This window comes from Myxococcus sp. AB036A (genome assembly GCF_006547355.1).
Taxonomy (GTDB): Bacteria; Myxococcota; Myxococcia; order Myxococcales; family Myxococcaceae; genus Myxococcus; species Myxococcus virescens.
The window spans coordinates 1-57,671 of the sequence record NZ_VHLC01000013.1 but is presented as its reverse complement, the minus strand read 5'-3'; the positions used below and the strand labels follow the sequence as shown (position 1 = coordinate 57,671).

Annotated in this window: 18 protein-coding genes and 1 pseudogene (1 of these 19 running past the window's edge); 1 reads left to right on the top strand and 18 read right to left on the bottom strand. The window is 69.5% G+C overall.

Annotated features, from left to right (window positions below; all coding sequences use genetic code 11):
* Nucleotides 1-36,771 carry the 3' portion of a non-ribosomal peptide synthase/polyketide synthase gene (locus FL344_RS07925; RefSeq protein ID WP_141618077.1) on the top strand. It extends 9,414 nt beyond the left edge of the window, so the window shows 36,771 of its 46,185 coding nt (coding positions 9,415-46,185); its start codon lies beyond the left edge, outside the window; its stop codon occupies nt 36,769-36,771.
* Here the strand turns inward: FL344_RS07925 and FL344_RS07920 are convergent.
* From FL344_RS07920 to FL344_RS38945, 18 genes and pseudogenes are all read right to left on the bottom strand, one after another.
* Nucleotides 36,758-39,289 (bottom strand): patatin-like phospholipase family protein, encoded by a 2,532-nt coding sequence (locus FL344_RS07920; protein WP_228564858.1) that lies wholly within the window; start codon nt 39,287-39,289, stop codon nt 36,758-36,760. The two genes, FL344_RS07925 and FL344_RS07920, sit on opposite strands and share 14 nt — an antisense overlap.
* 153 nt (nt 39,290-39,442) lie before the next feature.
* Entirely contained in the window at nt 39,443-40,222 is a 780-nt protein-coding gene (locus FL344_RS07915; protein WP_141618075.1) for a DedA family protein, read from the bottom strand.
* Between the two features lie 407 nt (nt 40,223-40,629).
* Nucleotides 40,630-41,100 carry a Crp/Fnr family transcriptional regulator gene (locus FL344_RS07910; protein ID WP_141618074.1) on the bottom strand — a complete coding sequence of 157 codons (471 nt, stop codon included), beginning with the start codon at nt 41,098-41,100 and terminating at the stop codon, nt 40,630-40,632.
* 41 nt (nt 41,101-41,141) lie between these two features.
* The gene (locus tag FL344_RS07905) at nt 41,142-41,657 is read right to left on the bottom strand and encodes a gamma carbonic anhydrase family protein (protein WP_090492640.1); all 516 of its coding nucleotides are present in this window, start codon (nt 41,655-41,657) and stop codon (nt 41,142-41,144) included.
* 4 nt (nt 41,658-41,661) lie between these two features.
* Nucleotides 41,662-43,050: a tRNA (N6-isopentenyl adenosine(37)-C2)-methylthiotransferase MiaB gene (gene miaB, locus FL344_RS07900; protein WP_141618073.1), complete on the bottom strand. Its 1,389-nt coding sequence runs from the start codon at nt 43,048-43,050 to the stop codon at nt 41,662-41,664.
* Nucleotides 43,051-43,123: 73 nt separating this feature from the next.
* The gene (locus FL344_RS07895; protein WP_141618072.1) at nt 43,124-43,633 is read right to left on the bottom strand and encodes a hypothetical protein; all 510 of its coding nucleotides are present in this window, start codon (nt 43,631-43,633) and stop codon (nt 43,124-43,126) included.
* Between the two features lie 34 nt (nt 43,634-43,667).
* On the bottom strand, nt 43,668-45,065 hold the full coding sequence (locus FL344_RS07890) for a VWA domain-containing protein (protein WP_140862901.1): 1,398 nt from the start codon (nt 45,063-45,065) through the stop codon (nt 43,668-43,670).
* A 253-nt stretch (nt 45,066-45,318) separates the two neighbouring features.
* Nucleotides 45,319-46,614 (bottom strand): class I SAM-dependent RNA methyltransferase, encoded by a 1,296-nt coding sequence (locus tag FL344_RS07885; RefSeq protein WP_141618071.1) that lies wholly within the window; start codon nt 46,612-46,614, stop codon nt 45,319-45,321.
* 7 nt (nt 46,615-46,621) lie between these two features.
* Complete coding sequence (locus FL344_RS07880) at nt 46,622-46,990, bottom strand: TIGR02266 family protein (RefSeq protein ID WP_090492651.1); 369 nt, start codon at nt 46,988-46,990, stop codon at nt 46,622-46,624.
* Between the two features lie 62 nt (nt 46,991-47,052).
* A complete protein-coding gene (locus tag FL344_RS07875) occupies nt 47,053-47,709 on the bottom strand; it encodes a CoA transferase subunit B (RefSeq protein ID WP_141589753.1) in 657 nt (218 codons plus the stop codon).
* A gap of 11 nt (nt 47,710-47,720) precedes the next feature.
* Nucleotides 47,721-48,419, bottom strand: coding sequence for a CoA transferase subunit A (locus FL344_RS07870; protein WP_090492653.1), 699 nt, complete (start codon nt 48,417-48,419; stop codon nt 47,721-47,723).
* 81 nt (nt 48,420-48,500) lie between these two features.
* Nucleotides 48,501-49,682: a thiolase family protein gene (locus FL344_RS07865; protein ID WP_141618070.1), complete on the bottom strand. Its 1,182-nt coding sequence runs from the start codon at nt 49,680-49,682 to the stop codon at nt 48,501-48,503.
* Nucleotides 49,683-49,903: 221 nt separating this feature from the next.
* Nucleotides 49,904-52,303 carry a WD40 repeat domain-containing protein gene (locus FL344_RS07860; protein WP_141618069.1) on the bottom strand — a complete coding sequence of 800 codons (2,400 nt, stop codon included), beginning with the start codon at nt 52,301-52,303 and terminating at the stop codon, nt 49,904-49,906.
* 237 nt (nt 52,304-52,540) lie between these two features.
* The gene (locus FL344_RS07855; RefSeq protein ID WP_002639616.1) at nt 52,541-54,253 is read right to left on the bottom strand and encodes a 30S ribosomal protein S1; all 1,713 of its coding nucleotides are present in this window, start codon (nt 54,251-54,253) and stop codon (nt 52,541-52,543) included.
* Nucleotides 54,254-54,622: 369 nt separating this feature from the next.
* On the bottom strand, nt 54,623-55,768 hold the full coding sequence (locus FL344_RS07850) for an acyl-CoA dehydrogenase family protein (protein ID WP_141589756.1): 1,146 nt from the start codon (nt 55,766-55,768) through the stop codon (nt 54,623-54,625).
* A gap of 10 nt (nt 55,769-55,778) precedes the next feature.
* Nucleotides 55,779-56,231 (bottom strand): AgmX/PglI C-terminal domain-containing protein, encoded by a 453-nt coding sequence (locus FL344_RS07845; RefSeq protein WP_141589757.1) that lies wholly within the window; start codon nt 56,229-56,231, stop codon nt 55,779-55,781.
* Nucleotides 56,232-56,236: 5 nt separating this feature from the next.
* A complete protein-coding gene (locus FL344_RS07840; protein ID WP_011553809.1) occupies nt 56,237-57,379 on the bottom strand; it encodes an acyl-CoA dehydrogenase in 1,143 nt (380 codons plus the stop codon).
* Nucleotides 57,376-57,671, bottom strand: a pseudogene (locus FL344_RS38945) (hypothetical protein); the annotation flags it as partial. The pseudogene FL344_RS38945 and the gene FL344_RS07840, both read right to left, overlap by 4 nt.

Below are 57,671 nucleotides of genomic sequence, written 5' to 3'. Positions count from 1 at the left end.
GAGCTGGAGCAGCAACTGGCGGTCCTGTTCAGCGAGGTGCTCGGCCTGGAACGCACGGGCCTGAACGACGACTTCTTCGAACTGGGAGGTCACTCGCTGCTGGCCACCCAGGTCGTGACCCGGCTGCGCGCCCAGCTTGGCGTGGACCTGCCGCTCCGCACGTTCTTCGAGGCCCCCACCGTGGCGCGCCTCGCCGCGCGCCTGGAGTCGGCGCCGCGAACCAGCACTTTGCTTCCCTTGGAGCCCCTGCCCCGGCCGGCCCAGGGCGACGCGACCTTCGACGTCTCGTTCGCGCAGCAGCGGCTCTGGTTCCTGGATCAACTGCAGCCCGGACAGTTCACCTACAACGTGCCTGCGGCATTGCAGTTGAAGGGGCAGTTGGACGAGGAGGCGCTGCGGCGCACCTTCCTGGAAGTGGTCCGCCGTCACGAAGCGGTGCGCACCACTTTCGTCATGCGCGAGGGTCAACCGGCCCAGCGTATCCACCCGGCGCCCGCCGAGTGGCCACTGCCCGTCGAGGACTTGAGTGGCTTGGAGCCCGACGCCCGTGACGCGGTCGCGCAGGCCCGCATGGTCGAAGAGGCCCACCGTGCCTTCGACCTGGACAAGGGCCCGCTGCTGCGCACGGTGCTGCTGCGCACGGGGCCGGACGTGCATGTGCTGCTGCTGAGCATGCACCACATCATCTCGGACGGCTGGTCCATGGGCGTGCTGGTGCGGGAAGTGGCCGCGCTCTATGAGGCGCTGTCGCAGGGCCGTGAGGCCGCGCTGCCAGCGCTGACGGTGCAGTACGCGGACTACGCCGCATGGCAACGACGTGTGCTGGAAGGCCCGGCGCTGACGCCGCAGCTGGACTGGTGGCGCTCACGGCTCGAGGGGGCTCCCACGTTGGAGTTGCCCACCGACCACCCGCGTCCGGCGGTGCGCACGCTTCGCGGGGCCACGCATACGTTCACGCTGCCGCCTTCCCTGGTGGCTGGGCTGGAGCGCGTGGCCTCGGCCCACAACGCCACGTTGTACATGGTACTGATGGCGGGCTGGCAGGCGCTGCTCGCTCGCTACTCCGGGCAGACGGACTTCTGCGTGGGCACGCCGGTGGCTCATCGCACGCGGCCCGAGCTCGAAGGGCTCATCGGCTTCTTCGTGAACACCCTGGCGCTGCGCGCGAACGTGGACGGCGATCCTCGTTTCGATGAGCTGGTGGCGCGAGTCCGCGAGGAATCCCTGGCGGCCTTCGCGAACCAGGACGTTCCCTTCGACCGGCTGGTGGAGGTGATGGGTGGCCAGCGCGACCTGTCGCGCACCCCGTTGTTCCAGGCCGCCTTCGTCCTCCAGAACGCCCCCATGCAGCCGCCCACGCTGCCGGGCCTGGTTGTCGACGTGCTGCGCACGGGCACGGACACGGCCCGGTTCGACGTGTCAGCGTTGCTGGTCGAGCGCGGCGGGCGCCTGGAAGGCGAGCTCGAATACAGCCTCGACCTGTTCACACCGGAGACCGCGCGCCGCATCGTGGAGCATTTCCAGCGGCTGCTCGAGGGTGTCGTGGAGGACGCTTCACGCCGCATCAGCGCGGTGCCGCTGTGGAGCGAGGCCGAACGCCACGAAGTGCTCGTGGCCTGGAACGACACGGCTGCGCCCTACCCCGCCGACACCACCGTTCATCAGCGCTTTATGGAGCAGGCCCGGCGCACGCCGGAGCGTATCGCGGTGACCTTCGAAGGCCGTTCGCTCACCTACGCGGAGCTGGACGCTCGTTCCAACCAGTTGGCCCGGCACCTCGTGTCCTTGGGACTGGAGCCGGAGGCCCGCATTGGCGTGTGCGCGGCGCGCGGGTTGGAGCTGATCATCGGGGTGCTGGGGGCACTCAAGGCCGGTGGCTGCTACGTGCCGTTGGACCCGTCCTGGCCCGTCAAGCGCCTGGAGCATGCGACCTCGACGGCGCGTCTGTCCGCGGTGTTGACGTGGCAATCGCTGCTGCCCTCCCTCGAGGACGGCCCGTGGCATGTCGTGGCGCTGGACGCGGATGCGGCGGACATCGCCCGTCAGTCCCCGGAGGCCGTGCAGGTTCCCGTGGTCCCAGAGGGACTGGCGTTCGCTACCTTCACCTCGGGGTCCACGGGAACGCCCAAGGGCGTGGCCCTGCCGCATCGGGGCTTGCTGCGGCTGAGCGAGGGCTCCCGCTTCCTGACCCAGGCGCCCGAGGAAGTCACCCTTCAGCTCTCGCCTCTGGCCTTCGACGTCTCCAGCATCGAGCTGTGGGGCACGCTGCTGCACGGCGGCAAGCTCGTCGTGTACCCGCCCGGGACGCCCGAGCCGGACGCGGTGGCCCGGCTCATCGTCGAGCACAAGGTGTCGTGGCTCGTCCTGGCGACGTCGCTCTTCGACCTGTTGCAGCAGCACCAGCCCGAGGCCCTGGCGCGAGTGCCCAACCTGCTGATGGGCGGCGAAGCGATGCCAGCCCCCCGTGCGCGGGAGCGGCTGGCGCGGGGTGGTGCCCTGACCAACGGCTACGGGCCCACCGAATGCAGCACCATGGCCACCCGGTTCACACTGTCGCCTGGGGACTCCGTGGGCCGCTCCGTCCCCATTGGCCGGCCCGTCGACAACACCGAGGTCTATGTCCTCGACCCGGCGCTGCGTCCCGTGCCAGTGGGCGTGCCGGGTGAGCTGTGCCTGGGAGGACCGGGCCTCGCGCGCGGCTACCTGAACCGCCCGGACCTCACGGCCGAGCGCTTCGTGCCTCACCCGTTCAGCGCCACCCCCGGAGCCCGGCTCTACCGCACGGGTGACAGCGTCCGCTGGAGTCCGGACGGCGTGCTGGAGTTCCTGGGCCGGTTGGATCACCAGGTGAAGGTGCGCGGCTTCCGCATCGAGCTGGGTGAAATCGAAGCCGTGCTGCGCGCCCATCCCTCTGTCGCCGAGGCCGCGGCCGTCGTGCGCGAGGAAGCCTCCGGCAGCAATCGCGTGGTGGCGTATGTCGTTCCCCCGCAGGCGGATGTGGCTCCGCTGCGTGAGTACCTGCACCAGCATCTGCCGGACTACATGGTCCCGTCGGCGTTCGTCGGACTGGACGCCTTCCCGTTGACGCCGAATGGCAAGGTGGACCGCAAGGCCCTGCCGGCTCCGGACCTCGGTCTGGGGGCGGCGGACTACGTGGAGCCTCGAACGGAGCTGGAGCAGCAACTGGCGGCCCTGTTCCGCGAGACGCTCGGTCTGGAACGCGTGGGCCTGAACGACGACTTCTTCCTCATGGGTGGCCACTCGCTGCTGGCCACCCAAGTCGTGACCCGGCTGCGCGCGCAGCTCGGCGTGGACCTGCCGCTCCGCACCTTCTTCGAGGCCCCCACCGTGGCGCGCCTCGCCGCGCGCCTGGAGTCGGCGCCGCGGACCGGCACCTTGCTTCCCTTGGAGTCCCTGCCCCGGCCGGTCCAGGGCGAGGCGACCTTCGACGTCTCGTTCGCTCAACGCCGCCTGTGGTTCATTGAGCAACTGCATCCCGGACAGGTCACCTACAACATGCCCGCGGCCTTGCGGCTCACGGGACGGTTGGACGAGGAGGCCCTGCGGCGCACCTTCCTGGAAGTGGTCCGCCGTCACGAAGCGGTGCGCACCACTTTCGTCACGCGCGAAGGTCAACCGGTCCAGCGCATCCACCCGGCGCCCGCCGAATGGCCGCTGCCCGTGGAGGACTTGAGCGGCTTGGAGCCTGGCGCCCGTGACGCGGCCGTCCAGGTCCGCATCGCCGAAGAGGCTCACCACGCCTTCGATTTGAAGCAGGGTCCGCTGCTGCGCACGGTGCTGCTGCGCACCGGGCCGGACGTGCATGTGCTGCTGTTGTGCATGCACCACATCATCTCGGACGGCTGGTCCATGGGCGTGCTGGTGCGGGAAGTGGCCGCGCTCTACGAGGCGCTGTCGCAGGGCCGTGAGTCCCCACTGCCAGCGCTGACGGTGCAGTACGCGGACTACGCCGTGTGGCAGCGGCGCGTACTGGAGGGCCCGGCGCTGGCGCCGCAACTGGACTGGTGGCGCTCGCGGCTCGAGGGCGCTCCCACGTTGGAGCTGCCCACCGACCATGTGCGTCCCGCGGTCAGTAGCGCCAAGGGCACTTCGTACTTCTTCTCGCTGTCCGCGGAGCTGGTGGCTGGCCTGGAACGAGTGGGCTCGGCCCACAACGCCACGTTGTACATGGTGCTGATGGCGGGCTGGCAGGCGCTGCTCGCTCGCTACTCCGGGCAGACGGACTTCTGCGTGGGCACGTCGGTGGCCCATCGCACGCGGCCGGAACTCGACGGGCTCATTGGCTTCTTCGTCAACACCCTGGCGCTTCGCTGCCGGTTGAACGGCAATCCGACCTTCGCCGAGCTCGTGACCCGTGTCCGCGACGAGGCCCTGGGCGCCTTCGCCCATCAGGACGTGCCGTTCGAGCAGCTCGTGGATGCCGTGGGAGGTGAGCGCGACCTGTCCCGGACGCCGCTGTTCCAGACGCTCTTCGTGCTCCTGAACTCGGACCTCATCCAAGCGCCGTCGCTTCCGGGGCTCCACGTCGACGTGTTGCCAAGCGCGACGGACACGGCCCGGTATGACTTGACGCTCGCGATGAGGGCGCGCGGCGGCGAGTTGGAAGGCCAGTTGGAATACAGCCAGGACCTCTTCAACGCGGACACCGCCAGGCGAATGGTGGAGCACCTGCGGGTGCTGCTGTCGGCGGTGGTGGATGGGGCCGGTTCGCAGCGGCTCAGTGCGCTGCCCATGATGGAGGCCCAGGAGCGCCAGCAGGTGCTCTCGACCTGGAATGCCACCCAGGCCGCCTATCCGGTGGACGCGACCGTGCCTTCGCTCTTCACGGAGCAGGCGCTGAGGACTCCGCAGGCCATCGCCGTCGAGCATGAGGGCCGCACGCTCACGTATGCGGAGCTGGATGCGCGTTCCAACCAGGTCGCGCACCACCTGCACTCGCTGGGCATTGGCGCCGAATCGCGCGTGGGCGTCTTCCTGCACCGGGGCCTGGACTTGCTGGTGGGCCTGCTGGGCATCCTCAAGGCGGGCGGCGCCTATGTGCCACTGGACGCGTCGTACCCCGCGCAGCGGCTGGCCTTCATGGCCGAAGACTCGGGTGTGGCCGCCATCCTCACCGAGTCCGCGTTGGAGGACGAACTGCCCGCCGGTTCGCAGCTCATCGTGGTTCTGGATGAGGAATGGGCGCGGATTGAGCGCCAGCCGTCGACGCCCGTGACGGGTGGGCTGGTGGGCGCAGAGCAGCTCGCATACATCACCTACACCTCCGGCTCGACGGGGATGCCCAAGGGCGTGGCCATTCCGCACCGGGGCGTGGTGCGCCTGCTCATCGGCTCTCGCTTCGTGGATTTGGGGCCGTCGGAGGTGGTGCTGCAACTGGCGCCTCTGGCCTTCGACGCGTCCACCTTGGAGATTTGGGGCGCGCTGCTGCACGGGGCGCGCCTGGTTCTCTACCCGCAGCGCACGCCGGACCTGGCGGAGCTGGGACAGGCGCTGGTGCGGCACCAGGTGTCGGTGCTCTGGCTGACGGCGGCACTCTTCGAGCAGATGCAGCAGCACCAGCCGGAGGCTTTGGGCACGGTGCGTCAACTGCTCGCCGGTGGTGACGTGCTCCCGGCGCCTCGAGTCCGGGAGCGGCTGGCGCAGGGCGTGGGGCTGGTGAACGGCTACGGCCCCACGGAGGGCACCACCTTCACTGCGTGCCACCGGATGGCGCCGGGCGACGCGGTGGGTGACTCCGTGTCCATCGGACGGCCCATCGCGAACACCCAGGTGTACGTGCTGGATTCGGCGATGCAGGCGGTGCCTGTGGGCGTCCCGGGTGAGGTGCTCATCGGCGGCGATGGACTGGCCCGGGGCTACCTGGGCCAGCCCGCGTTGACGGCTGAGCGCTTCGTGCCCAATCCCTTCGGGCCTCCGGGGGCTCGGTTGTACCGCTCGGGAGACCGTGCGCGTTGGCAGGCGGACGGCACGCTCCAGTTCCTGGGCCGCGTGGACTTCCAGGTGAAGCTGCGGGGCTTCCGCATCGAGCTGGGAGAAGTCGAGGCCGCGCTGCGCAATCACTCCTCGGTGGAGACGGCGATTGCCGTGGTGCGCGAGGACATCCCGGGGGACCGGCGTCTGGTGGCCTACGTGACTCCTGAGGGCGTGGACACCGCGTCCCTCCGGGAACATCTGCGCCAGCGGCTCCCCGAGTACATGGTGCCCAACGCCGTGGTGGTGCTGGGCACCCTGCCCCTGTCTCCAAACGGCAAGGTGGACCGCAAGGCCCTTCCAGCTCCGGACCTGTCGCCCACCGAAGACACCCAGGCGGCGGATCTGCCCCTGCTCCAGCAGCAGTTGGCGGCGTTGTTCCGGGAGGTGCTGCACGTCGAGCGGGTGCGGCCTCACGACGACTTCTTCGAACTGGGAGGCCACTCGCTGCTGGCCACGCAGTTGGTGACGCGCATCCGCGCGGCGCTCGGCGTGGAGGTCCCGCTGAGGACGCTGTTCGAGGCGCCCACGCTCGCGGGCCTGGCGGAGCGCATCGAAGCGCTGATGATGCAGGCGTCGCGCGCGGCGATGCCTCCGTTGCTGCCCGTGCCCCGGGATTCGGCGCTGCCCTTGTCCTTCTCGCAGCAGCGCCTGTGGTTCCTGGCGCAGCTCCAGAAGGGACATGCCGTCTACAACGTGCCCTTCGCCCTGAAGCTGTCCGGGGCGCTGGACGTGGACGTGCTGCGGCGCACCTTCGCCGAAGTCGTGGCTCGGCACGAGGTGTTGCGTACCTCCTTCTCCTCGACGGAGGGACTGCCCACGCAGCACGTCCAGCCGGCGCCAGAGGTCTGGGACCTTCCGGTGGAGGACCTGTCCTCGCTCGAGGGGCCGGCTCGCGACGCGCGCGTGCGGCAGCGGATGACGGAGGAAGCCCGCTTCCCGTTCGACCTGTCCGTCGCGCCTCTGCTCCGCACCGTGCTGCTCCGTCTGGACGCGGACGAACACGTGCTGCTGCTGTGCTTGCACCACATCGCATCGGACGGCTGGTCCATGGGCGTGCTGGTGCGTGAGGTCGCCGCGCTCTACGCCGCGCTCAGTAAGAACCAGCCGACTTCCCTGCCGCCCCTGCCTGTGCAGTACGCGGACTTCGCCGCGTGGCAGCGGCAGTGGGTGCAGTCGCAGGGCATCCAGACGCAGCTGGCCGAGCTGCGGACTCACCTCATGGGTGTTCCCGCGCTGGAGTTGCACGGCGACCTGGGCCGGCCCGCGACCCGCACCGTGCGTGGCTCGAGCCACTTCTTCGCGGTGTCGGCGGAGCTGGCGGAAGCCCTGAAGAAGGTGGCTCGTGACCAGGGGGCCACGCTCTTCATGGTGCTGCTGGCGGCCTATGAAATCCTGCTCTCCCGCTACTCGGGACAGAAGGACTTCTGCGTGGGCAGCCCCATTGCCCACCGCACCCAGTCCGAGCTGGAGCCCCTGATCGGCTTCTTCGTCAACACGTTGGCCCTGCGGGCCCGCTTGGACGGGGCGCCGACCTTCGCGGAGCTGGTGTCGCGCGTCCGAGAGGAGTCCCTGGCGGCCTACGTGCGCCAGGACGTGCCGTTCGACCGGCTGGTCGAGGCCGTTGGCGGCGAGCGCGGTGGCGGCAAGACGCCGCTCATCCAGGTGATGTTCGCCCTGCAGAACGCGCCCATGCAGCCGCCGTCGCTGCCCGGCGTGACGGTCGAGCAGATGCGGTCCAGTACGGACACGGCCCGGCTCGACCTCACCCTGTCGCTGATGGAGCTGGGCGATGGGAGTCTGGAGGGAGGGCTGGAGTTCAGCCTGGACCTCTTCACACCCGAAGCGGCGATTCGACTGACACGGCACTTCCAGACACTGCTGGAAGCGGTCGTGCGCGATCCGCAGACGCGCATTCAAGCGCTGCCGATGCTGCCTGACGACGAACAGCAGCAGGTGGTGAAGGGCTTCCAGGGACGTGAGATGGCGCCCGCTTCGGAGGCGACCATCCACGCGCTGATGGAGGCGCAGGTGGCGCGCACGCCGGACGCGGTGGCAGTGGCGTTCGAGTCGGAGCGGCTGACGTACCGGGATCTGGACGTGAGAGCCAACCAGCTGGCGCACCACCTGCGTGGCTTGGGGGTGGCACCAGAGTCGCTGGTGGGCGTGTGCCTGGAGCGCTCGGTGGACATGGTGGTGGCGCTGCTGGGCGTGCTGAAGGCGGGCGCGGCCTACGTGCCAGTGGACCCGGCGTACCCGAAGGAGCGTCTGGGGTGGATGCTGGAGGACACCGGGGCGTCGGTGCTGCTGACGCACGAGAAGTGGAAGTCGGTGCTTCCGCCCAGCGGCGCGCGAGTGGTGTGCCTGGACAGCGCAGTGGGAGAAGTGGCGAAGCAGCCGGTGACGAAGCCGGTGGTGCGAGTGGGCCCGGAGTCACTGGCGTACGTCATCTTCACCTCAGGAAGCACGGGGCGTCCGAAGGGGGCGATGAATGCGCACGGAGGCGTCGTCAACCGGCTGAAGTGGATGCAGGAGGAGTACGGGCTTAACGGCACGGACGTGGTGCTGCAGAAGACGCCCTTCAGCTTCGACGTGTCGGTGTGGGAGTTCTTCTGGCCGCTGCTGGCGGGGGCGAAGCTGGTGGTGGCGCGGCCTGGTGGCCACCAGGAGCCGGCGTACCTGGTGAAGCTGATGAAGGCGGAGGGCGTGACGACGGTGCACTTCGTGCCGTCCATGCTGCGCGCCTTCGTGGAGGAGCCCGGGCTGGAGGGGCTGGGAAGCCTGCGGCGGGTGGTGTGTAGCGGCGAGGCGTTGAGCGCGGAGTTGGTGAAGAAGGCGTACGCGCGGCTGCCCGCGCCGGTGGGGGTGCACAACCTCTATGGGCCGACGGAAGCAGCAGTAGACGTCACGTACTGGCTCTGCCCTCGTGGCGAGGACTTCCACCGCGTCCCGATTGGCCGCCCCGTAGCCAATACGGTGCTGTACGTGCTGGACGTGCACGGGCAGCCGGCGCCGGTGGGAATCCCGGGCGAGCTGCACATTGGCGGCGTGCAGGTGGGACGCGGGTACTGGCAGCGACCGCAGTTGACGGCGGAGCGCTTCATTCCCGACGCCTTCAGCGGCATTCCCGGCGCGCGCCTGTACCGCACCGGAGACGTGGCGCGGTGGTTGCCGGACGGCACGCTGGAGTACCTGGGCCGGGCCGACTTCCAGGTGAAGCTGCGCGGCTTCCGCATCGAGCTGGGTGAAGTCGAGACCGCGCTGCGCACGCATCCCGGCGTGCGCGACGCCGTCGCCGTGGTCCGTGAAGACGCCCCGGGCGATCAGCGCCTCGTGGCCTACGTCACGGGAGAACCGGCGCCGGACGTGACGGCGCTGCGGGCACGGCTGGCTGAGCACCTGCCGGCCCACATGGTGCCTACGGCCATCGTGACGCTGCCGTCCCTACCTCTGTCTCCCAACGGAAAGGTGGACCGCAAGGCTCTACCTCTGCCCGTTGCCACCCCTGTCCCCGGGGCTTCCGCCCCGCCCGTGCAAGAGCGCATGACTCCGTTCCAACAGCGCGTCGCCGCCCTCTTCCGTGAACTCCTTCGCGTGGAGCAAGTGGGCCTGCACGACGACTTCTTCGCACTGGGAGGTCACTCGCTTCTGGCCACCCAGATCATCTCCCGCCTGCGGACGACGTTCGGCGTGGAGCTCTCCCTCAACGCGCTCTTCGACGCGCCCTCCGTGGCCCGAGTCACCGAGCTCGTCGAGGAAGGCATGCTCCTGCGCGTCAGCGCGCCCCAGATTCCGGCGCTCCGGCCCGTGATACGCGATGGGAACCTGCCGCCGTCCTTCGCACAGCAGCGACTGTGGCTCATCGACCAGCTCCAGCCCGGCGGCAGCCAGTACAACCTGCCGGGAGCGCTCAGGCTGGAAGGCGCGCTGGACACCGAGGCCCTGCGCCGTGCGCTGGAGTACCTCGTCAAACGCCATGAGCCGCTGCGCACAAGCTTCGTGATGCGTGACGGCGACCCCATCCAGGTCATCCACCCCGCGGCGGACTGGGCGCTTCCCCTGACGGACCTCACGAGCCTGCCGGAAGGCGACCGGGAGGCCGAGGCGCGCCGGTTGGCCGCCACGGATGCGGGCCAGCCGTTCGACTTGAGCGCGGGCCCCCTTCTGCGCACCCTGCTGTTGAAGCTGGACGCGGAGCTGCACGTGCTGGTGCTGACCATGCACCACATCGTGTCGGATGGCTGGTCGCTCGGCGTCATCGTGCGCGAGGTCGCCGCCGCCTACGATGCATTCGCCCAGGGCCGAAGCCCGGCGCTGCCGCCGCTGCCCATCCAGTACGCGGACTTCGCGTCCTGGCAGCGGCAGTGGCTCCAGGGCGAGGTGCTCACCGCGCAGGTCGATTGGTGGAAGGAGCAGCTCGCCGGTGCGCCTCAGGTGCTGGACCTGCCCACCGACAAGCCGAGGCCCACCCATCGCTCGCAGTTCGGCGAGCTCTTCCCCATTCACCTGCCCCAGGACGTGGTGGCGCCGTTCCTCGCGCTGGCGCGCCAGGCGGGGGCCACTCCGTACATGGCGCTGCTGGCCGTGTGGCAGGTGCTGCTCTCGCGTTACAGTCGGCAGGAGGATCTGCTGGTGGGCTCGCCCATCGCGGGCCGCCGCCACGGCGAGGTCGAGGGCCTGGTCGGGTTCTTCGTCAACACGCTGGTGCTGCGGGCTCGGGTGCGTCCGCGCGACTCGTTCCGCGCCCTGCTCGCGCAGGTCCGCGACACGACCCTGGCCGCGTACGAGCACCAGGACCTGCCCTTCGAGAAGCTGGTCGAGGAGCTCCAGCCACGCCGGGACCTGGGCCGCAATCCGCTGGTGCAGACCTACTTCTCCCTGCTGAACACGCCCACGGGCCCGGTGCGGGCCACGGGCCTCACGCTGAGGCCGACGGACGTGGACATCGGGACCTCGCGCTTCGACCTGGGGCTCGCCCTCACGGATGACGCCGACGGCCTGCGCGGCGCCATCGAGCACAGCACCGACCTCTTCGAGACCGCCACGGTGGCCCGCCTCGCCGGGCACCTGCGCGTCCTCATGGCGTCCGTGACCGCCGCGCCGGACCAGCCGCTGGGCACGCTGGAGATGCTCACCCCCGGCGAGCGTCAGCAGCTCCTCCGCGAGTGGAATGACAACGCGGCCCGGTATGACGGCGCTGGAGGCACCATCGCGGAGGTCATCGCGCGGCACGCCTCCCTGCGCCCCTTCGCCGTCGCGCTGGAGTGTGGTGACGAGACGCTGACCTTCGAGCAGTTGGACACGCGGGCCAACCAGCTCGCGAACCTGCTCCGTTCGCGCGGGGTGAGCACGGAAGTGCTCGTGGCCGTGAGCCTGGACCGGGGCACGGCGTGGGTCATCGCGATGCTGGCGGTGCTCAAGGCCGGAGGCGCCTTCGTGCCGCTGGACGCGTCGTACCCCGCGCAGCGGCTGGCCATCATGCTGGAGGACGCGCCACCGCACCTGCTGCTCACGTCGCGGGCCAACCACGCCAGGCTGCCGCTCCCCGACGGCGGGCTTCCCACCCTGCTCCTGGAGGAGCTGGACCTGTCGGAGTGGCCCACCACGTCCCCGGTGTCCGACGTGGGACCGAATCACCTGGCCTACGTGATGTTCACGTCCGGGAGCACGGGGCGCCCGAAGGGCGTGGCCATCCCGCACCGGGGCGTGCTCCGCCTCACGCGCAGTGAGCCCTTCATCCACTTCGGCGTCCGGGAGACTGGGCTCGTCATGGCGCCCGCCTCGTTCGACGGCTCGGTGATGGAGCTGTGGCTTCCGCTGCTCAACGGAAGCGGCGTCGTCCTGTATCCGCCGGAGGCGCAAGCCAGCGACCTGGACACGCTGTCCCGCGTGGTGGAGCGCCACGGCGTCACGCTCATCCACTTCCCAGCGGGCCTGTTCTCGCAGGTCGTGGAGTACCGGACCGACCTGCTGAAGAAGCTGCGGGCCATTCACGTGGTGGGTGACATCCTGTCCGCCCCCCACACGCGCCGCACGCTGACCACCACCGGAGTCCCCGTCACCAACGGCTACGGCCCGACGGAGAACTCCATCATCTCCACCAGCTACACGGCCTACGAGGCCTCGCAGGTCGGGGCCTCTGTGCCCATTGGCCGGCCTGTCTCGAACACGCAGGCCTACGTGCTGGATTCGCAGCTCCAGTTGGTCCCCGTGGGGGTGCCGGGCGAGCTGTACGTGGGCGGTGAAGGGCTCGGGCGCGGATACGTGTCGCGGCCGGACCTCACGGCGGAGCGCTTCATCCCCGCCCCCTTCGCCACCCAGCCTGGTGCGCGCCTCTACCGGACGGGAGACCTGGTCCGGTGGCGCCCGGACGGCACGCTGGAGTTCATTGGCCGCATCGACAATCAGGTGAAGGTGCGCGGGTTCCGCATCGAGCTGGCGGACGTCGAGGCCGCGCTGCGCACCCAGCCCGGCGTGCTGGAAGCCGCCGCCGTGGTCCGCGAGGACATCCCCGGTGACAAGCGACTGGTGGCCTACGCCATGGGACGCGATGACGCGCCGCTGGATGTCGCGGCGCTCCGCGCGGGCATGCGTCAACAGCTCCCCGAGTACATGGTGCCGTCCGTCTTCGTGGTCCTCCCCACGTTGCCGCTGAGCACCAGTGGCAAGGTGGACCGGAAGGCACTCCCCGCGCCGGACAGCGCGTCCACGGGCCGTGAGGGCCATTTCGTGGAGCCGTCGAGCCCGCTGGCGCAGCAGCTCGCCGCGCTGTGGGCGAAGGAGCTGGGCACGGAGCGCGTCGGCCTCCATGACCACCTCTTCGATGACCTGGGCGGAACGTCTCTGTCGGTCGTGCGCATCGCCAAGCGCATGCGGGAGACGTTGAACCGGGAGGTGCCGGTGGTGTGGCTGTTCGAGCACCCCACCGTGGACGCGCTGGCCGCCGTCCTGGAGCGCGACGCGAAGGTGGACGAGGTCCCCGCCGCCCCCGCGCGGCCCGAGCCTGCCTCCAAGCCGAGCGCCGAGGCGAAACCCGCCACGGGCTCCGGCCTGGTCGCCATCGTGGGCATGTCGGGGCGCTTCCCGGGAGCCAGCTCCGTCCAGGACTTCTGGCGGAACCTGCGCGAAGGTGTGGAGTCCATCTCCCGCTTCACGCCCGAGCAGTTGGAGCGGATGCCCGGCCTGCCCGAAGGCTTGGAGCTGTCACAACATCCGGCCTTCGTCCCGGCCGGTGGTGTCCTGGACGGCATCGACGGATTCGACCCGGGCTTCTTCGACCTGTCACTGCGCGAAGCGCAGTGGATGGACCCACAGCAGCGGCTCTTCCTCCAGACGGCGTGGTCCGCGCTGGAGGACGCGGGCATCGACCCGGAGCGCACGCCCGAGGCCATCTCGCTGTACGCGGGCGCCGTCGACTCCGGCTACAAGGACGCGGTCCGGGCCACGCTGCCGCTGGATGGCGCGGCCCTGTTCGAGCTCTACGGCACCGCCACCCATGAGAGCCTGGCCACCAAGGCGTCTTTCAAGCTGGGGCTCACCGGTGAGAGCGTCCTCGTCTACACGGCGTGCTCCACGGGGCTCGTCGCTGTCCACCTCGCCTGCCAGAACCTGCTGGCGGGTCGTTCGGGTGTGGCGCTGGCGGGGGCCACGCGCATCGCCGTCCCGCAGCGCACCGGCTACGTCTACCAGGAGGGAATGATTCTCTCTCCGGACGGACACTGCCGGAGCTTCGACGCGAACGCGCAGGGCACGGTGTCCGGGAACGGCGTCGCGTGCGTGGTCCTCAAGCGGCTGGAGGACGCGCAGCGGGATGGCGACTCCATCTACGCCGTCATCCGGGCCACGGCGACCAACAACGACGGGCGCTACAAGTCCGGCTACACCGCCCCCAGCGTCCAGGGCCAGGCCGCGGTCATCTCCCAGGCGCTCGCGCGCTCCGGCGTGCGGGCCCAGGACATCGGCTACGTGGAGGCCCACGGCACGGCGACGCCGCTGGGCGACCCCATTGAAGTGGCCGCGCTCCAGCGCGCCTACGGCCTGGGCGCCGAGCACCGGGGCACCATCGCCCTGGCCTCGCTCAAGAGCAACATGGGGCACATGGACACGGTGGCCGGACTGGCGGGCCTCATGAAGGTCGCGCTGTCCCTGCACCATGGCGAGGTGCCGCCCAGCCTGCACTTCGAGCGGCCCAATCCGCAGATCGACTTCGACGCCAGCCCCTTCTTCGTCAACACCACCCTGCGGCCGTGGCCGAGGACCGAGACGCCGCGACGCGCGGCCGTCAGCTCCTTCGGCATTGGCGGCACCAACGCCCACGCAGTGCTCGAGGAGTCCCCGATGGCGCACAGCGGCTCCACCACGCGCTCACACCAGGTCGTCACGCTGTCCGCTCGCTCCGCCGAAGCGCTGGAAGCGGCGGCGCGGCAACTCGCCGGGCATGCCGAGGCCCACGCCGCGGACCTGTCCCTGGCGGACGTGGCCTTCACGCATGCCGTGGGACGCAAGGCCTTCGAGTTCCGGCGCACCGTGGTGGCCCGGGACGCCGCGGACCTGACGGCGCGGCTGCGCAAGCCGTACACGCCGGTGAAGGTGGCCGATGCCGACGCGAACCGCCGCCGGGTGGCCTTCATCTTCCCGGGCCAGGGCGCGCAGCAGGCGGGCATGGGCCGCGAGCTGTACGAAGCGGAGCCGGCCTTCCGCGCTCACGCGGATGCGTGCCTGGCGCTGCTGGAGCCCGCGCTCCGGGAGCGGGTCCGCGAGGTGCTGTTCGCCGGGCCGGGAGTGGACGCGGCGGCGGTGGCTGATACCCGTGCCGCCCTGCCCGCGCTGTTCACGGTGGAGTATTCGCTGGCCCGGATGTGGATGGACTGGGGCCTGCGGCCGTATGCCGTGCTGGGGCACAGCTTCGGTGAGTATGCCGCCGCGTGCCTGTCGGGCGTGCTGTCGCTGGAAGACGCGATGCGGCTCGCCGTGGCACGTGGCGAGCTGATGCACCGCATGCCCCCGGGCGCGATGCTCGCGGTGGCGATGCCGGAGTCGCAGGTGCTGCCGCTGCTGACGGGCCGGCTGTCGCTGGCGGCCATCAACGCACCGGATCGCTGCGTTGTCGCCGGCCCCATCGCGGAGGTGGAGCGGCTTCAGGATGAGCTGCGTCGCCGTGAAGTGGGCACCGTGCGGATGCCCGCGCCGCACGCGTTCCATTCGGCGGACGTGGAGCCGCTGATGCCGGCGCTGGCAGACGTGGTGAACTCGCTCCAGCGGCATGCGCCGACGCTCCGTTACGCCTCCAGCGTCACGGGACGGTGGGCACAGGCGAACGAGCTGGCCCAGCCGGACTACTGGGCGGCGCAGATGCGCCAGCCGGTGCGCTTCACGAATGCCGTCGGGGCATTGCTCGAAGAGGGATGCAGCCTGTTGCTGGAGGTCGGCCCGGGGCAGGACCTGACGCCGCTGGTACGCGCGTGCCTGGGACGCGACAAGGAGCGGGTCAAGGCGGTGGCGACGCTGCGCCGTGGCGGCACGACCCCGGAGCACGCCAGCCTGATGACCGCGGTGGGCGAGCTGTGGACCCTGGGCGTCTCGGTGGACTGGAACGTCTTCTACGGCCACGAACAGCGGCTGCGCCTGCACCTGCCCACGTACCCGTTCCAGGAGAAGCGCTGCTGGGTGGAGGCTCCGGCGCGGCCGGCGCAGGCGGCCATTTCCGCGCCGACGCACGGCGCGGGGCACGCGGCTGCGCTCGCCTCGGTCGCGGCGCCGTCATCCCCTGCGAATGTAGGGCTCCACGCGTCCCCGGCGCCAGCGTCGGGGGTGCAGGTCGGTTCCGCGGCCGCGTTCCCGGCACCTGGGAGCTTCGCGACGCCCGGCACCCCGCAGCTCTCTGCCCATGTGCCTGGAGGACAGAATGGGGCCTCGGCTCCAGTCCAGACCCACGGCAGCCTCGCGGCCCGCCAGGCCACGTCGCCGCATCAGGCCCAGGGGACGCCCGCGCCTGCTCTCACCCCAGAACGCGAAGACTCGCCGCGAGGCGACATCGAGGAACGGCTGGCGGCGCTCTGGCGTGAGCGGCTCGGCCTGACGTTCGTGGGCCGCGACGACAACTTCCTGGAGATCGGCGGCAACTCGCTGATGGCCGCCCAGCTCCTCAACCAGGTGCGGTCCACGTTCGGTGTCCAGCTCCCCCTGGCCGCGCTGTTCGAGGCCCCCACCGTGGCGGGCATCGCCCAGCGCATCGAGCCCCTGCTGCGTCAGGCCCCGGTCGTAGAGGCCACCCGCGAGCTGCCCATCGTCCCGCTGCCTCGCGACCGGCCCCTGCCGCTGTCCTTCGTCCAGGAGCGCGTCTGGCGCCTGGAGCAGCACCTGCCGGGCCTGTCCGCGTACAACATCCCGTTCGTCTTCCGGCTGGAAGGCGTCGTGGACGCGGTCATCCTGGAGCGCGCCGTCCAGGAGATCATCCAGCGCCACGAATCCCTGCGGACGACCTACGACGTGGTGGATGGCCGCCCGGTCCAGCGCTTCCACGCGCGGATGCATGTCCCGCTGGTGCGCCTGACGCTCACCGGCACCCCCGAACAGCGCGAGGCCGAGGCGATGCAGTTGGCCCGCGAGGACGCCGCGAAGCCGTTCGATCTGGTGAAGGGCCCTGTCGTCCGGACCACGCTGCTCCAGCTCGACGAGCACGTGCACATCCTGCTGGGCAACATCCACCACATCGTCAGCGACACGCTGTCCGTCAACATCTTCATCCACGAGCTGTTCCAGTGCTACGCGGCCTTCCAGCAGGGCCGTCCAGCGCCCCTGCCGCCGCTTCCCGTGCAGTACGCGGACTTCGGCGCATGGCAGCGGCAGGTCGTCGCTGAAGGACGTCTGCCCGAACAGGAGCAGTGGTGGCGCAACCAGCTTGCCGCCATGCCTCGGCAACTGAACATCGCAACGGACCGGCCGCGCCCCAAGACGAGCCCGCTGACGTCAGTGCGCATGCCGGTGTCCTTCTCGGCCGCGCTGTCCCGGGAGGTGGCGGAGTTTGGAAAGCGTGAGAGCTACACCCCATACATGATGGTGCTCGCCGCCTGGCAGGCGCTGCTGCACCGCTACAGCGGGCAGACGGACATCATCGTCGGCACGCCCATTGGCAACCGCACCCGGCCGGAGCTGCTGCCGCTCATCGGCTACGTGGCGCACTCGGCCGCGTTCCGCACCAGCTTCGCGGATGACCCGACGTTCCTCGAGCTCCTGGCCCGCGTGCGGCAGGAGGTCAACGACGTCCAGTTGCGTCCGGACGTGCCCTTCGAGCACCTCGTGGAGGCCCTCGTCCCCGGCAAGGACATTGGCCGGGGACGGCTGACGGACACCATCTTCGTCTTCCACACCACGGTGGGAGGCACGGCCGCCGCGCTGGAGCTGACCGGCGTCCGCGGAACCATGGTGGAAGTGCCGGACGCCCCGGTGCAGTGGGGCGCGACGCTGTCCGACCTGTCCCTCGTGCTCGGCGATGACGCCGGTCGCATCAGCGGCGCGCTGGAGTACGCCACCGAGTTGTTCGACGAAGCCACGGCCCGGCGCATCGTGGAGCACCTCCAGGTGCTGTTGGGTTCGGCGCTGGCTCGGCCCTCGGAGCGCATCTCCCGGTTGCCCCTGGCCACGGAGGAGGACCGGCGCGCCTGGCCTGCCCCCCTTCCCCGGCCCGTCTCCACGCCGATTCCCTCGCGGCTGTCCCAGCGCGCGGCCCGTCAGCCGGGAGCCACCGCCGTCATTCAGGGCTCGACGTCGTGGACCTGGAGCGACCTCGCCCAGCGTGCGCGCAACGTCGCCGCGCGGCTGCGAACGCTCGGCGTGCAACCCGGTGAGCCGGTCGCGGTCTGCCTGAAGCCGTCCCCCGCGAAGCTGGCCGTCCTCTGGGGTGTCCTGGAGGCCGGTGGCGCCGTCGTGGCCGTGGGCCCCACGGACCTGGGGCGCCTGTCGGACTTCGCGGCACCTGGAGCCCGGGTGCCGGTGCTCGTCACGTGGCAAGGCATCATGACCGCCGCGCGGCTGGATGCGGCGCGGGTGCTCCATGTGGAGGACGCGCTGGAGTCTTCCGGTGCGCTGGCGGAGCACCCGGCTCCGGCCCCGGAGGCGCTGGCGTGGCTGCTGCCCGTGGGCGCCAACCAGTCGCCGTGGGCCCTGGTGCATCAGGGGCTCACCGAGCTCTTCGATGCGCTCGACAAGCGGCTGCGGCCCGCGGAAGGCACCACGTGGGTGGCCGCCGCGGAGTCCTCGGCGGAGCGCCCGGAGCTGGAGGCCCTGTGGGCCCTGTCACGCGGGCTGACCGTGAAGTTCCCCTCCGAGCAGGTGACGGCCCAGTGGGAAGTCCTCCAGGGCGGCGGCCCTCGCCAGGGTGCGATGGACCTGAGCCTCATCTACTTCGCCAACGATGAAGACTCGCTCGTGGGGCCGAAGTACGAGCTGTTGGTCGAGGGCGCGAAGTACGCGGACGCCAACGGCTTCTCCGCGGTGTGGACGCCGGAGCGGCACTTCCACTCGTTCGGCGGCCTCTATCCCCAGCCCGCGGTGGTGGCGGGCGCGCTGGCCACCATCACCCGCAACCTGAGCCTGCGCTCGGGCAGCGTCGTGCTCCCGCTGCATGACCCGCTGCAGGTCGCCGAGCAGTGGTCCGTGGTGGACAACCTCTCCGGAGGCCGCGCGGGTCTGTCGATTGCGACGGGCTGGCACGTGGCGGACTTCACCTTCGCCCCGCAGAACTTCGAGGATCGCCGCAACGTCCTGCTGCGGAACCTGGAGACGGTGCGCGCCCTCTGGCGAGGCGAGAAGCTCCGCCGTCCGGGTGGCGGCGGCGTCACGGTGGAGGTCGGCCTGCGGCCCAAGCCCGTCCAGAAGGACCTGCCCGTGTGGCTCACGGCCGCCGGCAGTCCGGAGACGTTCCGCCTGGCCGGTGAAGTGGGTGCTGGCGTGCTCACCGGCCTGCTCACGCAGTCATTGGAGGAGCTGAAGCAGAAGGTGGGGCTCTACCGCGAAGCGTGGCGCCGCAACGGGCATCCGGGCCGTGGCCACGTCGCGTTGATGCTGCACGCGTTCATCGGCGATGACGAACAGGAGGTGCTGCGCACGGTCCGCAAGCCGCTGCTGAGCTACTTCCGGAGTTCGGCGGAGATCACCGCCACGCTGCTGGCCGCGCAGGGTTACCAGGGCGAAATCGACAAGGTGTCCGAGGAGGACGTGAATGCCCTGCTCGAACACACCTTCGAGCACCACGCGAAGGGCACCGGCCTCATCGGCACGGTGGAGAGCGGCGTGCAGCGCCTGCTCCACGTCCGGGAAGCCGATGTGGACGAGGTGGCCTGCCTCATCGACTTCGGCCTGGACACGCCTGTGGTGCTGGAGGGCCTGCGCCGGTTGACCGTGATTCGCGAGCGCCTGGAGCAGGACGCCTCGCAGCGGAAGGTCCAGCGGCAGGCGGAGGGCACGTTGGCGGTGGACGAACTGCTGGCGCTGGCCCGGCAGTCGGGCGCCGTCCTCCTGCATGCCTCGGCGCGGCTGGCGCGCACGCTGGTGGAGCTGCCGCAGGCCCGCGAAGCGCTGGAGCCCGTGGGGGCGCTCGTCCTGGACGGCGCCTCCACGGAGCTGGCCCTGTCGCTGCACCGGAACCTGGGAACGGAGGTCCTGCTCGCGGGTGCCGCTGGCGAGGGGGGCCTGCTGCCACGGCCTCCGACGGAACGTGTCCCCGAAGGGCTCCAGTCCTGGGTGCTGGACGCGGCCGGATTGCCGGTGCCCCCCGGTGTCGTCGGTGAGCTGGCCCTGGAGGGCGCGGGTCTTCCCTGGGACCTGTGGCGCGCCAATGAGCAGGAGCGCCGCCGTTTCGTGCAGCACCCGTCGAGCAGTGAGGCCCGTCTCTTCCGGACCGGGCGGCACGCGCGGCTCCGTGTGGACGGCCACGTGGAGCACGTCACCCTCCCCGCCGCGCCCAAGGCACAGGCCCCCGCGCCGAAGCCCCAGCTGAAGGCGCCCGCGCCCGCTCCGACGCAGCAGCCCGAGCCCTCCGCGATTCCCCGCGTGTCCCGGACGCGGCCACTGCCCCTGTCCTTCGCGCAGCAGCGGCTCTGGTACCTCCAGCAGCTCGACCCGGGCAGCACGGCGTACAACAACGGCTCCAACTTCCGTCTCACCGGCCCGCTGAACGTCGAGGCGCTCCAGGCCGCGCTCAATGAAGTGGTGAAGCGGCACGAGGTCCTCCGCACCACGTACCAACTGACGGAAGATGGCGCGGTGCAGATCATCCACGCCGAGGGCTCGCTGCCGGCGCTGGTGGAGGACGTCCCCGGCGACTCGGCGGAAGCGCGCGAAGCGGAGATGCTGCGGCGGTGCACGGCGCTCGCGGCGCTTCCCTTCGATCTCGAGAAGGGCCCCGTGGCGCGCGCGTTGCTGCTCCGGATGGGACCGGAAGACCACGTCCTGAGCCTGATGCAGCACCACGTCATCTCCGACGCGTGGTGCACCCTGGTGCTGGGGCGCGAGCTGTCGGTGCTCTACTCCTGCTTCAGCGCGGGAATCCCCTCTCCGCTTCCGCCACTGGAGGTGCAGTACGCGGACTACGCAGTGTGGCAGCGCCGGTGGCTGGAAGGCGCGGTGATGGAGGGGCAGCTCCGGTGGTGGAAGGAGCAGCTGACAGGCGTCCCGGCGCTCGAGCTGCCCACGGATCGGCCTCGGCCCGCGGTGCAGTCCTACGCGGGTGGCAGCTACCGTTTCGAGCTGCCACCCGAGGTCACCCAACCGCTGCTCGCCTTGGGGCGGCGCGAGGGCGCGACTTCCTTCATGGCGCTCATGGCGCTGTTCCAGGCACTGCTGGGACGCACTTCGGGTCAGGAGGACTTCGCGGTGGGCATTCCCACGGCGGGCCGCTCCCGTCCGGAGGTGGAGGGGCTGCTGGGCTGCTTCGTGAATACGCTCGCGCTGCGCGCGCGGCTGGAGGGCGCCCCGTCGTTCCGAGAACTGCTTGGCCGCGTGAAGCGGCATTCGCTGGACGCGTTCGCGAACCAGGACGCGCCCTTCGAGCGCGTCATCGAAGCGCTCCAGTTGCCGCGTGACCAGAGCCGCACGCCCGTGTTCCAGGCCGTCCTCAACGTGATCAACACGCCCACCGTGGACGTGTCGTATCAGGCGCTGAAGCTGAGCGAACTCGGCCTCTATCCAGACACCTCCAAGTTCGACCTGAGCCTGGAAGTCGTCGAGCGGCAGAACACCCTGTACTGCCGCTTCGAGTACGCAACGGGCCTCTTCGATGGTGTCACCCTGGAGCGGCTCGCGGGCCATCTGACCGAGCTCGCCCGGGTGGTCGTCGCCACGCCGGACCTGCCGCTGCAACGTGTCGCCATCCTCTCGGAGGACGAGCGCCGCCAGGTACTGAAGGGCTTCCAGGGACGGGAGATGGTGCCCGCTTCGGAGGCGACCATCCACGCGCTGATGGAGGTGCAGGTGGCGCGCACGCCGGACGCGGTGGCAGTGGCGTTCGAGTCGGAGCGACTGACGTACCGGGAGCTGGACGCGAAGGCCAACCAGCTGGCGCACCACCTGAGGGGCCTGGGAGTGGCCCCGGAGTCGCTGGTGGGCGTGTGCCTGGAGCGCTCAGTGGACATGGTGGTGGCGCTGCTGGGCGTGCTGAAGGCGGGCGCGGCCTACGTGCCGGTGGACCCGGCGTACCCGAAGGAGCGTCTGGGGTGGCTGCTGGAGGACACCGGGGCGTCGGTGCTGCTGACGCACGAGAAGTGGAAGTCGGTGCTTCCGCCCAGCGGCGCGCGAGTGGTGTGCCTGGACAGCGCAGCGGGAGAAGTGTCGAAGCAGCCGGTGACGAAGCCGGTGGTGCGAGTGGGCCCGGAGTCACTGGCGTACGTCATCTTCACCTCAGGAAGCACGGGGCGCCCGAAGGGGGCGATGAATGCGCACGGGGGCGTCGCCAACCGGCTGAAGTGGATGCAGGAGGAGTACGGGCTTAACGGCACGGACGTGGTGCTGCAGAAGACGCCCTTCAGCTTCGACGTGTCGGTGTGGGAGTTCTTCTGGCCGCTGCTGGCGGGGGCGAAGTTGGTGGTGGCGCGGCCTGGTGGCCACCAGGAGCCGGCGTACCTGGTGAAGCTGATGAAGGCGGAGGGCGTGACGACGGTGCACTTCGTGCCGTCCATGCTGCGCGCCTTCGTGGAGGAGCCAGGGCTGGAGGGGTTGGGAAGCCTGCGGCGGGTGGTGTGTAGCGGCGAGGCGTTGAGCGCGGAGCTGGTGAAGAAGGCGTACGCGCGGCTGCCCGCGCCGGTGGGGGTGCACAACCTCTACGGGCCGACAGAGGCAGCGGTGGACGTCACGTACTGGCCCTGCCCTCGGGGCGAGGACTTCCACCGAGTCCCCATTGGTCGGCCGGTGGCGAACACGGTGCTGTACGTGCTGGACATGCACGGACAGCCGGCGCCAGTGGGAATCCCGGGCGAGCTGCACATTGGCGGCGTGCAGGTGGGACGCGGATACTGGCAGCGACCGCAGTTGACGGCGGAGCGCTTCATTCCGGATGCCTTCAGCGGCATTCCGGGCGCGCGCCTGTACCGCACCGGAGACGTGGCGCGGTGGTTGCCGGACGGCACGCTGGAGTACCTGGGCCGGGCCGACTTCCAGGTGAAGCTGCGCGGCTTCCGCATCGAGCTGGGTGAAGTCGAGACCGCGCTGCGCACACATCCCGGCGTGCGCGACGCCGTTGCCGTGGTGCGTGAGGAGACGCGAGGGGATGCCCGCCTCGTGGCCTACATCACGGGTGACTCGGCGCCGCTGGAGGCCGAGACGCTGCGAGCGCACCTGCTGAAGCAGCTCCCCCAGCACATGGTGCCGTCGACCTTCGTTCACCTGGGCGTCCTGCCGCTGACGCCCAGCGGAAAGGTGGACCGCAAGGCCCTGCCCGCCCCCGAGGCGCCCACCGTCCAGCGGGGCCTCTACGTCGCACCGCGCACGCCGACGGAGGAGGCCCTGGCCGAGCTCTTCGCCCAGGTGCTCAGCGTCGGCCGGGTCGGCATCCACGATGGGTTCTTCGAGCTGGGAGGCCACTCGCTGCTGGCCACCCAGGTGGTGGTGCGCGTGCGGACGCGCTTCGGCATCGAGCTCCCGCTGCGCGCCTTCTTCGAGTCCCCCACGGTCGCCGGGCTCGCGGCGTACCTGGACGGCCAGAAGAACGCGCCCGCGCAGTCCGACGCCGCGGTGCCGGCACTGACCCACGCGGACCGGCGCGCCTCGCTGCCACTGTCCTTCTCCCAGCAGCGGCTCTGGGTCATCAGCCAGTGGAGCGAAACGGGCAGCAGTGCCTACAACCACCCGCTGGCGCTCCAGCTCACGGGCGCGCTGAACCTGCCCGCGCTCCAGCGAAGCTTCGACACGCTGGTTGCCCGCCACGAGGTGCTGCGGACGACGTTCCGCATGGAAGGCGACTCACCCGTCCAGGTCATCCACCCGCCCTCTCAGGTTCCCATCCAGGTCTTGGACTTGTCAGGTGAGTCCGTCGCTCATCTTCGTGAGGCGGAGACGCTGCGACGGGTCCAGGAAGAGGTCCAACGCCCCTTCGACCTGGCGAATGGCCCGGTGGTCCGGGGCATCCTGTTGAAGCAGTCCGCGACGGAGCACGTGCTGGTGCTCAACATGCACCACATCGTCACCGACGGCTGGTCCAACGGCGTGATGGTCCGGGAGATGGCGGCGATCTACGGCGCCTTCCGGCAGGGGCAGCCGTCTCCCCTGCCCCCGCTCCCGTTCCAGTACGCGGACTTCGCGGCGTGGCAACGGAAGTGGCTCCAGGGCCCGGTCCTGGAAGCGCAGCTCGACTACTGGCGCGGGATGCTCGCGGACGCGCCGCCGTACCTGGAGCTCCCCACCGACAAGCCGAGGCCGGAGCAGCCGTCCTTCCAGGGCGACAACACGCCCATCCAATTGCCGGCGGCCCTGAGCGACGCCGTGGACGCGCTCGCGCTGAAGGAGCGGGCAACGCCCTTCATGGTGTTGCTCTCTGCCTTCCAGGTGCTGCTGAACCGGTACTCGGGGCAGGATGACGTGCTGGTGGGCTCGCCCATCGCCGGCCGTCGCCACGCGCAGACGGAGGGGCTCATCGGCTTCTTCGTGAACACGCTGGTGCTGCGCGCTCGCTTCGGTCAGGACCCGACCTTCCGGGAGCTGCTGGCCCAGGTGCGTGACACCACGCTGGGGGCCTACGAGCACCAGGACCTCCCCGTCGAGCGGCTGGTGGAGGATCTCCAGCCCGCCCGTGAGGAGGGCCGCACGCCGCTATTCCAGGTGATGTTCGCCCTCCAGAACACGCCGGTTCCCGAGCTGACGCTCCCGGAGCTGTCCCTCCGGGGCTTCGAGTCGAAGCACACGGTCAGCCGCTTCGAGCTGGAGCTGGTCCTGTCCCGGGCGACGGAGGGCTACCAGGGCGGGCTCGTCTACAGCACCGACCTGTTCGAGTCCGCCACGGCGGAGCGACTGGTGGCGCACCTCCAGGTCCTGCTGGAAGAAGCCGTGACGTCGCCGGACACCCCTGTCTCCGCGCTGCCGCTCGAAAGGGAGGAGGCGCCGCAGCCGGACGACGCAGCGGACATGGCCCGCGAGGCCACCTTCCACCTGCGCGTCGAGGAGCAGGCGGCTCGGACGCCCGATGCCCCCGCCGTATCGCTGGAGTCCCAGGTCCTCACGTACGCCCAGCTCAACGCGAAGGCGAACCAACTCGCCGCGCAGCTGCGCACGCTGGGCGTGGGCCCGGAGGTCCGCGTGGGCCTGTGCCTGGAGCGCACGCCCGATGCCATCGTCGCGGTGCTGGCGGTGCTCAAGGCCGGTGGGGTCTTCGTCCCCATCGATCCGGCTGCACCGGCGCAGCGCAAGTCCTTCGTCCTGAAGGACAGCAACGCGTCCGTGCTGCTCACCCTCCAGCACCTGGCCGATGCCTGGAAGCCCCAGGTCCGGCACCTGCTGTGCCTGGATACCGAGGCCTCGAAGCTGGCGTCACTCCCGACGCGGAACGTCGTGGTGAACGTCCTCGGGGAGAACCTCGCGTACGTCATCTACACGTCTGGCTCCACGGGCACACCCAAGGGCGTCATGGTGCAGCACCGCTCGTTGCTCGCCATGCACGCGGGAACGACGGAGGCGTTCCAGGCAACGGGAGCCAGCCGCCAGCGCGTCAGCCTCAACGCCCCGTTCCACTTCGATGGGGCTTTGGAGCCGCTGGCCCATCTGGCGGACGGACACTGCCTCTGCCTGGTGCCCGAGGAGACGCGGAAGGATCCGGAGGCGATGCTGGCGTGGGTGGGGCAGCAGCGCGTGGACGTGCTGGACTGCACGCCCGCGCAACTCACGCTCTTGCTCCAGGCTGGACTGCTGGAGCAGACGCATGTGCCCTCGCGAATCGTGTGCGCGGGAGAAGCGATGGCCCCGTCGCTCTGGAAGCAGCTGGCCAGCACGGAGCGCACGACGGCGTTCAACGCCTATGGCCCCACGGAGAGCACCGTCTGCGCCACCACGGCGAGCGTCCGGAACAGCACCGCACCCGTGCCCGTCATCGGGCGGCCCATCCAGGGCACGCGGGCCTACGTGCTGGATGCGCGGCAGCGGGTAGCCCCGGCGGGCATCGCGGGTGAACTCTACCTGTCGGGAGACGGCCTGGCCCGTGGGTACCAGGGACAGCCGCAGTTGACCGCGGAGCGCTTCATCCCCGACGCGTTCAGTGGAACCCCGGGGGCCCGCCTCTACCGCACGGGGGACAAGGCGCGGTGGCGGCATGACGGCACGCTGGAGTACCTGGGGCGGCTCGACTTCCAGGTGAAGCTGCGCGGCTTCCGCATCGAGCTGGGTGAAATCGAAGCCGTGCTGCGGACCCATGACCAGGTGCAGGAAGCCGTGGTGCTGGTCCGTGAGGACGTGCCCGGCGACAAGCGGCTCGTGGCCTACGTCGTCGTCGTGGTGACTCCCGACGCCCCGGTGACCGCGGAGATCTTGCGTCAGCACGCCCAGGAGCGGCTGCCGGAGTACATGGTGCCGTCCGCCTTCGTGCTGATGGGCACCCTGCCCCTCACCCCCACCGGCAAGGTGGACCGGAAGGCCCTGCCCGTCCCGGACGTCTCGAACCTGGCAGTCAAGCGCGATGTCGAGCCGCCCGCGACGCCCCTCGAGGCTCAACTGGCGGAGGTCTGGAAGGAGCTGCTGCGTGTCCCCAGCGTGGGCCGGCGCGACAGCTTCTTCGAGCTGGGCGGCCACTCCCTGCTGGCCACCCAGATGGTGGCGCGAATCCGCGCCACCTTCGACGTGGACCTGAACCTGCGTACGTTCTTCGCGGCGCCCACCGTGGCCGCGCTCGCCGAGCGCCTGTCCTCCGCCTCATCCGGTCCCCGGCTTCCCGCCCTGACGCGAGCCCGGGGGGACGGAGCACTGCCGCTCTCCTTCGCCCAACAGCGGCTCTGGTTCCTGGATCAGCTCCAGCCGGGGAACGCGTCCTACAACATGCCGACGGCACTGCGCCTGTCGGGTGCGTTGGACGTGGCCGCCTTGCAGCGTGCCGTGGACGAAATCGTCCGTCGGCATGAATCACTCCGCACCACCTTCCAGACCGAGGACGGCGCGCCTCGCCAGGTCATCCACGCGCCGCACCCCGTGGCGGTGGACCGGGTGGACCTCTCGGGCATCCAAGACGAGACGCACCGGGAAGCGGAGGCGCTGAAGCGCGTCACCGCCGATGCCCGGCGTCCCTTCGACCTGACCCAGGGCCCCCTGCTGCGCGTCACCCTGTTGAAGCTGGCGCCGTCCGAGCACGTCCTGCTGCTGTGCATGCACCACATCATCTCGGATGGCTGGTCCATGGGCGTGCTGGTCCGCGAGGTGACCTCGCTCTACGGCGCCTTCCTTGCCGGCCAGCCCGCGTCCCTGCCCGAGCTTCCGGTGCAGTACGCCGATTACGCGGTGTGGCAGCGGGGGTGGCTCCAGGGCGACGCGCTGAACCAGCAGTTCGGCTTCTGGAAGGAGCAGCTCGCGGGCGCTCCGCACGCACTGGAGCTTCCGACCGACAAGCCGCGCCCAGCGTTCCTCAGCACGCGGGGCGCGTCGGTGCCCGTGCAGCTCTCCCTGGCGCACAGCCAGGGCGTGGAGGCGCTGGCCCAGCGTGAGGGTGTCACGCCCTTCATGGTGCTGCTCGCGGCGTACCACATGCTGCTGAACCGGTACTCGGGGCAGGATGACGTGTTGGTGGGCTCGCCCATCGCGGGTCGACACCATGCGCAGACGGAGAGCCTCATCGGCTTCTTCGTGAACACGCTGGTGCTGCGCGCGCGCTTCGGCCGCGAGCTGACCTTCCGCCAGCTCCTGGCGCAGGTGCGCGACACCACGCTGGGGGCCTACGAGTATCAGGACCTCCCCGTTGAGCGACTGGTGGAGGAACTCCAAGTGGAGCGGGACCCGAGCCGCACCCCGCTCTTCCAGACGCTGTTCACCCTGCAGAACGCGCCCATCCCCGAGCTCGTGTTGCCGGGCCTGACGGTGCGTCCGGCGGACGGTGAGGACACGGGCGTGGCGCTGTTCGAGCTGAGCCTGGACCTGTTCCGTGGCGCGGACGGCTTCAGCGGGACGCTCAACTACAGCACCGACTTGTATGAAGAGGCCACCGCCCAGCGGCTGGCCTCGCACTACCAACGGCTCCTGGAAGGCGTCCTGGCCCGGCCGGACGAGCGTGTCGCCGCACTGCCGATGATGCTTCCCGAGGAGCGTCAGGCCTTGATCGAAGCCGCGAGCGGCGCTCGGGAGACGCTTCCGAACGACACGCGCATCCACGCGCTCTTCGAGGCGCAGGTGGCTCGCACGCCCGACGCACTGGCCGTGGTGGCGGGCGCTGAGTCCGTGACGTACCGGGAGCTGGATACACGAGCGAATGTGCTCGCCCTCCGCCTGCGCGCGGCGGGCGTGGGACTGGAGCAGCGCGTCGCGGTGTGTGTGGAGCGCTCGGTGGAGCTGCTGGTCGCGTTGCTGGGGGTGCTCAAGGCGGGCGGGGCGTACGTGCCGCTGGACTCGGAGTATCCGGCGGAGCGCCTGCGCTTCATGTTGGAGGACAGCGGCGCCCGGGTCATCGTGGCCCGTGCGGCGTTCCGCGAGCGTCTGGGTGCAGCGGAGGGCTGCGTCTGGCTGGACGCGGAGGTGCCTCCCTCCTCCGGCGTGCCCCAGGTCCCCGCTGTCCTGGTGCCCCCCGAGGCTTCCGCGTACGTGCTCTACACGTCCGGCTCCACGGGCCGCCCCAAGGGCGTGGTCGTCCAGCACCAGTCGCTGGTGAACTTCACCCGCGCGTCGTGGACGTCCTTTCCGGTGGCGCCAGGAGACCGGGTGCTCCAGTTCGCCTCCATCAGCTGGGACACCAGCGCGGAGGAGATCTACCCGTGCCTCACGAGCGGCGGGACGTTGGTCCTCCGGACCCCGGACATGCTCGACGAGCCCGGTGCGTTCCTGGCGAAGTGTGAAGCGGCGGGCGTGACGCAGCTCAACCTGCCCACGGCCTTCTGGCATGACGTGACGGCGAGCCTCGATGCGGGCACCGCCCGTCTCCCGCCAGCGCTGAAGTGGGTGGTGATTGGCGGCGAACGCGTGGCGCCGGAGCGGGTGGCCCAGTGGCAGCGGAGCGTCGGCGCCGAGCTGCCCCTGCTGAACACGTACGGGCTCACCGAGGTGACGGCGGTGGCCACGTCCGTGAACCTGTCAGCGGCCGGAGTTCTGGCCTCCGCGGGCGCCGAGCGCGAGGTGCCCATTGGCCGGGCGCTGACGAACGTGCGGATGTACGTGCTGGACCGCGAGCTGGAGCCCGTCCCCCCGGGCGTGCCCGGAGAGCTGTTCATCGGAGGCCGGGGTGTGGCCCGAGGCTACCTGGGCCGGCCGGAGCTGACGGCGGAGCGCTTCGTGCCTTCGCCCTTCGTGGACAGCGAGCGGCTGTACCGGACCGGAGACCTGGCGCGGTGGCGTCGGGACGGGAACCTGGAGTACCTGGGCCGCGGCGACACCCAGGTGAAGGTCCGCGGCGTCCGCATCGAGCCTGGAGAGATTGAGGCCGCCCTCCGTGCGCATCCCACGGTCCACGATGCCGTGGTGCACGTCCGTGAAGACGTCGCTGGCGACAAGCGACTGGTGGCGTACGTCGTGCCGTCGTCCGCGCCAGACGCGGGCCAGGTGGAGGCGTCCGCCCTCCGGGAACACCTGCGCCGGAACCTCCCCGAGTACATGGTACCCGCCGCCTTCGTGTCACTGGCCGCCCTGCCCCTGACGCCCAGCGGAAAGGTGGACCGGAAGGCCCTCCCCGCGCCGGAGGCCTCGCAGTTGGCCCTCAAGCGCGACAGCATGCCCCCCGCGACGCTCATGGAGGCCCGGCTGGCGGAGGTCTGGCAGGAGCTGCTGCGAGTCCCCACGGTGGGACGCCACGACAACTTCTTCGAGCTGGGAGGCCACTCCCTGCTGGCCACGCGTGTGGTCGCCCGCGTCCGCGCCGACTTCAACGTGGAGCTGAGCCTGCGCGCGTTCTTCGAGGCACCCACCGTGGCGGCCCTCGCCGAACGTCTGGGCTCCGCCACGCCCGGCCCCCGGCTGCCACCGCTCACCCGGGCCCGGCGGGATGGGCCGGCGCCGTTGTCCTTCGCCCAGCAGCGCCTGTGGTTCCTGGATCAGCTCCAGCCGGGCAACGCCTCCTACAACATGCCGACGGCGCTGCGCCTGTCGGGGACGCTGGACGTCGACGCCTTGCAGCGCGCCGCGAATGCCCTGGTGGAGCGGCACGAATCACTCCGCACCACGTTCCAGGCCCAGGGCGGCGAGCCCCGCCAGGTCATCCACCCACCGCGAGCGCTGCCGCTGAAGGTGGTGGACCTCTCGGGGATTCAGGGGCGGGCGTACCGGGAATCCGAGGCGTTGAAGCTCGCCACCCATGACGCACAGCAGCCGTTCGACCTGTCCACGGGCCCCCTGCTACGCGTCACCCTGCTGACGCTGACCCCCACCGAACACGTGCTGGTGCTGTGCATGCACCACATCATCTCGGACGGCTGGTCCATGGGCGTTCTCGTCCGGGAAGTGGCCGCGTTCTATGACGCCTTCCTTCGCGGACAGCCCGCGTCCCTGCCCGAGCTCCCCGTGCAGTTCGCCGACTACGCGGTGTGGCAGCGCGGATGGATGCAGGGCGAGACGCTGAAGCAGCACCTGGGCTGGTGGAAGGAGCAGCTCGCGGGTGCACCGCACGCGCTCGACGTGCCCACGGACAAGCCGCGACCCGCAGTGGTGACGCACCAAGGCGCCGGCGTGCACGTCCAGCTTCCGTTCGCGCTCAGTCAGGCGTTGGACGCGTTGGCCCAGAAGGAAGGCGTCACGCCGTTCATGCTGTTGCTCGCGGCCTTCCAGGCGCTGTTGTGCCGGCACTCGGGACAGGACGACGTGCTGGTGGGCTCACCCATCGCCGGGCGCCGTCAGGCCGAGTCCGAGCCCCTCATCGGCTTCTTCGTCAACACGCTGGTCCTGCGCGCCCGAATCTCCCCGGAGACGACCTTCCGCCAGTTGTTGGCGCAAGTGCGCGACACCACCCTGGGCGCATTCGAACACCAGGACGTCCCCTTCGAGCGGCTGGTGGAGGAACTCCAGCCCTCGCGAGACTTGAGCCGCACGCCGCTGTTCCAGGCCATCTTCGCCCTGCAGAACGCGCCGGGCTCCGAGCTGGCCCTCCAGGAACTCTCCCTGCGAGAGCTGGAGCCGACGCATGGTGTCAGCCGGTTCGAGCTGGAGCTGGCGCTGGCCCGCCTCCCGGAGGGCTACCAGGGCGCGCTCATCTACAGCACCGAGCTGTTCGAGCCCGCCACGGCGGAGCAACTGGTGGAGCATTTCCGGCTGCTGCTGGAAGGCGCCGTGGCGTCACCGGATGACCCCGTGTCCACCCTTCCCCTCCACACGGAGGCGGAGCAGCACCAGTTGATGGTGGACTGGAACAGCAGCACCTCCAGCGCCCAGCGCGGTGGCATCTTCCACACGCGCTTCGAGCAGCAGGTGGGACGCACGCCCAACGCGCCCGCCGTGGCGCTGGATGAGCAGGTGCTGTCCTTCAGCCAGCTCAACGCGAAGGCGAACCAGCTCGCCGCGCACCTGCGCACGCTGGGCGTGGGCCCGGAGGTCCGCGTGGCCCTGTGCCTGGAGCGCACGCTGGAAGCCATCATCAGCCTGCTGGCGGTACTGAAGGCCGGAGGCGCCTTCGTCCCCATCGACCCGATGGCGCCCTCGCAGCGCCGCTCCTTCATGCTGGAGGACAGCGGGGCCACCGTGCTGCTCACCGTCCAGCACCTGGCCGAGGCCTGGCAGCCCCAGGTCCGGCATCTGCTGTGCCTGGATACCGAGGCCGCGAAGCTGGCGTCACTGCCCACGTACAACGTCCCCGCGAACGTGCGCGGAGAGAACCTCGCGTACATCATCTACACGTCCGGCTCCACGGGCACGCCCAAGGGCGTCATGGTGCAGCACCGCTCGCTGCCGTGGTTGCTCCAGGGGATGACGGAGTCGCTGGAGATGGCCGAGCCCGCCGGGCAGCGCCTCAGTCTCAATGCGCCGCTCTACTTCGACGGCACTGTCGAGCGGCTCATGCACCTGGCGGAGGGACACTGCCTCTGTCTGGTGCCAGAGGCCACGCGGAAGGACCCGGACGCGATGGTGGCGTGGCTGGAACAGCAGCGCGTCGACATGCTGGATTGCACCCCCGCGCAGCTGGCACTCCTGCTCCAGGCCGGGCTCCTCGAGCGAAGCCACGTCCCGGCCAGGATTTTCTGCGGAGGCGAGGCCATGTCGCCCATGCTCTGGAATCGGCTGGCCAGCACGGAGCGCACGACGGCCTTCAACGTCTACGGCCCGACCGAGAGCACGGTGTGCGCCACCTCCGCGCGCGTTCAGGGCAACCCGAGTCCCGTCCCCGTCATCGGCCGTCCCATCGTGGGAACGCGGGTGTACGTGTTGGACTCGCGCCAGCAACTGGCTCCGCTGGGAACCGCGGGTGAGCTGTGCATCGCGGGAGAAGGTGTGGCCCGGGGCTATTTTGGCAGGCCGGGACTGACGGCGGAGCGCTTCATCCCGGATGCTTTCAGTGGACAGCCGGGGGCCCGCCTCTACCGCACGGGAGACAAGGCCCGGTGGCGGCATGACGGCACGCTGGAATACCTGGGGCGGCTCGACTTCCAGGTGAAGGTGCGGGGCTTCCGCATCGAGCTGGGCGAAATCGAGGCCGCCCTGCGCACCCACGGCCAGATCCAAGACGCCGTGGTGCTCGCGCGCGAGGACGTGCCGGGCGACAAGCGGCTCGTGGCCTACGTCGTGGGCGACTCCGTCACGGCCGAGTCGCTGCGCCAACACCTCCTGCAGCGACTGCCGGAGTACATGGTGCCTTCGGTCTTCGTGCCACTGGCCGCCCTGCCGCTGACGTCCACCGGCAAGGTGGACCGCAACGCGCTGCCGGCACCGGACGCATCCCAGCTCGCGCTCACGCGCGACGTCGAGCCGCCCGCGACGCCCACGGAGGCGCGGCTGGCGGAAATCTGGAAGGAGCTGCTGCGAATCCCCACCGTGGGCCGGCATGACAACTTCTTCGAGCTGGGCGGCCACTCCCTGCTGGCCACCCAGGTCGTGGCCCGCATCCGTGACGCCTTCGATGTGGAGCTGAACCTGCGCGCGTTCTTCGCGGCCCCCACCGTGGCGACGCTCGCCGAGCGGCTGGCCTCCACGACGCCCAGCCTCCGGCTCCCGCCCCTGACGCGCGCCGGGAGGGATGGAGCACTGCCGCTCTCCTTCGCGCAGCAGCGGCTGTGGTTCCTGGATCAGCTCAATCCGGGCGACGTGTCCTACAACATGCCGTCCGCGCTGCGGCTGTCGGGGACGCTCGACGTCGAAGCCCTGCGGCGAGCCGTGAGTGCCATGGTGGAGCGGCACGAAGCGCTCCGCACCACGTTCCAATCGGTGGCTGGCGAGCCCCGGCAGGTCATCCACCCTCCGCACGCCACGGTGGTGGAGGTGGTGGACCTCTCGGACATCCAGGACCAGGCGCAGCGCGAAGCGGAGGCGATGACACGCGCCACCCGGGATGCCCGACAGCCGTTCAATCTCTCCACGGGGCCCTTGCTGCGCGCCACGCTGCTGAAGCTGGAGCCGTCCGAGCACGTCCTGTTGCTGTGTCTGCACCACATCGTCTCGGACGGCTGGTCCATGGGCGTGCTGGTGCGTGAGGTGACGACGTTCTACGAGGCCTTCCACAACGGGCACCCCGCGGCCCTGCCCGAGCTTCCGGTGCAGTACGCCGACTACGCGGTCTGGCAGCGCGGGTGGATGCAGGGTGAGACGCTGAAGGAGCAGCTCGGCTGGTGGAAGTCGCAGTTGGCCGGTGCACCCCATGCGCTGGAGTTGCACACCGACAAGCCCCGGCCCGCGGTGCTGCGTCACCACGGCGCGGCGGTGCCGGTGCAGCTGCCCCAGGAGCTCGCGCTGATGCTGGATGCGCTGGCGCAGCGTGAAGGCGTCACGCCGTTCATGCTGCTGCTCGCGGCCTTCCAGTCGGTCCTGGCCCGTCATTCCGGGCAGGACGATGTGTTGGTCGGCTCGCCCATCGCCGGCCGGCGCCACGCGGAGACCGAGCCGCTCATCGGCTTCTTCGTGAACACGCTGGTGCTGCGCGCCCGCCTCACGCCGGCGATGACCTTCCGTCAGTTGCTGGCGCAAGTCCGTGACACCACGCTGGGCGCGTATGAGCATCAGGACGTGCCCTTCGAGCGGTTGGTGGAGGAACTCCAGCCCTCGCGAGACCTGAGCCGCACGCCGCTGTTCCAGGTGATGTTCGCGTTGCAGAACACCCAGGTCCCCGAGCTGACCTTGCCCCAGCTGTCGGTCCGCCCCGCGGACGCCGACGACTCGGGAGTGACGCTGTTCGAGCTGAGCCTGGACCTGGCGCGTGCCCAGGATGGCTACGAGGGGGCGCTCGTCTACAGCACCGAGTTGTTCGAGCGCGCCACGGCGGAGCGACTGGCCACCCATCTCCGGCTGCTGCTGGAGCGTGCCGTGGCCGCGCCGGACCTGGCCCTCGCCACCCTGTCCCTCCACACGGAGACGGAGGAGCAGCAGTTGATGGTGGACTGGCACGACCTCGCGCCAGACCGTGAGCGGGGTGCGCTCTTCCACACGCGCTTCGAGCAGCAAGCCGCGCTCACGCCCGAGGCCCCCGCCGTGACACTGGGGGCGCAGGTGCTGTCGTTCGCCCAGCTCGACGCGAGGGCCAATCAGCTCGCCTCGTCCCTGCGCTCGCTGGGCGTGGGCCCCGAGGTCCGCGTGGGCTTGTGCCTGGAGCGCACGCCGGACGCCATCGTCGCGGTGTTGGCGGTGCTCAAGGCGGGGGGCGCCTTCGTGCCCATCGACCCGTCAGCGCCGGCACAGCGCAAGTCCTTCGTCCTGAAGGACAGCGACGCGTCCGTCCTGCTCACCGTCCAAGCGCTGGCGGACGCCTGGAAGCCGCAGGTCCGGCATCTGTTGTGTCTGGACACCGGGGCGTCGAACCTGGCGTCACAGCCCACGGATGACGTCGCGGTGGAGGTCCGCGGAGAGAACCTCGCGTACGTCATCTACACGTCTGGCTCCACGGGCACGCCCAAGGGCGTCATGGTGCAGCACCACTCGCTGGCTTCGCTGCACGTGGCCTCGAACCTCGCGTTCCACCTGGGGCAGGCCCCGGGGCAGCGGTTCAGCCTCAACGCGCCGCTCTACTTCGACGTCAGCATGGACCAACTCGTCCATCTGGCGGACGGGCACTGCCTGTGCCTGCTGCCCGACGACACACGGAGGGATCCGGAGGCGATGCTGGCGTGGCTGGAGCAACAGCGCTTGGACGTCCTGGACTGCACGCCCGCGCAACTGACGCTTCTGCTCCAGGCCGGGCTACTGGAGCGTGCCCACGTCCCGGCGCGGATTCTGTGCGCGGGTGAAGCCATGGACCCGTCGCTCTGGAGCCGCCTGGCGAACACGGAGCGCACGACGGCGTTCAACGCCTACGGCCCCACCGAGAGCACCGTGTACGCCACCTATGCGCGCGTGCAGCACAGCCCGAGTCCGGTCCCTGTCATCGGCAAACCGCTCGCGGGGACTCGGGCGTACGTGCTGGATGCGCGGCAGCAGCTGGCTCCCCTGGGCACCGCGGGCGAGCTCTATCTGGCGGGGGATGGCCTGGCCCGAGGCTACCTGGGCCAGCCGGGCCTCACCGCGGAGCGCTTCGTCCCCCACCCGTTCGCGTCCACGCCGGGCGAGCGGCTCTATCGCACGGGCGACAAGGCCCGCTGGCGGCATGACGGCACGCTGGAGTACCTGGGGCGGCTCGACTTCCAGGTGAAGCTGCGCGGCTTCCGCATCGAACTGGGCGAAATCGAAGCGGCCCTGCGTTCACACGAAGCGGTCCAGGACGCCGTGGTGCTGGCGCGCGAGGACATGCCGGGCGACAAGCGGCTCGTGGCCTACGTCGTGGGCGGCTCCGTCACCGTGGAGGCGCTGCGTCAGCACCTCCAGCAGCGGCTGCCCGAGTACATGGTGCCTCCGGCCTTCGTCTCACTGCCGGCCCTGCCCCTGAACCCCAGTGGAAAGGTGGACCGCAAGTCCCTGCCCTCGCCCACGCTCGCGGACACCCGAAGCCAGGAGGTCCACGTGGCGCCGCGGGATGGGCTCGAGCTGCGGCTCGTGCGGACCTGGGAGCAGCTCCTGGGCGTGGAGCCCATCAGCGTGCGCTCCAGCTTCTTCGAGCTGGGAGGCCACTCGCTGCTGGCCGTGCGTCTGGTCGCGGCCCTGCGCGAGTCCCTGGGCCAGCCGCTCCCCCTGTCCGCGCTGTTTCAGGCGCCCACGGTGGAGCAGCTCGCCGCGCTCCTGCGCCGCGAGGACGCTGGACCGACGTCGTCGCTGGTCCCGTTCGACGCGGGCCGGAGTGGAACGGAGGTTCCGTTCTTCTGCGTACACCCTGTCGGAGGCAACGTCCTGGCCTACGCGGAGCTGGCCCGGTTGCTGGGGCCGGAGCGCCCGTTCTACGGACTCCAGGCGCAAGGGCTCGACGGCAGCACGCCCCCGCTGGGCACGGTGGAGGAGATGGCCGCCGCCTATGTGGAGGCCATCCGCACGGTCCAACCCGCAGGGCCCTACCTGCTGGGCGGCTGGTCCGTGGGCGGTGTCATTGCCTATGAAATGGCGCGCCAGCTTCGCGAGCGTGGCGACACGGTGGCCCTGTTGGCGCTCATCGACGCCTACACGCCCGCGGTGCTCAACGCTGCCGAGCCGGAGCCCGACGCCGCGCAGGTCGTCTCCGCGTTCGCGAGCGATCTGCTGGGCATCGGGTTCACGGACCTGGCCATTCCGGACGCGTCCCAGTCACCCGAGGCCCAGGTAGAAGCGCTCTGGGAAGCCGGTCAGCGCGCGGGCGCCCTGCCGCCCGGAATGGAGCCCGCGCACCTGCGGGCCCTGCTCCGGGTGTTCGAGGCCAACCTCCGGGCCGCCCGCCGCTACCAGCCGCCCGCGCTGAACCCGGGCCGGGTGTTGCGGCTCCAGGCGACGGAGGGCGCGGAGGGCCTGCCCGAGGACGGCGGCTGGACGGCGCTCGTGGGAACCGGACTGGAGCAGCACGCCGTGTCCGGCGACCACTACGGCGTGCTGCGCGCCCCGGGGGTCCGCGAGCTGGCGGACCGGCTCCGGAGCGCGCTGAAGGTCACCACCGCGTGAGGAGGAATTCGACGCCCAGGCCCAGCTCCTTGAAGTACTTGGGCGTCCCTCGGATGAGCCGCCGGTCTCCCTCCGTCTTCTTGAGGAGGTAGACCGGCATCGTGAGGCGCACGCCCACCATCTCCGCCAGGTCCACGCCCAGGCGGGCCTCCGGGACGGTCAGCGCCCATTCATTGGGCTTGCTGAGGTAGCCCGCGGACACGCCCAGTCCGGCGCGCCACCGGACGTACGGCCCCAGGTCGAGGAATGGAATCGCGCCGGAGAAGCCGTCCATGTCGGAGACACAGTCGATGTAGAGGCCCAGCGAGGCCCAACGGATGCGGGTGTCGTTGGGCACGAGCTGGTCCATGTCCCGCACGCCCAGCCCGGACAGCACGGCGCCAAAGCGCCACTCATTGCGGCTGTAGGCGTAGTCCTCGCGGCCCTGCTCGGACGCCAGGAACGGAAGCTCTACGCCCACGCCCACACCGCGCTGGCGCATGGCGCTGAGCGTCCAGACATGGTGCGGCTTCGAGTACGTCAGCCACTCGTCCAGGAACGCGGAGCCCGCGGGACGGAGCGGAATCTTGAGGTTGCCCCGCTGCTGCGTGACGAGGGTGTGGAAGGCGGTGCCCACGCGTTGGCGGACCGGGATGAGGTCCTCTCGGGTCCCCGTGGCTTCAATCCCCTCCATGACGCCTTCGCTGTACTGGTAGCCCACGTCGCCCAGCACGGTGAGCAGGTCGTCGACCTGTCCCTTCCGGAGCTGTCCCGCTTCCGCCATCTGCGTCAGGGCATCGGTGGCCTGACGCAGCCGCCCCAATTGCGGCGTCGTCGCGCAGTCATTGCCCACGACGCAGCGGAAGCCGGGCGAGTCGATGCCCAGGACGTTCAGCACGCGGCGCTCGCGATCCCTCAGGCGCTCCTTGCCGGCGCGAGGCACCAGCAGGTCGACGGCGCGCGTCGAGGTGAGCTGGGTCGACAGGAAGCGGATGGCGTCCTGCATGCCACGGTAGAAGTCGTGCTCGCGGAAGCGCCGGTCGAAGAAGCCCATCATCGCGAACTGGAACTCCGACGGGAGCACCGACGTGCGGCGAGGAATCTGGATGCGGCCCGACAGATTGATGTCGTGCTCCAGTGTGTTGAGCACGGCGCTGTCGCGCGCGGCGTTCAGCACGTTGCCCAGGTACTGGAAGTAGGCCTCGTCCAAGGGGCTGCGGGAGCGCTCCGGCCGTTCGGGCGGTGATGCCCAGTCCCAGGCGACCGCGTCCTGGTCCAGGTAGACGACGGGGAAGCGCTCGGGATTGAGCGTCGTCTCCCGCGAGGTGCTGCGCTCCACCCACCGCGAGCCGAGCCGCACCGCCAGGTCCACGGGGTTGTTGTTGAGCACGCCGCCGTCAATGAGCTTGAGGGACTCCAGGGGCCCCCATTGCGTCTGGTTGAAGAAGGAGACCTCAACGGGGACAGGCGGGAACGCGAGCGGAAAGGCCCCGGAGGCCTGCGGCGTGAGCAGCAGGTTCGCCAGGGACACCTCGTGTCCGCCGTCGCCCTTCGGTTGGGCGCCCAGCGCCGGGTAGTACGCGAGCTCCTTGGGCTTCACCCCGATGTGGGGGAACGACGCGCTCGCCGCGCCCTCCATGAATGGCAGCCGGGCCGTGAGCTTCCCTTCGCCCTGCGTCATCACCTGGACGACCAGCTTCTCCGTCACGCGCTTCAGCTTGAACTGGGCGTCGGGTCCGCCCTCGCCGAAGGGAACTTCTCGCCCGCGCAGGTTCGTCACGGTGATGCCGTAGGCGAAGGTGCAGTCCTCCTTGAAGCGGGTCGTCTGGGCCTTCTTCAGGATGAGCTGCAGGGTGTCCTGCATGTGGGGCTCGCTGAAGAGGTGCGTGCCCTGAGGTGGCTCATTCCGCTCCTCGGGGAGCAGCCGCCCCAGGTCGAGCTGGTCAATCCACACGGTCCAGAAGAGGCTCTGCTCGGGAGACCACGTGGGCTGGGCGAACGCCGTGTCACACGAGGCCAGTCCCCCGAGCAGCGCGTTCACCGCCCCCGCCGAGGCGCCCGTCCACACACGCGGCGCCGGGTTGCCCAGGTCCGCCTGCGCGCCTTCCCGCTGCGCGACGCTCCAGAACCGGACCAGCGTGGAGAGGAACCCCGCCTGATACGCGCCCAGGCTGATGCCGCCGCTGACGACCAGGGCCGGCGCGCTGCGCTCCGTCTCCTCGGCCAGGGCGCGGGCCCGCGCCGGGTCTTCGATGTGCGGCGGCAGGAACGGCGTTCCCTCGGGGACGAGCGCGTTGTCCTTCGCGAACGCGCCACCGTTTGGCGGAACGGGCGGGACCTCGGGGCTCACCGCCGGAACGTCTTCAGCGACAGCGCTGGCCGGCACTTCGCCCGGTTCGGCTTCAGGCGACGCGGCTGGCACGTCAGGTGAGGCGTCCGCCGGCACGGGGTTGGCGGGCGTGGAGGAGTCCTCGGCCTCGGAGGGGGCCGGTGGGACGGCTTGCGCCTGCGCGGTGCTGGTGGCTGCGAGCAGGACCACGGCACAGGCACGAAGAAGGATTTTGGGCATTCGCGGGCTCAGATGAAGGTCGACGTTGAGGCTATCCCTCAATCCTGACCCTGATCCCGGAAGCCCGGCAACCACGGAAGGCACCGGGGAAGCTGTTGTCCCCGGCGCCTTTGTTTCGAACGCCTACGACTTCTGCAGCTCGTGCGAGCTGTCGGCGGCGGCCTGCTCCGGCGCCGCGACGAACAGGGCGTCGCCCGTGCTGGGCACCTGGGGACGCAGCGGCGCGGCCACGGACTCGTGGACCAGCGCGGGAACCGCCACGGGCTCCACGATGGCGGCGGCCTGGGCGCGCTGCGCGGCCTGCCGGCGGCGCCACACGAAGTAGCCGATGGCGGCCACGGCCAGCACGCCCATGACGGCGAACTGCCCTTCCTTGAACTTGGAGATCATCGTGTCCAGCTCGCCACCGAAGTGGAAGCCGAGCCAGATGAACACGGGCGCGGACAGCAGCGCGGCCAGGCCGTCCCAGAAGATGAAGCGCCAGTAGGACATGCCCACGGAGCCTGCGGTGAAGTACGTCACGGCGCGCACGCCCGGCATGAAGCGGGCGATGCAGACGATCTTCTGGCCGTGCTTGACGAAGAGGCCTTCCACCTTCGCGCGTTTTTCGGGTGTGACGATGCGGGCGAAGAAGCCACCGCTGCCTTCACGTCCCAGCCGCCCACCCAGCCGGCGGCCGGCGAGATAGATGAGGCTGTCGCCAACGATGATGCCCGCGAAGCCGACCACCATCATGACCGATAGGTTGGCGGCCCCCTTGTGGGCCAGGAAGCCCCCGAGGATGAGGGAGATGTCCTCCGGCAGAGGGACACCCAGTCCGCAGGCCACCAGGATGCCGAACACCGTGGCATAGGCGAAGAAGCCCTGAGAGTCGCCGAGGAGGTTGGTGAGAAGTTCTTGCACGCGTCGTCCTGTCCGTTCACGTCCGAAGGGCCCGCCCCGGCAGTCACCTGAGGCCGCCCCTCTAGCGCCCAGACATCAACCGGGCGCGGGTCGTCAAAACTCCGGGTCAACAAGGGGAACCGACCACAAAAATCCCTGAAACCCGGCCTCTGCTTGGGCCCTCTTCGGCGCCCGTCGTCTCTACTTATTCTCCGACCGCCGCCTCCCGCTGCCCCACTGTCCCGACGTCGCGCCGCCCCTTCGGGCAGCCTGCCCACCTGGGTTCCAATCGTCCAGGAGGCCCATGCCGCCTCGGCCCGCACCGCGGAACGAGGTGGGAGCACTGGCCACCAGGCCCTACTCATTCCGAGCAGGCAGCGCCGCCGCGCAGCTTAACCACCGCCCGCCCGGATGGCGTCTCCTTCAGCTCAGGCCGCGGGCGCTTTTCCGATGAGCGTGCGCAGCATGTCCCGGTTGTCCCGGGCCTTCTGGCCGAAGTGCGCGACGATGCCCATCAGCAGCTTCACGCAGGCTTGCGGCTTGGTGGCCAGGAGTTTCTGGAAATCCGCGGCGCGAATCTCGAGGGCCGACACGTCGGTGACGGCGGTGGCGGTGCACAGCCGCTCACCCTTCTGCACCAGGGCCAGCTCTCCCAGGGGCTCGCCGGACCCGACCTCGCCCAGGGACACCTCCTCACCTCCGGCGCTCTTGGCGCTCAGGCGCACGGTGCCCTCACCCACGATGAGGAGTGACTCCCCCGTCTTGCCTTCGGCGAAGAGCACGGTTCCCTTGGGGAACGCACGCGCGACGGCGACGCCGGCGAAAATCTGGATGCCGGTGTCCGTGAAACCCTTGAACAGCGGACACGCCTTGAGCGTTGTGGCAGGCACGAGAGCCATGGATGTGCTCCTAACACGCCCAGCGTAGGCTCGCGAGCGACTCAGCGGTCCGTGTGGTACTCGGCCGCGAGCAGCACGTAGTGCTGCGCGGACATCAAGAGAAACTCACGCTCCGCCTCGGTGATGGGACGCTTCACCCGGCCCGGGGAGCCCACCACCAGGGAGCCTGGGGGAATCTTCGTGCCCGGCGTCAGCAGGGCTCCCGCGCCGATGATGCAGTCGTCCCCCACTTCCGCGTCGTCCATCACGGTGGCGCCCATGCCCACCAGCACCCGGTTACCGATGGTGCACCCATGGAGGATGACGTGGTGCCCCACCGTCACGTCGTCCCCGACCGTGGTGGCGGACCTGCCGCTGGTGACATGAATCAGGGACAGGTCCTGCACGTTGGTGCGCTTCCCGATGCGGATGGGATTCACGTCCCCGCGCAGCACGCAGTTGAACCAGATGGAGGAGTCCTCCCCCACCTCGATGTCACCCACCAACTGGGCGGAGTCGTCCACGAAGCAGCCCGGGTGGACGCGGGGGGAGACACCTCGGAATGGCCTCTGGGGCATGGGGCTACGCCTCCGCGACGACGTGGAACGGCGCCTCGGCCATGGGCACTGGCAGCGGCTCCACCGTGGGGGGCTTGAGCAAGGCCACCTGCTTGCCCGCGAGCTGGTTGGGCGTGGCGCGCTCCACCTTCACCGTCACGAAGGCGCCCGCGGGGGCGTCCCCTTCGAAGTTGACGGTGCGGTTCTCCGGCGTGCGGCCGAAGCGCTTGGTGGGGTCGTAGCGCGAGTGCCCCTCCACCATGACCTCCACCTCCGAGCCCACGAGCGCCGCGGTGATTTCGCCGCTGATGCGCCGCTGCAGCTTCTGCAGCCGCTCCAGGCGGGCAATCTTCACCTCGTGCGGCACCGGGCCCCAGTCCTTCTCGCGCAGGGCCGCGCCCGTCTTGGGCCGCGGGCTGTAGACGAAGGAGAACTGGTTGTCGTAGCGGACCTGTTCGGTGAGCTGCATCGTCATCTCGAACTCCTCCTCGGTCTCTCCGGGGAAGCCGACGATGATGTCCGTGGTGACGGCGATGCCCGGCCGCGCCTCGCGCAGCTTCGCCAGGCGCTCCAGGTACTGCACCACCGTGTAGTCGCGGCGCATCATCTTGAGGATGCGGTCGCTGCCGCACTGCACCGGCAGGTGGAAATGCGGGGTGATCTTCGGCTGGACGCGGAAGGCTTCGATCAGCTCGTCGGACAGGTCATGCGGGTGGCTGGTGGTGAAGCGCACGCGCTCGATGCCGGGGACCTCCGCGGTGCGCAGCAAGAGCTGCGCGAAGGAGATGCCGCCCGCGTACGAGTTCACGTTCTGACCGATGAGCGTCACCTCGCGCACGCCCACCTTCGCCAGGTCCGCCACCTCGACGAGCACGTCGGGGAACGCCCGGCTCACTTCGCGGCCACGCGTGTGCGGCACGATGCAGAACGAGCAGACGTTGTCGCAGCCCTTCATCACCGTGACGAACTCGGTGACCTTGCCGCGGGACGTCTCCGGGTCGGCGCGCGGGAAGACGTACTCCTCCGAGTTCACGAAGGCCGTCTCCACCACCCGCTCCCGCTCCGCGGACACCCGGCCAATGATGTCCGGCAGGCGCGCGATGTTGTCGGGGCCGAAGACGAAGTCCAGGTACGGCACCTTCTTGAGGAGCTTGTCCTTCTCCTGCTGCGCCACGCACCCGCCCACGCCAATCAGCGCGCCACGGCTGGCCTTCACCGGCTTGTACCGCCCCAGGGCGGACAGCATCTTGTCCTCTGCCTTCTCCCGGATGGAGCAGGTGTTGAGGATGATGAGGTCGGCGTTGTCCGGCACCGGCGTCGGCGCGTAGGACATCTGGCTCAACACCTCGCTCATGCGGAGCGAGTCGTTGACGTTCATCTGGCAGCCGAAGGTGTGGATGAAATAGCGCTTCATGGAAGAACCCTGAGCAAGTACGTGCCCTTATCCGATGGCCGGACGCGGAATGCAACCAGCCGCCCGCCCGCCTTCATCCCCGGCTGAGCAGGTGCGTCAGGCGGGTGTGCAGGTCCACCAGCTCCGCTTCACGGGCCCGGAGCAGCACCAGGGCGTCCTCGCCGTAACGCCGCGCCAGGGCATTGGTTTCGCGCTCCTGCTTGGCCAGCTCGTCCTGGATGCGGCCCTTGAGCTCCTCCGCCGCGCCGCCCTGGAGCTGCCCCAGCTTGTCCTGGAGCTTGCGGACCGCCCAGCGCCGCCCGCCGAAGGCTCGCAGCAGCGCGCTGCCCTGCTCCGCCGTCTTGGGGTCCAGCCCGGATGCGGCCAGGGCCTCGGTGTGGGCCTTGGCCAGGGTCTCCGTTCCCTGCCCGGAGGCCCGGGCAAGGTAGGTCTGCTGGTAGCGGACCAGGGCGTCGAGCATCGCCGCGTCCAGCGGAGGGGCGGCCCAGCGGAGGGTCCGGTCGTCAGCGGCGGTGAGGTCGGTGGACGACTCCCGGTTGGGGACGTCCTGGAAGCCGTTGTCGTCGAAGAGGAAGGAAGACATGGGGAGGTGCCTTGCGGGGGGAATGGGCCCGGGACTACGCGGGCACGAGCTGGTCGGCGATCCGGGCCAGGTCCGACACGGAGGTGACGACGACGGCCTGGTGACAGTGCTTCTCGTAGGTGAGCATCTCGCTGTCGCCAATGCCCCAGTTGCCACGCTCCTCGGGGCAGATCCACAAGAGCCGCTTCGCCTTGCGGCGCAGGTCCTTGAGGGCCCAGGCGTTGTTCGCGTTGTAGTTGTTCCGCCCGTCGCCAATCACCATCACGGTGGTCCGGCGGGTGATGCTGCCCAGGTGGTCCCGGGTGAAGTCGGCCAGGGCGCGGCCGTAGTTGGAGTTCGCGCTCAGGGACACCGTCTTGCCCGCGGTGGCCATGTCGATGGCGGCGTCGACCTCCAGGTCCTTGAAGTACTGCGTCACCTCGCCCACGTCGGACACGAAGACGAACGAGCGCACGCGGACGAAGAGCGACTGCATCGTGTGCATGAACAGCAGCATCATCCGCGAGGCCTGACGCACGGAGTCGGACACGTCGCAGAGCACCACCAGCTCCGGGCGCTCGGGGCGGCGGCTGCGGAACTGGGGCACCATGGGCACCCCGCCCCACGGCAGGTTCCGGCGCAGGGTGCGCCGCACGTTGAGGGCCCCCTTGCGGTGCGAGCGCTGCTTCCGGATGAGCCGGCTGCGCAGCTTCTCCGCCAGGGTGCGCACGGCGGACTCCATCTGGTCCACCTCCGCCTGGGTGAGTAGGTGCAGCGGCTTATCCGCAGCGGTGTCGGTGCGACGGCGGATGCGGGCCTCCGCCTGGCGCTTCACTTCCTGGCGTGCGGCGTCCTCAATCTTCCGCATCGCGGCCGCGACATGGCGCGAGACAATCTCCACCCCTTCCGGGGTGAGGCCGCGGGCTCGCAGCTCGTCCTCGAGCGACTTCATGTCGTTCCGGGCCTTGTCCGCCCCAGCCGCCGCCAGCATGCGCCGGGAGAAGAACCCGGCCTGGAGCGGGCTCTCCATCCGCGACAGGTCCAGCTGTAGCGAGGCCATCCGGAAGATCTGCGCCAGCCGGGCCCGGTCTCCCATCAGCACGGCCTGGGCCAGGGGGGACATCTCCGGGAGGAGCTGGTGCATCTGGATGAGGACCATCTTCAGCAGGTCGCCCTCCAGGTAGCCTTCCTCCTCCAACTGCTGCGCCAGCGACTTGTCGATGTCCTCGAACGTCCTCGCCGCGCCGGAGAAGTAGAACTCGAAGGCCCGGTTGAAGGTGTCCACGTCCAGCTCGCGCTTCACCAGCGTGGTGCGGAGCACCGAACGGAACAGGTTCCGATCCTTGAGGCCTACCTCGGACGTGGCGCGCAGCGCGTCCTGGACCTCGGACGTACTGACACGCACACCGTTCTGGCGAAGGACCTCGGCGAACTCGACGATGCGGGCATCCACGCAACCATCATGTCCGGGGATGGCCCGCGCGCAATCGGGAATGCACAACCATGAAGCGAGCGGACGCCTGCCTCCCTGGTACACGCGGTGTAATCACTAAAATTTACTGAATTACTGCTTATTCCGGGGCGGGGTTGCGAGCCACCCACTGCGGTTTCAGAGGAGAATCGGGCAAACCCTGGCTTGAGTGCCAAAGGGCGCCCGAATCTCGCCGCTCAACGCAGCAAAGACTGACAGTGCGTGTTGGGGCGATTCAGGCCGGTCGCTCGAAGGACATCACGGCCTCGACGTGATGCGTCTGAGGGAACATGTCGACCACCTGGAGGGCCAGGGGCTTGTAGCCCGCGGCAACCAGGCCAGCGGCGTCCCGAGCCAGGGATGCCGGGTCACACGCCACGTACACCACGCGGCGCACGCCCAAGGCGGTCATCCACTTCGCCAGGCCCGGCGCTCCCGCGCGCGGCGGGTCCGCGAGGCACACATCGAAGCGGCGCTGCTCGGCCACCAGCCCGTCGCACACCTTGCGGGCGTCGCCCTGGATGAAGCGCACATTCGTCACCCCACCCTCGCGAGCGCTCCGCTGGGCCAGCTCGACGCCCACGGGGGAAGACTCCACGCCCAGCACGGACGCGGCGGTTCCGGCCAGTGGGAAGGTGAAGTTGCCGTTGCCCGAATACAGCTCCAGCACGGTGTCGGACTCGCGGGCCCCCAACTCGTACACGGCCGAGGTCACCAGCCCCACGTTGGCCTCGGCATGGGCCTGAGCGAAGGCATCCGGCCGCAGGTACAGGGGGACTTCCGGCCGCAGCGGCGAGTAGGAGCGCAGCGCCGGCTTGCCAAGAAGCCGGGCCGAGCCTTCCTTCGGCGTCAGCACCGCGCCCTCCAGCCGCAGGGCGCGCACGGCCGCCTCGGCGGCCTCCAGGTGACGCGCCGTCACCGGGCCGCTGAGGTTCACTGCGAACGCGGCCTTGTCCCCTTCTGCCAGCAGCAGCACTTCCTCGGCATCCTTCGCCAGGGGCTTGAGCAGCGGGGCCAGCTTGCCGGGGAGCGCCGCGAGCACGGGCGTGAGCGCGCCGCAGACTTCCACGGGCACGCGTTCGTGGCTGCGCCGGCCGAAGTACCCCAGCGCGCCCTTGCCCGCGGGGTGCAGCACCGCGCGGCGCCGGTAGCCCCAGTCGCGTGGGGCCACCAGCAGCGGACGCACGGTGAAGCTGTCCCGAGCCAGGTGCCCCAGGTGCTCCAGGGTGGAGAGGACGATCTCTTGCTTCGCGCTGCGCTGGGCGGACTCGGCCAGCCCCAGCCAGTCACAGCCGCCACAGTCGGACGCGTACACACAGGGCGCGTCACGCCGGTCCGGGCCTGGCGACACCACCTGTCGCAGGATGCCGCGCAGCACACGCCCTTGCGTCTCCAGGTGGACGCGCACGGTGTCGCCCGGGAAGGTCCCCGGGATGAAGACGGTGCGCCCCTGCCAGGAGGCCACGCCTTCGCCGAGCTGGCCGAGGCGTTCGATGGTCAGTTCAATGGGAAGTTCGGGTAGCGGCAACATTCAGGCGCTATTCGGGCGGGAGCTCCGAGCGCAGGCGCTCCACGAACTCCGCGATACGCGTTCGCTTGTCTTCATCAACGTCCAGGAACTCCACCGCCATCCCTGGGGACTGGGGCGCGGGCACGCCCACGGCATTGGTGCGCGTCACCCGCCCCTTCAGCTCCACGGGGAAGTGCGCGCCGGGCAGCGTCACCAACAGCCGCACCACCGTGTCCACGGCCAGCGGCTTGTCGGTGTTGATGTAGAGGCCCCCCTTCGACAGGTTCACCGCCCAGTCGGTGACGAAGCCAGAGACGCTGCGGTAGGCCACCGGCAGCTCGTACTCGAGACGGGGCGCGCGGGGATGAGGGGTCGAGGTGTTGGGACTGTCTGCCATGGGAAGCGCTCCGCCGCGGGGTTCGTACAACGCCCGCGGCGGTGCACCTTATCCCCACACGCTCAGACTTTCATCTCACGGACGTCGGGGGCCACCGTCAGCTTCGGCTCGGTGAGCTTCTGCACCTGCTCCACCGTCACTCCGGGTGCCACCTCGCGCAGGATGAGTCCCTGCGGCGTCACGTCGATGTACGCGTGGTCCGTGACGATGTGGTGGATGCACTTGAGGCCCGTCAGCGGCAACGAGCACTTCTTGAGGATCTTGGGCTTGCCGTCCTTGTTGGCGTGCTCCATGGCCACGAAGATGCGCTGGGCACCGACGGCCAGGTCCATGGCGCCGCCCATGCCCTTGATCATCTTTCCGGGGATCATCCAGTTGGCCAGGTCGCCCTCTTCGCTGACCTCCATGGCGCCCAGCACGGCCATGTCGATGTGGCCGCCGCGGATCATTCCGAACGACAGCGCCGAGTCGAAGAACGCGGCGCCGGGCACCGCCGTCACCGTCTCCTTCCCGGCGTTGATGAGGTCCGGATCCTCCTGGCCTTCCAGGGGCCAGGGGCCGATGCCCAGCAGGCCGTTCTCCGACTGGAGCACGATGTCCATGCCCGGCGGGATGTAGTTGGCGACCAGGGTGGGCATGCCGATACCCAGGTTGACGTAGAAGCCGTCCTGCAGCTCCTGGGCGATGCGCTGTGCAATCTGTTCACGAGTCAGTGGCATGGCTGGGCTCCTCAGGCCGACTTGCGGACGGTGCGCCGCTCGATCCACTTCTGGAGGTTCTTCGCCTGGACGATGCGCTTCACGAAGATGCTCGGGATGTGCACCAGATCCGGGTCCAGCTCGCCCGGCTCCACGATGTGCTCCGCCTCGACGATGGTGACCTTGGCCGCCATGCACATCATCGGGGAGAAGTTCCGCGCCGTCTTGCGGAACACCAGGTTGCCCCATCGGTCCGCCTTCCACGCGCGGACAATGGCGAAGTCCGCCTTCAACGGCGTCTCCAGCACGTGCAGCCGCCCGTCGATGACGCGTGTCTCCTTCCCTTCGGCCACCTGGGTGCCGGCGCCCGTCGGGGTGAAGAAGCCGCCAATGCCGCAGCCGCCCGCGCGGATGCGCTCGGCCAGGGTGCCCTGCGGGTTCAGCTCCACCTCCAGCTCACCGGAGAGGAACTGCCGCTCGAACTCCTTGTTCTCTCCCACGTAGCTGGACACCATCTTCTTCACCTGCTTGTTCTGAAGCAGGATGCCGAGCCCCAGCTCGGTGGTGCCGCAGTTGTTGGAGATGATGGTGAGGTTCTTCACGTTCTTCCGGTGAAGTGCCTCGATGAGATTCTCCGGGTTGCCGCACAGCCCGAAGCCGCCGCTCATGAGCGTGCAGCCATCCGGGATGTCGGCGACCGCCTCGTCCGCGTTCGCGTAGACCTTGTTCATCCGCCCTCCCGCATGTGCGAACGGGGTGACGGCCCTTGGCAGGCCCCCACCCCGTGCCCCTCCCCTATCGGGAGAGGAAGTTCAGCGCTCCACCATCAGCGCGATGCCCTCGCCGCCGCCGATGCAGAGCGACGCGACGCCACGCTTCTTGTCCAGGTCCTGCATCGTCTGCAGCAGCGTCACCAGCACGCGCGCGCCGGACGCGCCAATCGGGTGGCCCAGCGCCACCGCGCCGCCGCGCACGTTCACCTTCGACACGTCCAGGCCGAGCAGCCGGTTGTTCGCGATGGACACCACCGCGAACGCCTCGTTGATCTCCCAGAGGTCCACGTCACCCGCGCTGATGCCCTGCTTCTTCAGCAGCTTGTTGATGGCGTCCGTGGGCGCGATGGTGAACTCCACCGGCTTGCGCGCCGCCTGGGCGTAGCCCGTGATGCGGCCCAGGATGGCGCGGCCCTCGGCCTTCGCGCGCTCCTCGCTCATCAGCACCAGCGCCGCGGCGCCGTCGTTGATGGAGGACGCGTTGGCGGCTGTCACCGTACCGTCCTTCTTGAACACCGGCTTCAGGCCCGGAATCTTCTCCGGCTTCGCGTTGCGGGGCCCCTCGTCGTCGGAGACGGTGACGACGTCCTCCGGCTTCTTGCCCGGAATCTGGACCGGGACGATCTCCGCCTTGAACAGGCCTTCCTTCTGGGCCTGGATGGCGCGGCGCGTGGACTCCAGCGCGTACTCGTCCTGCTGCGAGCGGCTGATGTCCTGCGTCGTGGCGCACTCCTCGGCGCAGATGCCCATGTGGACGTTGCCGTACACGTCCCAGAGGCCGTCGTGGATCATCGCGTCCTTGAACTCCACGTTGCCCATGCGCGCGCCGCCACGCATCGTGTGGCTGATGTACGGCGCGTTGCTCATGGACTCCATGCCGCCCACGACGACGACGTCCGCGTCACCCAGGGCAATGGCCTGCGCGCCCGCGCTGACGGCCTTGAGGCCGGAGCCACAGACCTTGTTGAGCGTGGTGGCGGGAACCGTCTCGGGCAGGCCGGCGAAGATGGCCGCCTGGCGAGCGGGCGCCTGGCCCACGCCCGCGGTGAGCACACAGCCCATGATGACTTCCTGAACGACCTCGGGCTTCACGCCCGCGCGCTCCAGCGCCGCCTTGATCGCGATCGCGCCCAGCTGCGGGGCCGTCAGCTTGGCGAGCGCGCCCTGAAAGGCACCAATGGGGGTACGGGCCGCGCCCACGATGACGACGTCTCGAGCCATGAAACCTGCCTCCTCTTGAGGATGTGCGGATGCTCTTCGATAACAGTGTCGGGGGCCCTTATCACCGGCCACTTCCCTGAGTTCAAGCATCCTTGCTCGTCACACGGGCGTGAGCGTCCACTGTGCACGACGCAACGCGCCAGCCCTCGTAACCGCGCGAAGTCACGAAGGCTGGCGGTGTGCTGGGCGGGCCCCTGCCCAACCTACCGGTCGGATGGTTTCTAGTGGGCACGCCAGGAGACCAGCGCCATGTCAGCGCCACCTGTGGTGAGGACCGCGCCGTCCCCGCGCCATGAAGCGCCCTGGACCATGTTGTCGTGGACCCCCATGACACTGGGCAGAAGTTGGCCGTGCTCATGTACCTGCCAGTCGAAGACGAGTCCCTCCACACCGCCACCGGAGAAGCGCGTACCGTCCGGATGCCACGCCAGGGCCAGTTGCGTGGTCCACGTGGGGGTCTCCGCGATGACAGCCCCCGTCCCCACATCCAGGACGGACACCCCCAGCCGGTCGCTGCATGCCAACCGGGTCCCATCAGGACTGAGCGCCGCGGTGGTCAGGATTTCCGGGGCGGACTCCACGCGCTTGAGCACACCGGAGCCACAGTTCCAGACATCCCAGGCCGCGTGGGTATAGACGATGATCAGCGACTGTCCGTCCGGCGTCCATCCCAGCGCTACGACGGGGCTGTCCGTCTCTGGGATGTTGAGCAGCTCCGTGCGCGAAGCGACGTCCCAGACCTGGACGCTGGTCATGCTTCCCGTGAGAAATAGCGTCGCGCCCGCGCTCGCCAGCGTGCGGCCGTCCGGACTCAGTGCGACGTGCTCCACCTTGGGTGTATGCCCCTGCGCCCGTTGCATCATCTGCAGCGGCGGCTGCGTCAGCCGGCCCGTGCCGGCGTCCCAGACGCCGACGCGGCCATCAGCACCTCCCGACGCGAGCCGTGCGCCACTCGCGTCCCATCCGAGCGCGCGGACCGACTTGCCCTCGTGTCCGTCCAAAGTCGCCAGCGCCTGGCCCGCGGCGCCCCAGAGCCGGACCTTTCCGTCGTCGCCCGCTGACGCCAGCCGGTCCCCCGCCGGACTCCACTTCGTGGCGTTGATCGCGGACGAATGGGCCACCAACTCGTGGCGCTGCAGCCGCGACTGCTGCGCGTCCACGCTGAAGGTGGAGACCGACGCGGGCTTGCGCGCCACCGCGACGAACGAGTCGTGGACCGGGTGGAAGCGCACGGCGCTGAAGCCCAGGGCGTCCAACCGATTGGGTGGCACCTCGGTGCCGTTTGCTACCACCGTCCCGGTGTTGACGTTCAGGACCGTCAAGGAGTGGACCAGATCCACGATGACGAGCCAGTCCCGGGTTGGGCTCCAGTCCATGCGGGACGACACGCTCCACGGTCCAAACCAGGAGGCCTGGAGCTCGTGGGTTGCCGTCTCGTACACCCGGACGTTCCGGTAGCTCCCCACGGCGTAGCGAGCGCCATCCGGACTCCAGGAGAAGCTGTCGCCATGCCCCACCTCGTGGACCTGCACCCAGGGGTCCAGACTGTGGATTTCCACCTGCTCGCCCGCCATCTCCAACGCAACCCGCGCTCCGTCCGGGCTCCAGTGGATATTCCGGAGGGTGCGCGCCGTCCGCAACGGCGCCCGGCTCTCCGTCCCCGAGGACGCGGCCCAGAAGCGCACCTCCGCGCCGCCTGTCTCCGGGTGGCTGACGCTGGCCAACTCATTTCCTCGCGCATACCAGGCCAGCCCCACCACGGGCCCCGCGTGGGCGCTCCACGTCTGGTGGAACGCTCCCGTCGCCGGGTCGATCAAGGCCAGTCGCCCATCCGCGAGCCCCACCGCCAGGTCCTCGTCCCGCGGGCCCCAGGACACCGAACGGATGTCAGTGGAGTCCTGGTGGATGATGCGGGCAACCTGCCCAAGGCCCGCATTCCAGATGCGCAGGCCGCCGCGCGTGCCCCTTTGATCCAACACTGCGAGCAGCCGGCCATCGGGGCCCCACGACGCATCGCTGGGGTAGGAGGCGCCCGTCTGGCGCCACTCCACGGCCTGCTCCTCCCTTCGGGCGAACCCTGCCCCACAATGGCGGTTGTGGTCGACCCGGACGACCTGGGACGCGCGCTCGGTGCCACAGCGCAGCAACCCCGTGAAGCGCCAGCCGGGCTGTGGCTCCACGGACAGAGTGACTTCGGCCCCGACCTCGAAGCGAGCGCTGCAGGTGGACGTGCAGTCGATGCCGCTCGGCGTGCTCGTCACGCGTCCGTGGCCAAAGACCTCCACAGTGAGCTCCCGCTTCCCGTCATCCAGCGGTGGCGGCGGGTGCACGTCGAAGAGCGCGTATTCGGACCACGCCCCCAATTGTCCGTGGGTATCGACCGCGCGGCAGCGGGCCGAGAACTGCCCCTTCGTCTGGAAGACGGGAGCCACGTCACCAGCGGTGCCGCTGGGAACACGCTCGGACAGGCCGACTTCCGCCTTCGCGCGCCCCCAGTCGAACGCATAGATCAGCGCGTCACCGTCCGGATCCTCGGCGATGCACCGGAAACCTCCCGGCAATCCCGCCGTGAGCCCGACGGCGGGGACCTCGATGCGTGCCTGGCCCGGAGGGCGGGACACAGAGGGATTCGGGCTGCTTCCATCCGAACAAGCAAACACCGCACTCAGCATGAGTGCGCAGGCCACCCCGGAGCGACTGCCCCAGGCAACAGAACGAACAGACATGGATTGTCCCCCGCGCGCTCGGCCCCGTAGCGCGCGGCGTCTTGCATAGCAGGCCCCGCCCCGAAACGGCAACGGCCGGGCCCCCTCTCGGGAACCCGGCCGTCTCGCCGTGCTGGCGCGTGCGGCTGAAGACTACTTCTTCAGCTTGCTCGCCATCACGTCGCCGAGGCGCGCCTTCGAGCCTTCCGCCTGCTTGCGGAGGTACTCGCGGTAGTCCTCGCCCTCGCCGATCAGCGCCTTCATCGACAGCGCGACCTTCCGGTCCGGGGTGTTGATGTCGATGATCTTCACCTCGACATCCTGCGCCTCCTGCACCACGTCACGCGGGTTCTCGACACGCTCCTCCTTCAGCTCGGAGACGTGGACGAGGCCCTCGATGCCCGGCTCGATCTCCACGAACGCGCCGAAGTCGGTGACCTTGGTGACCTTGCCCTTCACGCGGCTGCCCACGGGCAGGCGCTCGGACAGCGTCTCCCAGGGGTCCGGCTGGAGCTGCTTGATGCCCAGGCTGAAGCGCTCGTTCTCGACGTCGATGTTGAGCACCACCGCCTCGACTTCGTCGCCCTTCTTGAACATCTCGCCCGGGTGCTTGATGCGCACCGTCCAGGAGATGTCGGAGACGTGCACCAGGCCGTCCACGCCCTCCTCGACGCCGACGAACACGCCGAAGTCGGTGACGTTGCGGATCTGACCCTTGATGACGGAGCCGATCGGGTACTTGTCCTCGAGCAGCGTCCAGGGGTTCTGCTCGATCTGCTTCATGCCCAGCGCGATGCGCTTGGCCTTCGGATCGATGTCCAGGACGACGGCCTCCACCTCCTGGCCGACCTCCAGGATCTTGGACGGGTGCTTGAGGCGCTTGGTCCAGGACATCTCGGACACGTGCACCAGACCCTCGACGCCCTGCTCGATCTCGATGAACGCGCCGTAGTCCGTGATGGACACGACCTTGCCGCGGACGCGCGTGCCGACCGGGTACTTCTCGTCGGCGCGGTGCCACGGGTCCTCCTGGATCTGCTTCAGGCCCAGGCTGACGCGCTCCTGCGTCGGGTCGAACTTGAGGACGACGACGCGAACCTCGTCACCCACGTTGAACATCTCGCTCGGGTGACCGATGCGGCCCCACGACATGTCCGTGATGTGGAGCAGACCGTCGATACCGCCCAGGTCGATGAACGCACCGTAGTCGGTGAGGTTCTTGACCACGCCCTTGAGGACGGCACCCTCCTTGAGGTTCTTGAGGGTCTCCTTCTTCATCTCCTCGCGCTGCTTCTCGAGGAGCACGCGGCGGGAGAGGACGATGTTGCCGCGCTTCTTGTTGAACTTGATGACCTTGAACTCGAATTCCTTCGAGATGTACTGGTCAAGGTTCCGCACGGGGCGGATGTCAACCTGCGAGCCGGGCAGGAACGCCTTCACGCCGATGTCGACGGACAGGCCGCCCTTCACGCGACCGACGATGGTGCCCTTGACGATCTCATCGCGCTCGCAGGCGGCGCTGATCTCGTCCCAGATGCGCATCTTGTCGGCCTTCTCCTTGGAGAGGACGACCATGCCGGTGTCGTTCTCGCGGCTCTCCAGGAGGACCTCGACGGGGTCACCGGCCTGAACCGAGACCTCTCCGCGAGGGTTGGTGAACTCGGAGATCGGGACCTGTCCCTCGGACTTGTAGCCGATGTCGACAATCGCGAAGTCCTTCGTCACCTGGACCACGGTGCCCTTGACGATCTCCCCTTCCTTCAGGATGCCGTCACCACCGCGCTCCTTGAGCGAGGCCTCGAACATTGCGGCAAAGTCTTCGTCGCCGCCGTCCATCCCGACCTGCTGGTTCACGTTCTGCTGCATGAAATGGAAGTCCTTTGAAACCGGTACAACTGCCCCCTGATGGTGGTTTTTCCGTCGCGGCCTGCGGGGAGCAGCGGGCAGTGACGTTCGTCCTCCTCATTGAGGACTTGATTTGATGGAAGCCGCGCACCCTAGACACCGGTGATTCCGGTAGTCAAGCGAGCTCGTGCCCCCTGTGCTGTTGGGTGGATGTCCTACCCCGGAGCTGTCAATGGCTCCTAGTTAAGAACGCCTGCCCTGCCGCGCAGCCCCGGTCCGCAGGATGCCTGCCCCCCGCCTGGTGCGCGAACGAGCGGCCAAGGCCCTGAAATTCCAGGGCCTGAACCGGGCCGCGCTCAACCGTCGGCGGCCCGGATTTCTTCCCGGCCCTCAGCCCTGGAGCTTGAAGCTCTCGCGGGCGATCACCATCCGCTGCACCTCGCTGGTGCCTTCGTAGATGGTCTGCACGCGGGCATCGCGGAAGTACCGCTCCACCGGGAACTCGTCGATGTAGCCGTAGCCGCCGTGGAGCTGCACGGCCTTGTCGGCCACCTTGTTGCTCATCTCGCTGGCGAAGAGCTTCGCCATGGAGGCCTCGCGGGAGAACGGCTGCCCCTTCTCCTTCATCGACGCCGCGCGCAGCGTCAGCAGCTCCGCCGCCTCCAGCTGCGTCTGCATGTCCGCGAGCATGAAGCGCGGACCCTGGAACTCGCCAATGGGCTGGCCGAACGCCTGACGGTCCTTCACGTAGGCCACGGTCGCCTCGAGCGCCGCGCGCCCCACGCCGCAGGCCTGCGCCGCAATGCCAATGCGCCCACCGTCCAGCGCCACCATGGCCAACTTGAAGCCCTGCCCTTCGGCGCCCAGCAGGTTCTCCGCCGGAACCTCGCAGTCCTCGAACGTGAGCGAGACCGTGTTCGAGGAGCGCAGGCCCATCTTGTCCTCGTGCTTGCCGATGATGAGCCCCTTCGTCCCGCCTTCGACGATGAAGCACGACAAGCCCTTGTTGCCGGCGGGGGACGTGCGCGCCCACACCACCATCACCCCCGCGTACGCGCCGGAGGTGATCCACTGCTTGCTGCCGTTGAGGACCCACACGTCCCCGCGCCGCACCGCGGTGGTGCGCAGCGCGCCGGGGTCGGAGCCCGCATGGGGCTCGGACAGCGCGAACGAGCCCGCGATGGCCTCGCCGGACGCCAGCCGCGTCACGTACTTCTCGCGCTGCGCGTCGGTGCCGAACGCGTTGATGAGCTCGCCGCACATGTTGGTGACGGCCATGGCCACCGACGTGGATGCGTCGGCCGCGGCCATCTCCATCATCGCCAGCGCATAGGCCACCACGCCGGCCTCCGAACCGCCGTAGCGCGCCGGGAGGTTCACCCCCAGCAGTCCCATCTCGCCCAACTGCCGGAAGAGGTCCGTGGGAAAGCGCTCTTCGCGGTCCAGTGTCCGGGCCAGGGGGGCCACGCGCTCGCGAGCGAACTTGCGCGCGGTGTCGCGGATGAGGGTCTGCGTCTCGGTGAGCTCGAGGTTCACGGCGGTTGTCCTACTCGATGGCCTTGAGGTTGAACGGGTACTCGATGGGGCGGTCCGTGCCATCCGGAGGCTTCGGGAAGGTCATGGACGACAGGACGGCCTGTACGCAGTCGTGCAGGCTCGGGTCCTTGAGCGTGCTGGTCTTCTTCACCACGCGGGCGTCCTTCACCAGACCGTTGGCGTCGATGGTGAAGGTCGTCATCAGCCGCCCCTCCACCGTCCGGTCCTTCTCCGCCATGTGGTCCTCGTAGCACTCCTGGATGCGGCGCTGGTGGTACTGGACGACCTGACGGATGGAGTCGGGCGTGAAGGGCATCCGGTCGACGTCCGGCCCTTCTCGCTTGGCGGGGGCCGGCGTCGTGGCGGCGGACTTGCCACCGGCGGGCGCCTTCGCGGGGGCGGCGCCCTGCGCGAGCGCAACCGCCGAGGCCAGGACGACTGCGGAGAGAAGCGCTCGAGTCATGACGGTTACTCCCTCAGCAGGTTGGCGGCGATGACGATGCGCTGGATTTCGCTCGTCCCCTCGTAGATCTCCGTGATGCGCGCGTCGCGCACGTGGCGCTCCACGTCCATCTCCTTGCTGTAGCCCATGCCGCCGTGCACCTGCAGGGCCTTGTTCGCCACGCGGCTGGCCATCTCGCTGGCGTACAGCTTGGCCATGGCGCTCTCCGCGCTGTGGCGCACGCCCTTGTCCTTCTGCAGGGCCGCCCGCCACACGAGCAGCCGGGCCGCGTCAATCTCCGTGGCCATGTCGGCGATCATGAACTGGATGGCCTGGTGCTCGCGGATGGGCTTGCCAAAGGACTTGCGCTCACCGGAGTAGCGCACCGCCTCCTCGTACGCCGCGCGCGCGATGCCCAGCGCCTGCGACGCGATGCCGATGCGGCCGCCGTCCAGCGTGCTCATGGCGATCTTGAAGCCCTCGCCTTCCTTGCCGAGCATGTACTTGGCCGGCACGCGCATGTCCTCGAAGAACATGGAGCAGGACCAGGCGGCGCTGATGCCCATCTTCTTGTCCGGCTCGGCGCGGATGAACCCCGGGGTGTCCGTGGGGACCATGAACGCGGTGATGCCCTTGTGGCCCGCTTCCTTGTTGGTCATCGTCATCAGGACGATGGCGTCGGCCTTGGGGCCGTTGGTGATCCAGTTCTTCGAGCCGTTGATGACGTACTCGTCACCCTTGCGCACGGCGACCGTCTTCTGCGCGGCGGCGTCGCTGCCGGCCTCGGGCTCGGTGAGGCCGAAGCAGCCCAGCTTCTCGCCCCGGGCGAAGGGCGCCAGGAACTGCTCCTTCTGCGCATCCGTGCCGTACTTCATGATCGGATCGCAGTAGAGCGAGTTGTTCACGCTCATGATGACGCCGGTGGAGGCACAGCCGCGGCTGATCTCCTCCATGGCGATGGCGTAACAGACGTTGTCGAGCCCGGCGCCGCCGTTCTGCTCGGGAACGGCCACGCCCAGCAGGGACAGCTCGGCCAGCTTCTTCACCGCGTCGGTCGGCCAGGCGTGGTGCTCGTCCCACTTGCGGGCGTTGGGGATGAGCTCCTTGGCCGCGAACTCGCGGGTCATCCGCTGGATTTCACGCTGGATGTCGGTCAACTCGAAGTTCATGGAACCTCCATAATATGAGGGGCTTCCCTCTGGAACAGCGAAGACGCGGCGCGTGCGCGGAAGCGCGCCGTGGCGTGCCGGTGAGACACCGTCCGGTCGCCTGAGACCCGGGATTCCCCGGGAGTACCCCAGAACATATTGAGGGGCACCGTGACGTCGAGGCTGACGTCCAGCCGGTTCCCCTCCCCCGTCCATGCCCGCCGCACGACCACGGACAGGGTCCACGGTACCGTGTCCGGGTGCCGCTCGATGAAGTCATAGGACAACCCCAGCCCGGCCACGCCCCCCGAAC

Coding starts and splice junctions, on each gene's coding strand:
- FL344_RS07910 (WP_141618074.1), bottom strand. CDS start 41,100: ATGGCTCTCGTGCCTGCCACAACGCTCAAGGCGTGTCCGCTGTTCAAG.
- FL344_RS07905 (WP_090492640.1), bottom strand. CDS start 41,657: ATGCCCCAGAGGCCATTCCGAGGTGTCTCCCCCCGCGTCCACCCGGGC.
- miaB (WP_141618073.1), bottom strand. CDS start 43,050: ATGAAGCGCTATTTCATCCACACCTTCGGCTGCCAGATGAACGTCAAC.
- FL344_RS07895 (WP_141618072.1), bottom strand. CDS start 43,633: ATGTCTTCCTTCCTCTTCGACGACAACGGCTTCCAGGACGTCCCCAAC.
- FL344_RS07885 (WP_141618071.1), bottom strand. CDS start 46,614: ATGTTGCCGCTACCCGAACTTCCCATTGAACTGACCATCGAACGCCTC.
- FL344_RS07880 (WP_090492651.1), bottom strand. CDS start 46,990: ATGGCAGACAGTCCCAACACCTCGACCCCTCATCCCCGCGCGCCCCGT.
- FL344_RS07875 (WP_141589753.1), bottom strand. CDS start 47,709: ATGCCACTGACTCGTGAACAGATTGCACAGCGCATCGCCCAGGAGCTG.
- FL344_RS07870 (WP_090492653.1), bottom strand. CDS start 48,419: ATGAACAAGGTCTACGCGAACGCGGACGAGGCGGTCGCCGACATCCCG.
- FL344_RS07865 (WP_141618070.1), bottom strand. CDS start 49,682: ATGGCTCGAGACGTCGTCATCGTGGGCGCGGCCCGTACCCCCATTGGT.
- FL344_RS07855 (WP_002639616.1), bottom strand. CDS start 54,253: ATGCAGCAGAACGTGAACCAGCAGGTCGGGATGGACGGCGGCGACGAA.
- FL344_RS07845 (WP_141589757.1), bottom strand. CDS start 56,231: ATGACTCGAGCGCTTCTCTCCGCAGTCGTCCTGGCCTCGGCGGTTGCG.
- FL344_RS07840 (WP_011553809.1), bottom strand. CDS start 57,379: ATGAACTTCGAGTTGACCGACATCCAGCGTGAAATCCAGCGGATGACC.